We start from the raw sequence: 44,793 nt of genomic DNA, 5'->3' as shown, positions 1-44,793 counted from the left end.
TTCAGCACATCAGGCGGCGCGCTACTCTTCCACCTTCTCAGTAAACTTTATGAACGAACCAGCGTAATCATCACGACCAATCTTAGCTTTAGTGAATGGGCGACGGTCTTCGGTGACGCCAAGATGACCACTGCCTTGCTCGATCGGCTAACACACAGATGCCACATACTGGAGACTGGCAATGACAGTTACCGCTTCAAAGCCAGCTCTGAAATTGCAAAACAGAAACGAAAGGAAACAACACCATTGACCAAATCATGACGAAGAAAGCATAACGACTTAGCGGGTCAAATCTCGGTGACAATACCGGGTCAGTTCTAAGTGACATTCAACATTCTTTGGGCTAACAATGGTTAAATTATCACCTAGTAAAATGGCAAAAATCATCGTTCTTGTTGAGGGATAGTGACAAAGGTACAAGTAAATTGGCTTTCGGCAATCATTTCAGCGAGCAAGGCTTCGCGTTTGTAGCTTCATTCAATGGAAATGCGAATGTGATACGAAGAGTGTCACTGAGGATGGTGACCACCAAATCTTAAATGGAGACTAATATGAACTTGCCTTACGAATCTGCGCATGAGGAATTGCACTTCATCAATCGTGCCGGGTGGCTGCGTGCCTCTGTTTTGGGCGCCAATGACGGTATCGTGTCGGTTTCTTCCCTCATTGTCGGCGTGGCAGCGGCTGATCCAAACCCGACGGCCATCTTGGTAGCCGGTGCAGCCGGACTTGCAGCTGGCGCTATGTCAATGGCGGCTGGCGAATATGTGTCAGTGAGTTCGCAGTCCGATGTTGAACGCGCCGATATTGCGCGTGAGAAACAGGCGCTTATCGATACACCAAAAGCGGAAGAAGCGGAGTTGGCCTCCATTTATCAATCGCGCGGTCTATCGGTTGAAACCGCCGCTTTGGTTGCACGGGAACTCACCGAGAACGATGCGCTTGGTGCGCATGTGCGCGACGAACTTGGACTATCGGAAGTGCACGCGGCAAACCCGTTGCAGGCGGCTATTGCATCTGGCTTTACATTTACGGTCGCGGCTGCACTTCCACTTATCGCTGCCATTTTAGCACCAAGCGATAAAATAATTCCTGTTGTGGTCGTCTCAACATTAGTTTGCCTTGCGGGCCTTGGCGCTTTGGGTGCCCAAGTAGGCGGAGCGCCCAAGTTTCGCGCAACTGCCCGCGTATTGTTTTGGGGCGCAGCAGCAATGGCAATCACCGCAGGAGTGGGAAGCATATTTGGTGTGAGTGTTTAGATCAGCAGGATTTTTTGGCAGGTGCTATTTGATAGATCAATTGGTATGTCCGACTATTCATAGCAGCTGTCTTTAAATGCATAAATGGGTATCTACGACACCCATTTATGAAACTTGATATTAGTTTGATCAGTTTGGCGATACAATTGTGAGGGTTACCTGATTTTCCGTAACCGTCCGCGTCCTGCTAAATTATACCGCATGAACCTTTCAACAACTTTCGAATGGCCAGCGCATTGAATTTGCAAGTCTATGTTACCGAAAGGTCATAGACCTGCAGGATTACCTTTCAGCAATACGGAGCGATCTGTGATCTTGTTGCGTTGAACCCAATGAATTGAATTTCCGTTTTTATACAGAGTGACACACTTTTCTTTGCCCTTACCGATTTTTGTCCATCTGCGACAATACTGATCTCCAGCAACGCGCCATCGACCGACATCCTTGCGAACACCTCGTTTACCGCTATGAACAATTTTCATAGAATTTCCAGATGTGTAATAGATTGTATAACGGCCTGCACTGTCGGTCCCCCGCAGGGAATTACCTGGCAGTGTAGCTTGTATTTCCGAACCTTTGAGTTTGGAGAAATTGTTGTCTTCCAGCGACTTGGTTACCGTTGTGCAGGCGGTCAAGCTGAGTGCCGTAAAGCCGACGAGAATTATCTGTTTCATTGTAATACCCTTTGTATTGCTCTTTCTTCATATGCGGGAGGAACGTTCGCTTGCGAATGCTTTGAAAAGTCCATCTTTGTTAACAAAGGTTGTGACTAGCAAAGACGGTCCCGCAAACTTCCCAACTATTTAACAGTGATCGTAATCACTTCTGAAAATATCGGCGGGTTGTGCGGAATATGGTCTTTGTCACCCAATACCAATTGCAGTGAATGCTCGCCTGGCGCCAACTCAAGCATTACTTCAGTCTGACCTTTACCGAAGTGACGGAGATTTTCTTCGGCAGGCATGTTCATATCAAATTCCTCAGCACCATCCGCGCCAGTACCGATAGCGGGACGGTCAATCAGAACGTGATGGTGACCTGTGTTTTCAATGTCAGCACCGGCTGGAGCGACGCCCATACCCGAAAGACCGAATATTACTTTCACCGGGCCTTCAACCGTGTCGCCATCGGCTAAGTTGACAAAGTATTGCGTTGTACCTGGCGCTGAGGCCGTTTCACCCGCATACGCAGTAGCAGAAGTGGCAAGAATAATCATGGCAGCGTAAACAGTTTTCATAACAATTGTCTTTCACTTATTGAAGTAGAGTTAGTTGCAAATGCTCATTCGCATTTTAGTTCATTAATTATTATGCCGGGCGGTTTCAGAGGGGGAGCCGCCCGGCATCGCCGATATGCTGATATCAGTTTCGGCGTTTTAGCCCCGTGATCATGGACTTCACGAGGTTTTCCTTGTGTTCGATGCTAGCTAAGGCAACGCCCAGAATGTGACCGATGATTAGCACCAGCGTTCCGTTGACAGAGATTTCATGAGCTTCTTCAACCCATTCTTCGCCCCAGAAAGAATCCATAGTCATCATATATCCGGTTGCCGAAATGGCAGTGATAGCAATGATGAGACCTATTACCATTGCACCGCCGGCAGGGTTGTGACCGATATAGCGCTTTGCTCTCATGGCGACAGAGTCGCGAAGAAACGTTATTATAGTTGATGGGCTGTAGACAAAGTCCGAAAAGCGCGCATGACGAGGCCCTACAATTCCCCACAAAACCCTCACTGCAACTAGTGCTGCGATTGCATAACCGGCCCACTCATGGGCGTTGTCCCACTCATCACCGGTGAAATAGGCGAACACAAACAAACCTACAAGCGACCAGTGAAATAGTCGTACAAATGGATCCCACACCTTTACGGTGTCTAGGACTACTTCCGGCTGCGTTTCGCTGCCGGAAGTGCCTGCATTGTTTGCATTAGTCATCGGATTTAACTTTGACGACTTCAGCCGTAACCGGGTTCATGAAGACTTCGAACTTTTTGCCGTCTTTTCTCGCATAGACTTCGTAGCATCCGTCTTCTACCTTTAGCTTCGCCGGTTCATAGCCAAGTTCTTTGGCCTTTTCCATGATAGCCTCTTCACTCATCCACGTGGATTTGTCGGCACTTCCGCAATTCATGTCTTCACTTGCAAAAGATGCGCCGGAGGTCGCAAGCAAGCTGATCGCAGCGATAGGGAGAATGTATTTTTTCATGACTTTTGATTCCTTTGGGTGTGAATATTTTTAGGTTTGCAGGACAACGAGCTGTTTATCCTGAAACCAGACTAGCGCATGGGTGCTGACCGATACCTGACAGCAACTTTCAGCTAATTGTCAGCTTTGTCGGCCGCCACGGCGCGACCTCATATGAAGCAATTTGTGGCGTTGGATATCAAGCGGCAGAGCGCGGCGTGAAGAAAGCCGCTATCGGTCCCGATCCGGACAATACTTCGTCCGGAAGGCCTTGCTCAACTAATTGTCCGTTTTCGATGAACCATATTTCATCCATCGAACGGGCAATTGCCTTGTTGTGGGTGATTAACAACGTTGTGGCATCGGTCGAGTTTATCAATTTCAAAAGCAATTGAGGGCCTTCAGCGTCCAGCGCATCATCTGGTTCGTCCAATAGGAGTAGATGCGCCTCTGACAATGCCGCCCTCGTCAGCATGACCCGGCGAATTTCACCAGAGGAGAGGTTACCGCCCAATTCGGCGACCTTTCCATCGAGCCCACCCAATCTTTCAAGTACTTCACCTAAGCCGAAGGTTTCCGCCATAATTTTTATACGGGTATCACACGGCATTTCTGCAATTCCCATTGTAAGGGCGCGCCTCAGACTTCCCGCGAGGATGGGTGTGCGCATACTGACATAGCCGATCATTCTCTTGCGGACATTTGAGTTCAGACTGATAGGAGATCTATCGCCTAAGCGTACCTTACCTAGGTCAGGCGCATCCAAACCTGCAGCCAGTTTCAACAGCGTTGATTTACCGCCCCCATTTGGTCCCAATATCGCAATTTTCTTACCCTTTTTGGCTTCGGCATTTATGTTTTTCAAAATACCAAACGAAACATCTTTAAAACGAAGTGATCTTGGTTTGCACGTGAATTCGACATCAGGCGATCGGGGAATTCTGAGGGTTGATTTTTCCAGCAGGTTCAAACATTTATCCCGCGCTGCCAGCCAAGAACGATACCGATCCCATACGCCTGCCAAGTCGCGCATCGGTTGGACCATCAGGCCAACTGCAGCAAGTGATCCTGCGACTTCTGCCGGACGAATGTTAGATTGAAAGGCTACATAAAAAACTGATGCGGCAGCAATCGCAGATATCGCATCTGGAATTGCCCTCAAAAATGACTTGGCCTTCACTCGCTTAACGGATGCTGCAATCATATCCTGAGTTCGTCGAAGCAAAGATTTTTGTTCAATTTTCATGCGTCCCATCAGTCGCAATTCCGGGGCAAAAGGTGCTCGTTCACTCATATCAATTGCAAGATTTCCGCGTCTCGAACGAAGGTGGCTGTGGACCTTACCTAAGCGGGGTGCAACTATAATCATCAGAGCAATCCCGGCGAAAATTGGAATCGACGCCGCCGCGCCTAAAGCTGGATTGATAAGGAAAACAGCAAGCGTCGCCAATGGTAGAACAATGCTTGATGAAATGAGCCGCGCAATACCAGCGCTGATCCAATTGCGAATTGCACTTAGGTCACCGACAAATCTGAGTGTGACGGCGCCACGGCGGCGTTCTTCCATTACGTGGTTTGGAAGACGGGAGAGATGTTTGAACAAGCGCAAACGCAGCTCCGAAACATAGTCTTGGCCAATACGTTCACCGGTGACTCGTTCCATATAACGAAGCACCGCTATGCCAAGCCCAGCGAAGACTATAAGGATCAATGGTTGGGTTGGGATCAGGTTGTCATGAAGCCTAAGGTGAGCAAATATGTCTCTAGTTGCAAACGCCGCTACGCCTGCACACATCGCTTGTCCCAGAGCCATAAAAACAACCTGAAGGAGTTTCCAGCCTCGGCCATTTTCGTTTAGTTTGGGTAGCTTGCTCATGACAAATCCTTTAAGCGGCTATGCCCGCATAACCTTTGTCCAGTTTGAGCCGCGTATAGTTTCCAAGAGTGTCTCTGCTGATGTTGGCTCCAATAATTGGTTGCGTGTCACAACCGTCACCGCTGCCATCTTCTGCGCTTCTTCAATTGCAAGGGGCGAAGCACTGACTTTTCCAGTGACGATTGAAGGTTCAATTCCCATCGCTCTTAAAGCTTGACAACCCCCAACCACTGAGGCGGCGCAGGGCGCTGCAAAAATGTAACCATTGATAATCTCGCGCACCTCTTTTGACTTTAGCATTGCCGCAGTTTCTGCTTGGAATATACCATCCGCAAATTCGATCAATGCGACATCACATCCTGCAGCGGATGCGTGCCCCAACAAAGTGTTCATGCCTGCAGAAATATGGTCAATCGGCAGTTGATAGGTTGAAACCATGCCAGCGTCAACGAAATCAGCAACAAACAAAGCCCCTGTATCCTGATAGGTATTATAATCACCAAAGGAACCCGTCCCGGTAACTTTGATTGCCGCTACCTTATGCCCAGCCTTTGTCAAACCATGAGCAAAACTTGCCACAGCGGTTGTTTTACCGCCGTTCATCGATGAGCCGACAGCAGCGATAGTGGTAAGATTTAGGGGGCGTACAACGCTTGCCAATGCATAGTCTTCAATGTTTATCGGATGACCGTTTGCGTTACAAATAATTCCAAGCGGCTTCACATTGGTGGGGCCAGCCATCTTGGTATTTGATTTGCGCATCAATCCGATGACACCGCCTCCAGCTAACATGTCACTGCTTTCTTCATTAAGCTGAGCAATTCCCTCGTATTGATCGGGCGCATAGCGCGCGCCGCAGGCAAGAACCACCAAATCCCCCTCATAGAGGGTGGAATATCGGCCAATCGACAATTGGATACGCTTATGCGAGCGAATATTGATTACTTCGCCTAATATCAAGTCACCCGGTGTGGCGGATTCAATATCACTTGAAAGGCCAATACAATCAGAGCGTTCGACACGTCTTGTAGTAAATGCCCATTTGGCACGCTGAACAAAGTCTTGGTGCGGTGTATCATTCAACATTTCAATTCTCCAGTGTTTGTACGAATTTGCTTGACGCGGCTGTCGCGTTGGTTTTTGCAACCGAGACGGATTTGGAACCACTTGAAAAAACGAGGTCAGCCAACCCGCCGCGTTTCACGCACTCAACAAATCCATGTCCGCAATTAGGGAGCACATGGAGCGCCACATCCGGGGGCAGCAAATTTCTGGCTTCTGCTGCGCGGTGCAGGGCGTCAATCCATCTTCGGGCTCGCTCCAGCCGATGTGCGCCTTGCTGAGCATCAATAGCTTGGCCGGAACGGGTATTGGTGTCCTTCTTGCAGTCATGCTCGCCTACGGTGACCGTGATGGGTATCTTGAGGAATTGAGCTAACGTATTTTCCAGGAGTGGTCCCCAATTGTGGGGTCCGCTGCGCGCACCGAACCCATAGGGAAATGGTCGAGAGTCCGGAAATGTATACCATCCGGACGATGACACGATTAATCGGCCCACTGCTTCGGGATAGAGCATGGCAAAACGGTGTGCGAACTGAGCACCACCTGAAAATCCTGCCAAGTCAATTTTGTCGGTTTGCCAAATTCCTGCAGTTCGCAATTCGTTCAACAAGCCGAAAAAGGCCAGATCGGCACGACCCTTTCGAACAACCTGCTGGTAGCAAGGCCATGTCTCCTTTGAGAAAACCGGAGCAATCACCGGCCTTCCCAAGGTTTGGGCATATGACGCATACATTTCCACTTGAACCCGGGCTCTGCGTTTTATTCCGTGTAGGGCCACAACAGGTGTGTGATAGGAATCTACGGATTTCGGGAGAAACAACCAATAATCCAGCCCGTGTTTGCTGCCCGCCTTTCTATGGATAAGACTAACGGTGGGCTGATCTTCTTCATCCAGATGCATGATCGGTTCTGCTATATTGTTCATAAACATTTTGTTTCTCCCGGGACCCAATTAACTGGCGGCTGAAAAGACCTCATCGGCCAAGGCTTCAGGCAACATGTCGAAGATCATGTGGATACGATCTTCATCGCCTTCATTTTTGGCTTCATGCATGGTGTTATTGTCGAACCACCAAAGCTCGCCTTCTTTCATGCGAACTTCTTCGTCGCCGGTTTTCATCCATGACCCGGCTGTCGAGCGAAGGACGAAGTGGTACCGATTACGAACACGGTAGTATTCTCCCTGATCGATATGGGGATAAACCTGCTTGCCAGCAGGAAGACACACGATCTTCGCACGCCCTAAAATGGAGTTTTGTTTCTCCGCAAATGCTTCAAGAAAAGCCCTTGCTTTTGGATATTTCATGGAACCCGTCGTCCAGCGGCTTTCATGCACGTCGCGGCGCTTGCGGTCGCCGATTGCGGATTTACGAAGGCCGCGCAGCGGGATCGCCAATGCTTCACGCTGCACCTTGATTTTGTCCTGCCTGCCTGTGGCTTCTGCCCAGGCATTATCGATACTCGCAATCTCCTGCAAATATGGCGCTGGATCGATGTAAGGTTCCTTGAGTTCAAAAAATTTCATACCGCTTTTCCTCTCTGATTACCGTTGGTCACCCATCTCTTCCTGTGAGATCACCACGAAGCTTGATTAACAATCCGAACCTAACCGAGAGGAACTGACCGATAACTGACAAAGAATTTCAGCCAATTGTCAGGTTCAGTATGTTACTTAATCGCTATGGCTGTGCGCATTCGAAATCTAGCTGTCATCATAATGATCATGATGACTGCAAACTTATTGCTACCGGGTTCGATGAACCTGGGGGTCAGCACGGCCTTGGCTGATAGTGACGGTGATTCTGACAGCGATAGCGATTCTGACAGCGATAGCGATTCTGATAGCGACAGTGATTCAGACAGCGAATCCGATGGCGACAACGATTCTCATGATAGTGACGATAATGATGATGGACGTAACAGTTCATCTTCAAACTATAGTCGTGACAGCGATTCTATACAGTCTGCGGTGGGTAAAAAGGAGGCGCTGCCCTATTGGAAGATTAGATCCACAATTGAACGCCGGTACAAAGCGAAGATCGTAAAGGTAGGTATCTTTAAGGATAGGCGCAAATGGATTTATGAATTGAGACTTATCAATAATTCGGGGCGTTTATTTGAAGTCCATGTTGATGCAAAGACTGCGCGCGTCATAAAGGTCGAGGACTAGCGATGAAGATATTACTCGTAGAGGATGACCCTCTGATTGCTCGTGATGTAAAAACGGGCCTTGAAAACGCGGGCTATCTTGTCGTTGCTGAATCAAATGGCGAAGAGGCTTGGTTCCTGGGTGATACAGAAGAGTTCACCGCTGTGATACTCGATCTAGGCTTACCAGTAATGGACGGGCTTACTGTGCTTCGCAAATGGCGAGAAAATGGACGAACACATCCAGTTTTGGTGTTGACCGCGCGGGGCGATTGGACTGAAAAAGTCGAAGGGATTGACGCAGGTGCTGATGACTATCTTGCCAAACCATTTCAGATGGAAGAACTTCTGGCGCGGCTTCGTGCCATAATTCGTCGAACTTCGGGGCAAGCGTCTCCTATTATCACGGTTCACTCTTTGCGAATTGACACAAGGCACAAAACGGTGAGTTTGGATGGCAAAAATGTTGCGTTGACGCCAATGGAATATCGCTGCCTTCACTATCTTGCATTAAAAAATGGAGATGTAGTTTCGCAAATCGAACTGACCGAACAGCTTTACACGCAAGACTATGATCGTGAAAGTAACTCTGTTGAAGTATTGATCGGCAGACTGCGGAAGAAATTGGGCTCTAAAACAATCGCGACAAAACGCGGATTTGGATACTTCTTGCCAATTGGACAATCTGCATGACTTCTTTGCGTCAGAAATTCCTTCTTGTTTCGGCAATCTCCGTTTCAATAATTTTGGTCGCCGCAAGTGTTGTGTTCTTGTACCTCTTTCAACGCAGTATGGAAGATCGAGTGCATGATGAGTTGAAAAACTATGTTAATCAAGTCGCGGCAAGCGTTGAGTTTAATGAAGACGGCAGTTTGAAACAGCCAGAGGGCCTACTCGATCCCAGATTTGAAGCGCCTTATAGCGGGCTTTATTGGCAGATCGATGACCAAGAAGTGGGTATAAAGCTCCGATCTAGATCTCTGTGGGACACCTCGCTAGAGTTGCCCGATGATATCCATGATGTCGCGACAATTCACAAATACTTAGTGCCCGGCCCTGAAGGCTCATTTGTTATGGTGAACGAACGCACATTACTTGTCGCTCCACCAACTGGTTCAAGGTCTATTCGAGTTGCTGCCGCGATGGATCAATCCGTTGTCAGTGACGCTAGATCTACTTTTGTCACCGGGATGCTTCCCTATCTGATTTCGCTTGGCTTTCTTCTTGTCCTTTCCACCATTGTGCAACTCTATTTCGTTTTGCGGCCAATTGAGCGCGTTGTCAGCGATTTGAACGAAGTACAAGATAGAACAAAAAACAGATTGGATGGAAGCTATCCTAAGGAAATTCTTCCGCTCACAAGCGCGATCAACACGCTCCTTGCCTCGCAAGAAAAAGCGCTGTCCGGCGCACGCAAACGTGCCGGGGATTTAGCCCACGGTCTGAAAACACCCCTTACGGTTCTGAAGCACAATGCAGCGAAATTGAGCGGTTTAGAAACGGCGGAAATCGGGGATGAGATTGCCGACTTGGTAGAAACAATGCAAGATCACGTGCAGCATGAATTGGTGTTAAGCCGACTTGCGCCTAGCCCTGAACTCCGGCAATCCGATGCGGAGATTGGGAAGATAATTGCAGATGTCGTCCGAATACTGGAAAGGGCACCGAATTCAGAAGCGCTGACATGGATTCAGGCCGTCGATAGTCCGGTTGAAATTGCTGTCGACCCACATGATCTGCGCGAGCTTTTAGGCAATCTGCTAGAGAATGCTTTGAAATGGGCCAATTCCGAAGTGAGTATTTCGGGTGTAAAAAACGGCACGCATTATCGTTTAACGATCGAAGATGATGGCCCTGGAATTGATGCTTCAAAAATTGAGGAAATGCTTGACCGCGGAAAGCGGTTTGATGAATCGGTTGCAGGGACCGGTATTGGGTTATCGATCGTTCAAAGCATTTCAGAGCTCTACAATCTGCCACTCAAAATACATAACCGACAATCCAACGGGCTTTGTGTGATAGTCGACCTTCCGGTGGCGAAAAGTTGGAAAAGGGGAACCCTTGCCGATTAACACGGAGATATTCGCCCAAGGTTGATATAATCGAATTCCTCACAATTAACTATCAAATGTCCATTTTTGGGAATAATCCACCTTTCCGGTTTTTGTTCAGTGAACGGCAGTGATGCGGTGTTTGTGCATAATGTCTGCGGTGCAATCAATGCCTTAGTCGGGCTCGAAGCGGACTTTTCCCACAATGCAAACTGATCTTAACGTTGAAGCCGAACGTGTGCACCATGACCTGTTTCCTGTCGCGCCTCTAAATGGATTTGATAAATTTTGGGATTTATTCGGACGCGAAAATTTGCATTCTGGATATGAAACGTTCGCTTGTGTCAAAACTGACTTTGGTACTTTGAAACTTATGCACAAGGACAACATTGAGCCCTTCCTAGCCCAATGAATGGCTAAAATGTCGAGTTGTTTTTTACCACGGGTACTCTTCTTTTTATGGGAGATTGGTTTTTTTGAGGGAGCGGCTGAAAGATTAGCAGTCTGTTTTACCAACAAGGGAAGTTGTGAGTTTTGAAATCCCGATTTAGCAGTAGTGAAAATTCAATTCAAAATCGCTGGGCTCTTTTTGCTATCAATCCAGCGGCCTGAAATTCTTGAATAATTTCCTCTGACACTTTGAGATCATTGCCTGCCATATAGTCTTTCAGAACACGAAACGTAGCATCGCTGTCGCCAGCGAAGAGGCTCTTTGTCAGAGACACAATTAGCTCCCCTTCTTCGGTGAATTCAGCTTTTGGGCTATTGTCGTTTTTTTTCATAAGTCGCCACCCAGGTCATATTGGGGATATGAGGCTGCCAGCGCAAGCCGGGTGTTTGTAACACGAGCACAGCGGTCCGTGCGCAATGACCTTTGGGCTTGCGCCTTGGACATACGCCATCGCCACCCGGCAATTGCTGGGTAGCTGTGCTTGAGGTTACAAAGCCTCACGGCCGATGCTTCGGCCGCTTTCAAGTCATATAATAAATTTTTGAAGAGTTCTACTTTGTAATGGATGCTCGAGGTTCAATCCCGCCTCAGGTTCAAGATCTGAGTCGACAAAAAACATCTTGAGAAGATCGTTTTTTTATCACTGCAACCGAATTCATGGTGATCAGCTTCTGCACTATCCACTTGAAGGCGTTGAAAATTCTGGCATCTGCATTGCGCGGAATTAAGTTTCTCTAATGTCACTTAAGTTATTGTTTCCGTTGACATTAATTACTTTTTAACGCTTTTTCGAACCTCAATGATCTTGGTATTGATGCGACCGGTTACGAGCCAGATGAGGCCTCACTAACAAGCAGTCCAAACCGCTAAGTCCAAGATCTAAAAATGCACGTGTCTTGAGTTTTAACTCAATCCGCACGGTCTGGTAATTGGAAGGCTTGAAAGACGCCATGTCGAGTTTGTTGCGTCATACGATTGCAAAAATCATCCGCTTGAGCGCTACACCATCATTGTTGGTAGCGATGGCGATGATGCCTGCCAAGGCGACAGTTCTTGAATATGGCAAGACTGGCGACGTGACTGTCACCGAAACACAAGCAATTGAAAATCGAAAATCAGAAACGATCGACCGCGCCCCTTCCGCTTCCGGAAGTAAGGCATTGCGGGAACTCACACGGGATGTCGCTGTTCAATTTTCAGGGGCACCCGGGGTCCGTCAATCTGGTCTCGATGCGCTCACATTCATAGAAGTCTTCGAACTTCTGATCGAACGCGAAAGCGCGTTTAGGCCCAAAGCCATCTCCGAAAAGGGGGCAATCGGCCTCGGACAGCTAATGCCTGACACCGCTAAAGATATGGGGGTCAAAGATCCGCTAGATCCGCATCAAAACCTTATCGGATCAGCAAAATATTTCACGATGCAGCTTAAGCGTTTTGAAAAACTGGAACTTGCTCTTGCTGCCTATAACGCCGGTCCCGAACGGGTGAAGCAATATGGTGGCATACCGCCGTTCAAAGAAACGCAAACCTATGTCGAATGGATTTTAGCCAGAGCCGGCCTGGATAAAAACGAACAACCGGCGAGCAATTCTGCTGCAACCCTCATCCTAAAAAAATCAAAAGAAGCGCCCCTCAAAGGAGAAGTATCCGTATGGGAATTTTAAAGTCACTTTCAAAGCTGAGCTTGTTTTCAGCCATAGGTGTTTTCGTGTTTGTGGCTCCCGCTTATGCGCAAGACCTGTCACCCATCACAACTATGCTGACCGCCATCGGAACAGCGCTGACCGGACCCGTTGGCCGAGCCCTCGGTCTCGTCGCGCTCGCCGCCGTTGGAATTCTGTTCATGATGGGACGCATGAACTGGCTCTATGCCGGATCCGTCATTGTTGGATTGGTCATCCTTTTTGGTGCCGCGACAATTCTGGCTGGCTTCTAAACAAACTTTAAATAAGGACTTAGGAACAAAAGTGGCTACTCCTCTTTTCAAAGGACTGACGAGACCTGTCTCACTCATGGGACTACCCATGACCTATTTCATCATATTGATGTTCGTGGTCGTGGGTGGCTTCATAGCCACGCTATCCCTCATCTATTTTGGCGTAAGCGCCATCGTCGGTTATATAGCCCTACGCATTCTTGCTGCCTTTGATCCTCGCATTTTCGATGTCATTTTTACAGTGCTGCGCGTCACGCCGCTCACCGCATCATGGCTGAAAGGCAAAGGTGTCATCTATGGTGCTTGATAGTCGCCTTACCCTTTCAGAGAAGTTGGTCGAGGACACCACGCGTGAAGCAGAAGAACTTCTTGCGCGGGGCCTGCCCTACATAACTGCAATTGATGATCAGACACTTCTTTTGCGTGATGGTGATGTCATGGCGTCCTTTGCCGTTGATGGTATCAGCGCATCAACGAGCGATGAAACATCTGTCGATGAGATTTCACTCGCATTGTCAGCTTTAGTGTCTCAGCAGATGCCTGATGTCGGTTTTACCATTCATCGCATATCTACAAAAACGCAACCAAGGCTTGATGAGGTCTCACCGGCAAATCCATTTGCATGCGCTGTCGATGAACGCTGGCAGGATTTTATAGGCGCTTCGGGCCTTAGACATCGCACAACACTCGTCTCCATCACAATCAGACCATCTAAAGTCATTGGGCTATGGGCAAAACTGTCAGGCGGGAAACGGCAGAATGAAGAGAACCTTCAAAAGAGAGTTGTTCGACTAAACCAAATTATCTCCGGTTTTATCGAGACATTGGGCAATACGGCACCGCGGCGAATGACTGTATCAGGCGGGGAGTGGCTAGGACTTCTGCGAGCAACAATTTCAGGTGGATTTGTCCCGATTGCGCCCGGCCGCAACTTTATCCCGATCAATGATTTAATAGCCAATGCGCCAGTCTTTTTCTTTGGCGATACATTCACTGTCTTTGGTTCCCATTCCGGCAGCACAAAATATGGGGCGATCATCACCCTCAAAGATTATCCCTCTGCCACCTACGCTGGCATTCTCGACAATCTTGATTTGGCCGTCGATATGGTTGTCACAAACACATTCACGCCCAGTGACCGCATCGAAGCTCTTCAAAAAATCCAGCGCGTCTCAAGACAAATGGCGGCAGCAGAAGATGCTGCTCGTTCGCTTCAAATACAATTGGAAGAAGCCGCCGATGATCAGGCATCAGGTCGGGTGGCCTTTGGCAATCATCATTGCACCATCGCAGTCTTTGCCGACTCCGAAGATCAACTCGATGATACACTGGGTACGATCACACGGGCTATCACGAGCATCGGCGGCGCTATGATCCGTGAGAACTTCGCAGCACGAGCAGCCTTCTTTGCCCAACATCCCGGCAATTATTCTTTTCGCACGCGCGCCTCAATGATCTCTTCGCAAAATTTTGCAGAATTAGGCGCACTTCACGGCGCATCACGGGGGCGGCCAAAAGCTCTTTCACCATGGGGAGAAGCGATTTCTATTTTGCCAACCGGCAATGGTGAACCTTATCGTTTCAACTTTCACCTCGCCGGACGCAAAGACGAACGAACAGTCGGCCATTCTCTCGTTCTCGGACAAACCGGTTCAGGTAAAACTTTGGGAACTGCATTTCTGTTGTCTCAAGCTGTTCGGCTCAATCCGCGCATCATTGTCTTCGACAAAGATCAAGGTTTTGAGATGCCCATTCGGGCCCTTGGCGGTGAATATTCCGCCGTCAAAATGGGAGACAAAACCGGCTTCAATCCCTTTGAAGCAGAATCCGACGAACGCGGCGCTGCATGGCTGACGGACTGGCTTGAAGCCATGTTAAAGCCCAAAGATGGTGAGCTAACGCCCATACAAATAGAGGCACTGGCAAAAGCAACACGGGATAATATGAAGGCCGCCAAGAACCTTCAAACGATCACCCATTTTAGATCGCAACTGCGCGCTGTCGACGACAAAAAAGATCTCCACACACGCTTAGGGCGTTGGGACAAAGGCGGACAATTTGATTGGCTCTTCAACGGTGAAGGCAAAGACAATCTCAACTTTGACAATGACATCGTAGGTTTTGATCTAACCGAAATCTTTGACAATGATGACGTTCGTACCGCGTGGCTCTCATATGTCTTTCGGCGCATTGAGCGCACCGTCGAAGATGAGCGACCGACGCTTCTAGTGATGGATGAAGCGTGGAAGCTCCTTGATGACTCCTATTTCCAATCCCGTTTAAAAGACTGGATGCTCACAATGCGCAAAAAGAATGTGGCGGTGATTCTATTGACGCAAAGGGTCTCTCACATCTCCGAAAGTGCAGCAGGCGGCGCGATCATCGAAAGTGTCACAACCAAACTGATCTATCCATCCAATCGCAACACGCAAGAAGAACTCGCCCCACTTAACTTATCGGATCGCGAGCGCGATTTTCTCACCCAATCAAACATCGGTCACCGCCTGGCACTGATGCAATCCGGTGATGACAGCACAATCATAGACATGGATCTCCACGCCCTTGGATCGCTCTTGTCAGTCCTTGGCGGCGGTAAGGGCGAACACACAGCTGCCGGTTGGAGAGACAATCCTGAATTCTGGAAGGAATAACCACAATGTTGAGAGTATCACTTTTCCTAATCACAGCCCTGGCCCTGTCGAGCTGTGCCTCTATCCCAACTGAATACACATCGCCATGTGCGTGTCTCTATGAGCCGATCAATGAAGAAGAAAACGAAAAGGCAAAGGTATGAAAAAGTTTCTAGCAACAACAGGCTTGGTTTTATCCCTCACCTGTTTTCCGATGAGCAGCGTTTATTCGCAAGGCATCCCTGTGATCGACACCTCTCAGATCGCTCAAGTCATCGCCACGCTGCAGCAGCAAATCAAGGACTATGAGCAACAGCTCAAACAGCTGACGACCCTCAATGACCAGTTCACGAATATGCAACAGCGCCTTCAGGCGATGACAGGTGCAAAAGGTATTTCAAGCATCTTGAATGGTGCTGCCGATAAGACCGCACGCAAAGCAGCAACGGATCTGAAATCCATCATCGATGGAGCCATAAGCGGGAACGCAATTGCCGGCAATGTTGGCGATATGAACTCTATTATCTCCGACCTAAGATCACGATTTAAGCTCGACGATCTGGCCAACTTCAACACGTCAGATATCGCATCAAATAAAGCGATTGCGTCTTTGGCCGGGTCTGGACTTGCCGCTGTCGCAACGGCTGATGACAGCTACAAAAGAGCCGATGCTGCAGTGGGAAGGGTCACCGAGCTCGTCGATCAAATTGATAGCACAGTTGATCTAAAGGCGAGCGTCGACTTCAACACGCGCGTCAATGCCGAAGTCGCCTTTCTCCTTCTGGAACTCATTCGCGTCCAATCTGCACAAACCAATGCAGCAGGGATGCAAGCGTTGCATCGAGCGCGCGATGGGCAGGCATCTCGGAATTTTATGAAAACGGGGGACAGCAATTGATCAAGCAACTCTCCATTCCACTAATCGCCGCGATCGTTTTAAGCGCATCCCATCCAGCCTTGGCTGATCACGGTGATAACTTTCACTGTGAGCGCATGCCGTTTCTGAGCGATCGTGCACAGGAAGCGACGAACAAATTGGCTCACAACAATGGCATGCGCAAAATAGTTCAATTCTATGCGTGGGATTGGGAAAACGAAGAGATGCGCCGAATTTGTGATGCGGGAGCGGCGGGCAAACCTGTCCAAACTTCATGCCTGGAAGGCAAAAGAGATTGGGATGCCATTGCGGCAAAAATTCCAGACGGCCTTGCTGGGAAAAGCAACAAACAGCTTCGTCCCTTTATGCTGGAACTTGCCGAGCGCGGTTACCACACAACTGATCGTAAAAAAGTCATGAGCTATTGCGCCAATCTTGGTGTCGTCGATAGCGCGTTTAAGTAAGAAGGACAGGCGCGATGGCAAGCTATATAGCAGACACACTAAATGCCATAGACACGGCAATTGCTGGATATGCGCAATCTGTGTTCACCGGGTTTGCAGGCCCCGTCACCACAATGATCCAAGCTGGTGGACTGGTCGGTCTCGCACTTGTTGCCGCCAATGCTCTGTTCCAATTCGTTCCTATCCGTATGTCGAGCTATGTCACATGGGGAGTTCGATATGTTTTGGTGTTGTCGATCGCGACGACATGGTCTCAATTCCAACCGATATACGACATACTCACCAATGTTCCCGGCAATATCGGTGCCGAACTTATTACCGCAACAAGCGCTCCAAACCTCAATAGTGCGCTTGATCAGATGGTGACGGAGATTTTCAATTTCTCAGATCGCGCCAATGAACAAAGCGGTTGGCTCGGGATTAGTCTAACCGCCGTGGTCCTCATAGTGCTCGGCGCTCTTATGGCTTGTGTGGCCATATTGGTATCGGCTTTGGCCAAGGTCGGATTGGCCATGTCGATCTCATTTGCGCCGATTTTTATTGCCTGCCTGCTATTCTCAGCAACCAGAAGCCTATTTGAATCGTGGACCCGTTTCACCATTGGGTTTGCACTTATTCCGCTTGTTCTCGCGGGCGTTATGGGCGCTGTCATTGGTGTCGGACAGGGTTTGGTATCCGGCGTCCAAAATGCTTCGGAAATGTCTCAAGCAGCTGGCTTCATCATCGTCATCTTTGCCGCGATCTTCATGATGTTCAATATCCCATCTCTCGTCACTGGGCTTGCGGGAACGATCGTAACCACTGGCACAGGTGTTGCAGAAGCACGTGCTGCTGGCCGCATGGCCCGCGACACCGCGACCGCGCCTGTGCGAACCGCTTATAGCGGCGTTGCCCGTCACGATGCCGGCCGGCAAGCAGCAGATAATATCCGTGACAATGGCGGAGGACGTATCGCGCAAACAGCCGCCTATGTCACTCAAGCTGCGCGCATGAGTAGAGACCGTCAGCGCTTTAGCGACCCATCCTTTTTGCAACGAACAGGTAACTCGGGATCGGGCGACAGAAAAGCTGTTCAAATGGACGCTATGAAATCCGGCGCCGCAGACAGGCAATCTAAAGCAAATGACACGGCTACGACCCAAACGGGTCTCGATGGTGGGCGCAAAATATGAAAACTCAAAAACAAGAAACTTGGTATCACCAATGAGCACTAGATCCGCTGAACACACAGCACACAGCTTTGAAGACGAAGTGTTCTTTCAACTGCGCTCACAAAGAAACCGTTGGATGATTGTGGCTATCATCTCGTTAGCTATGGCCGTTGCTTCGATGGGTGTTGTGTTTGCACTTTTGCCTCTCAAAGAGATCAAGCCTTATGTCGTGATGGTTGATAAAACGACAGGCGCTGCGGAGAAGATCGTGCAGGTCAGACCGGTCAGCCTGTCTGAACAAGAGGCGGTCCGACAAGCCAATCTGGTCAGCTACGTTTCTGACCGTGAGACTTATGATGTCTCTGATAACGAAACTAGAATTCCTGATGTTCTTACGCGCTCAGAAGGACAAGCGAAATCGGCACTGATTTCACTGTGGACCCGCGGTGCAGAAAATTATCCGCCGGAAATATATTCAGATCGATCCCGTGTTCGGGTGACAATCATATCGATCACATTGCTTACAACAACGACCGCGCAAGTGCGGTTTCGCAAAACCCTCGAAACCGAAGGTGAAAATCCCATCGAACGCGACTTCGTCGCGACCGTGGGTTTTGTCTTCAAACCAAAAGTAGAACGAAATCTACAAAGCGTTTGGGCTAACCCTCTGGGCTTTTTGGTGACCAATTACCGGGTTGACGCGGAAACATTATCCAACAGGAAGGCAACACAATGAGATACAAACTATTGACCGCGATTTTATTGTCAGCACTTGCGCTGCCAATATCAGCCTTTGCCGAACAAAGGCCAACACCGCTGCCAGCGGACGGACGGATCAAACAATTCGTCTACAATGAGAACACCGTCTATCGCCTGGACATGCACACCAACTTCATTTCAACAGTCCAATTCGGCAAAAGTGAAGTCGTTGAGAGCATACAGGTTGGCGACAGCGCATCTTGGCAAATCATCCGTCTCAAACGAGGCGATGTGATTTCCATCAAACCGCTGAACAATGACGCCATCACCAACATGACCGTCTACACTGATCGCAGAGTTTATTCATTTGAACTACGCGCGCATCGCGGTGCTGCTGGGCACCACAAAAATCATAACTTTAGAACCACTTTTAAATACCCAACTGCAGTCGTGTCCGAATATTCCGGCTCTCAAAGCAAACGAGGCCGCAATTTTGATTATCGATTGGCTGGAAAATCTACTTTTGCACCCATTGAAGTGTTCGATAATGGAAAGCAAACATTCTTCACATTCCCTGATGCCGGACCTTTGCCTGCAATCTTTCGAGTCGGAAAAGGCGGCAAGGAATACATCGTCAATTCCAGAACATCCGGACGTCAGATCATCGTTGATGGCGTGAATGAATTATGGACTGTCCGCATTGGCAAAGAAGCAATCTGCGTTGCCAATGGACCTGTGCGCGTTCGAAATATTTTGGGGTAAAACATGGCCGATGATCCAATTGAAATCGATGGTTCAACCGACAATGAAAGCCTGAGAGCAAGACGTGAACGTATGTCCGGGCGATCTGGTCGTAGCTCCTCACCAGTCGCCATTGTCGTATTCCTTTTGGTCATTGCTCTCTTGGCCATGGTCTTGATTTTTCCTGAAGAGGCGAAACAGCTATTTGGTTTTGGAACTTCAACTTCGGAAGATATTCAACAAAGCTCGCAGATCGACAACAGTGGCATCTCAACTGAAATTGTCCGCGAGCCAAGCATCGAATTTGAAAGATCAACGCCGGAGCCCATCGTCATTCCAACAGCGCCGAAGACGGCTGCATTGGATCCAGAAGCTGCTGCACGTATTGCGGCGCTAGAGAAAGCACTTCAGGATTTTGCAAATCGGCCACCACCAGATGCAGGTCCAACGAGCCAAGACATCAAAAAACTACTTGATCAACAAGCCAAGGCTTTGCGCGATGAAGCCGATCGCCGAGAGCAAATGTTACAAGCGCAACTCGCATCATTGCGTGCGCAATCGCAGGTTCCAACTGGTCTTACAGCAGAACAATTAGCCGAACAGGAACGCTTGAGATTGGAAGCAGAAGAAAAAGCACGCCTAAAACAACTGTTGGCAGATCGGAAGGCCAAAAGGGATGCAGAACTCTTGGAACGCATGGTTTCAGATGGCAATGTGTTCGACGAAACAGAAGAAGGCAAAACGACCTCCGGCACTAAGGAAGATGAGACAGGCGTTCGTGAACTCAGTGAGAATGAGAGTTTCCTAAAAGCTGCCTCAAACTCAACCTTCAATACATCCAAGGCCACGGACCTCGGTGACATCTCCAAGAAGATTGTCCAAGGCACCATCATTTCAGCCGTTTTAGAAACCGCGATCAACACAGAACTCCCAGGTAACATTCGGGCTCAGGTCACAAACCCTGTCTACTCATTCGATGGTCAATCCATCCTCATGTCTGCCGGCACACGTCTAATCGGTACCTACAATTCCAAAGTCTCAATTGCTCAAAAGCGCGTTCTGATCGCTTGGAACAGAGCGATTACGCCAGAAGGTAAATCGGTCAAACTGGCAGCGACCGGAGTCGATCGCCTCGGACGCGGTGGCCAAGCTGGCAATGTCGATAGCAGATTTGGACAGCGGTTCGGAACGGCGCTTCTCATCACGAGCATCAGCGCCATCCCTTCTTTTTTGGCCAATGACGATGCGACAGGGAATAGCGCAACCCAAGCAGCAACAGGTGTTGCGCAGGATTCATCTGATGATCTGAAAGAGACAACAGAGGATGTGTTGGAAGACTATCTGAAACTGCCCCCAATCATCAGAATACCGCAAGGCACGCAAATGAATGTTCTGGTCAACCAAGATTTGGATTTCACTTGAACCGCGATGTAAATTCCTATGCCGAACAGGGATTAAAACCACTCGAAGACCTTCTGACATCAGATGATATCAACGAAGTCGTCATCAACCCAGATGGACGCATCTTTGTGGAGGATGCCGATGCAACCTTTATGCGTGAAATTGTTAATACCGATTTCTCTGAACATGAGATATTGTCATTGGGCAACAATCTTGCAGGTGAGACCGGTAACGCACTAGGTGAGGAACATCCCATCGTTTCTGGACGGGTCCATGTTTTTGGCAGCGATGTAAGGGTACAAGTTGTCGTACCGCCTGCGGTTGAGAAAGGCGTGTCCTTGTCGATACGGAAATACATCTCAAGAGTATTGGACGCCGAAGAGATCAACTTCGTCTTGGGCGAAGCTATCAACGTCGATGACAATAGAAGCGAACACCAAAAGAAAATTGCAGACCTGATTGTAAAGGGCCAATTGTCAGATCTTTTAAAAATGGCAATCAAAGATCGCCTCAACATTCTCATTTCAGGCGGAACATCATCAGGCAAGACAACAATTGCTCGAGCTCTTTTATCGATGTGCCATGAGCATGAACGATTGGTCACAATCGAGGATGCGGTTGAATTAAGACCCACTCACCGTAATTGCGTTGCACTCATTGCAAGCCGCCGTGATGGATCAGATCGTTCAACGGCCAAGCTTCTCGAAAGCAGCCTCAGAATGAGACCGGATAGATTGATCGTTGGCGAATTGCGTGGTGCTGAAGCTTATAATTTTTTAGAAGCAATCAACACAGGCCATCCCGGCTCCATATCAACAGTTCACGCAGACAGTCCAAAGCTTGCACTTGAACGACTAGCGCTGATGGTCATGCAGACAGGTGTCCGACTAACAAGACAAGATGTGGTCGACTACGCCTCTTCAACAATTGATATGATCATACAAGTTGGTCGCCGCGATGGTAAACGCGGCGTCCTGGAAATCTATCTGCCTGAGAACGCCCTATGATAAAATTGACCGGTCATGCGTGACTGGCATTTCAATCAGATGTTGGAAAACTTGATTGCGGTGTAAGGCACTGCGATAGGCGCCATCATGTTTCATCAAATAGCGATGTGCTGCCCCCTGCTTCCACCACGGGATGACGGGATAAAGATGATGCAAGGCATGCCATGCATCACCGGCTGGATGAAGCAACAAATGGTCCATGAGACCCAGATTGTTGAAGGTCGTATCCTTTACATTATTGGCGCGCTCATAATCATGTTCCGAAAACTCCGCTATGCTGCGCAAAAAAGGCAAAACAACAAACATACAAATCAGCCAGGATAGCAAAACGACTGCTGCGGTTTGCCAATCCCATGTGAGATAGATCGTGATTGAAACCAGCCCATGCCAAATTGTAAAGATCGCCAGTTGACGGTGACTGGTTTTGACCTCCCGATAGAACTCTCGCACGTAAAGCGGCATCCATCGAAAGATAGCAATAATTAGTTTGCGGCTATTGTTCAAATCTCCGCAGTTAACGCCCATCGCCTCAAACCGCGCTCTACACGGATCATCATGTGAGCCATAATCTCCATGATGCAACGAATGAAATTTGCGGTATTGAGCTACGTCTTGAAGCATAGGCCAAGCTGCCAGACAATTGGTCATCAAATCATTGAGGGGTCGATTTCGGCAGAAATTACTGTGGCTCCCAAAATGAACAATATTTTCCAATGCGCGCATTTGGCGAACGACAAAAACTAGCCCGATGAGCCAGAACGTCAGCACAAGAATACTGTTGGTATCTGTAACTGAGAGCTTGGCGAGATAGATCAACGTCAAATAGATTGAAGTGATGTAGACCGATGTCGCCGCCAATCCCTTCAAAAACGATTTTTCAAAAAACAGATTTCGAAACTCAGTCTTCTGCTGCTTTGATAACTCGGTGCTATAGCCGAGTTCATATTCCGGTGTGTGTTTTATCATGGTGGGTTTCCAAAGTAAGTAAGAAAACCTTCACGACAAAAACAACATGTTATGTTGCAAACAAGGTTTTTTTACTTATCAATTAACAATGCTAATGTCGCTTTAGAAGAATTAGTGAATACAAATTCTGGCTGAAACGACATAATGCTAAAGGCACTTAAGGAGATAAGCTTATGCAGGATTACGCCCAGTTGGAGGCGCTTCTGGCTGTCGAAAGAGAAGGCAGCATAGACGCAGCAGCGCGCGCCATGGGCATGACATCTTCTGCGGTTTCTCAGCGCATAAAATCACTTGAAGAACGTATCGGTGCAGTCGTGTTAAAACGCATAAGTCCCGTTGAACCCAATGAATTCGGTGCTGCACTTTGCAGGCACACAGAGGCTGTTGGGATGATGGAAGAAAACCTCATCAAAAGCTTTGCTTTCCAGTTTTCGAAAATGAAGAAGACCAATCAGATCATAAAAATCTTGGTCAATGATGATAGCTTATCAAGCTGGTTCATGGACGTCTTGCACGCACAAGCCAAAGGCAATGATCAGTTCCTCTTTGAAATCTCAATCCAAGATCAAGATCATTCCTTTGAACAAATGAGACAGGGTCTGGCAAATGTTGCCATTTCAAATACGAAACTAGCGGTCCAAGGCTTCAAAAGCAGATATTTGGGAAGCCATGTCTATCGGGCAACCGCAAGTCCGGCTTTTGTGAAGCGACATTTCCCTGATGGAATTACCGAAGAGTGCCTAAAAACTGCACCATCTTTGCGCTACAGTCCTATGGATGACCTGCAGCATCAATGGATTGCAAAACACATCAAAGCAGAAGTGCCGCTGATCTGTCATACCATACCGTCGTCCCATGGATTTGTGTCAGCCTGTTTACGCGACATTGGATGGGGCATGAACCCGGCAAATATGGTCGACGCATATATCAAATCTGGTGAACTCGTCGAATTGATCCCTGATGCTCCGCTCCTCAAGCCCCTTTATTGGCATTGCTCGCGCCATGTATCGGAAGCCATTAAGGACATTACTGACAATGTGTTGACGGCCGCCAATGATCACCTTTGCCAGAATGATCCACCAGCTCACGTTATGTGTAATCGCACGTAATTAATATGATTATTGCTGCACTCTCGCCTTTGCTCGCCGGATTTGGTCTGGGGGCAAGCCTTATCATTGCAATCGGTGCCCAAAACGCTTTCATTCTCAGGCAAGGCTTACTGCGAACGAACGTATTCATACTGTGCCTAATCTGCGCCGTCTCTGATGCCGCCCTGATTGCCTTGGGTGTTGGTGGATTTGCCACACTCATTCAATCCATGCCGCGTTTGATCGCAATCGTGACAATTGGTGGAGCACTGTTTTTATTTATCTATGGCGCTCTAGCGTTCAAACGCGCGCTTGAGCCACAAACGATGACCGCAGCCAGTGGCCAATCAGGCACTTTAAAGTCTGCGATTGCAACTTGTCTTGCTCTGACTTTTCTCAATCCGCACGTTTATCTCGATACAGTTATTTTGCTTGGCGGTATTTCCTCACAATATGTAGGCAATGACCGAATTTTCTTTGCCTTTGGTGCGATGCTGGCGTCCTTTGTTTGGTTTTTCAGTCTTGGCTATGGTGCAAGGGCTCTGACCAAAGTGTTTGAACAATCACTTGCCTGGCGCATCCTCGATATTCTTATCGGGATCGTCATGTGGATGATTGCTGCAACTTTCGCATCTGCTCTCTTCTAAAAGGCTCAATTCTACTTAATCGGGTTTAGCATTAAGCGGTCGTCATTGACCGAATTGGTCTTACGGGTCTCCTCGTGGTGAGCTAGAATTTTTCACGAATAAGATGGAATTGAACGGATCATTCGGGAGAACAGACTTGGCAATCCGGTTTGAAAAACTGTTCAAATTGACCGGTTGGGCCACGCTAACAATAATCATATCGGTCGTCACAACGCTTACGACACTCGCAGTCAACGATGCCTTTTATGCCGGTGGCAAAGCAGTCGCAATTTCGACGGATATTGGGACGACGAGCAGTCCAACAGCGTCGCTCAATTGCGGTGATCTCGTTTATTCGCCAGTGCAAAACTCTTGCGTGGAAAAGGCCGTTTTCAACGATGAAATGCAACGGCTCTTTGTAGCACTCGGGATCGATCCATCGATCTATCAAGACCAATAAATAGCCAGTTTTATAAGAGGTAATCCCGCATGACGAAATTAAAGACCGTTCTTCGCTCATCGTTATTTACATTGGCAGCAGCCGGTGTCGGTTTATCAGCACAAACCGATAAAGCCCATGCCTATGACATGGATTGCAAAGTCATCTTGTGTATTGCAGGCGGTTTTCCTGCAAGCTGTAGTGATGCTTACGCGTATATGATCAAACGTATAACGCGTTTTCCAAGCCCCCTTCCGCCATTTGGATTTTGCGCCATGTCAGATGGTTCAGAATATAAAGCCCATGATGTGAACTATTCATTTGTCCATCAAGGACCAGAGAGTTTTGAATGCCCGGAGGGTAAAAAATTGAATTATCGCCGCGAAGAAAGCGATAGCGGAAATGTCTCCGAATATGGTTTCTGCTACTCCCATTCGACTTGGGAGCGCGATGGCTGGGGAAGTGATTCAAACTACCGTCTGGTATTCCACAATCGTTCGGCAGCCAAGCGGATCAATTTCAAACTCAATATCGTGATCGAACCTGGCACAAATTATGAATATCGATCACCTCTTTTTCACATCAATTATCACACTGGATATGTCTCTCAACGACCACTTTGATGTCACGCATTTTGATCATCTTATTGCTGGTAGCAATCCTCCCCGCCCACACTGCCGCTCAAATGACTTTTGATGGCGGTGTGGGCAATTGCTTTCCGCCAGATGATCCCTATCCATACAAATTGGCCAAAGCCGATCCGCTCTATGAAACCTCTCGCGACGAGCACCAGCGACACCTTGAGGACATGGAAAAATATGTAAATTGTTTGGATCGCGAGCGCAGTGTAGCCCTCAGTCAATTCAGAGCATCCTATAATCTGTTTAAGAAAAATTTTGGCAAAGACGCAGTTTTTAAATATGGTCCAGATCGTACTGAATGAGAATCTGACGCGCCCTGAAGCGCCCAAATAAGAGCAGGCAAAAAGCTTCTATAGAGCGGCTATATACCGATGAAGACTAATTTTGGTCTGGCGTTTGAAACGGCGCGTCAGATGGGCGCGATCAGCTCAGCCCCCTTGGCTTTGCTGCTGTTGACCTCGCGGCCGACCCGGTAGCTTACAAGCTCTGATCCACGATCGTTTGTCAGCAATGAATGTGCACTTTCAACATCCTTACTCTTATCAAGCCATTCACTCCATGCTGTCTCTTTCAAGATGATTGGCATTCTATCATGCAAATGAGAAATTGCTGCGTCAGCCTCGCTGGTCAAAATAGTGCAGGAAGTGATGTCCAAATTGCTGTTGGTTGCCCAAAGGCCAGCAAAGAAAAATGGCTCCCGATCCGGCAAAGAAATGTAGTGCGGATCCTTCTTGCCATCCTCGCTAACGGTCCATTCATAGTAGGCGGTCGCCGGTATCAAACAGCGCTTTGATTTGAAGGCTTCTCTGAACGAAGATTTTTCGTGCGCGGTTTCTGACCGCGCATTGAACATCGGGTATTTCGGGATCTCTTTCGCCCAAAACGGAACAAGCCACCATCGACCATCTTTTACAACGATGTCATTTTCGTCCTGGCAGACAAATCCAACATGCTGGGTTGGCGCTACATTGTAACGTGGTGGATCATTGCGGCCTCGAGCGTCCGAAGGGATTATACCAAGGGCGGCATGATAGTCAGCCCAAGAATATTCAATCGTAAAACGTCCGCACATGGATGGCCCTCACTCTGGTTGATTGTCTGCGCCAACAAAGACAAGCATCGCATTAAACTCACCAGCATCTGCATGCCGCAAGGCAGCAATGTAAGCATTGCGACGCTCATTGTTCACCTGCAGATCAACACCACCTTCCCAATCGATACGAGGGTGATCGAAATAGTCCTTCAAATAAAGATCAGCAGCGATGCGGGCATGGCGACCATTGCCGTTTGGAAATGGATGGATTTCAACCATGCGATGATGAAACCTTGCCGCAGCTTCAAGCGGTGGGAATACTTTTTCCTCTGCCCAGAATTTTGCATTCCCAAGCAGAGCACGCAGCTGTACAGATATTGCCGGCGGTTCAATGCCAATATTCATCTCACGTTGTCTAAACGTCCCAGCCCAGTCCCAGACATCGCCAAACAATCGCCGATGCAAATTGCGGATGAACTGATCGTCGCAAATATCGCCCCGTCTGCGTCCGGACAACCACAACAAACCTTGTTGGATATTGGCCTGCTCTAACTCGTCCAATTCTCCGCGCGTGGTGATGTGCTTGAACTTAAGGCCGTGAATTTCGTCAGGACCAAGCGGTGTTGCTCCATCTGGTTCTTCAAACATCAGCGCTCATCCCAAAAATGAGAAGGAGGGTTGCGTTCTAACTCATCGGCAAGACGCATAATCTCGGCCTCATTGGCTTCATCGCTCAAAGCTTGGCTCTCTAAAGCCATATGTGTGTGCGCAGTGCCAATAAGCGCCGTGGCCTTCTTTATGGCTTGTTGACGTACGAGCTGCGCAACAGTGCCACTCTTCGATGGTCCGCTGTTTTGTTCATCCCGCTCAGGGTTCGGCACGATCGCATAGACAAGCTTGCCGCCCATAGAAGCTGCATATTTCTCCAGCTGTTTGATTGTGATCTCACCTGCCTGTTCCTTGCGCTCCGCCTGATAGACAGCAGCCTTTGTCACCCCTGCCCGTTTTGCCATTTGAGGACCGGACATACCAAGCGCTTTGCGCATAGTGGCCAGCCAGCCTTCTTTCGGCTGACGGTGGTCCTGATAACGAACGCTAACGCCGTCGATGATCCGGCTATAAATGCGTTTTGCTGTTTGTTTTACACTCATGGGTATATCAATCGATATTCAATTAGGCTTGTTCAGAGTATTTATAGATATACGAATAATAGTAAAAAGTCAACATATAGATATTCTGATATGAAAAGAAAGAGATGGACGCATCGGCATTCTGCCGACCAGGCTCTTCTCGTCGGTGACAGCACCCCTCCTCACAAAGCCAGTAAGCTGTGCCAGCTCCCAGTCTTTGCCCATGAAGGGAAACAATCCTTTGCGCAGGAGCAAAATTGGAAACAACATACAATACGCAGACAATTCGAAGCCACAGAACAGGTCATCAGCCGATGAGGTTCAAATGGCAGCTGGCGGTGAAAAAATAGAGGAAGAGAAAAGGGAGCCCGGGTGCCGGGCTTTGAAGGATTAGAGAGAGTCTGATCCGGGTCCGGTCCAACCGAAAGGGCCAAAACCATGGCTAACCCAAAATCCAAACCTTCAACTCCTGCCAGAAACAAGAAGCAACAACTTGCGGAGCAAACTGCAAGCAAGGCCACAAATGATCTGAAATCAGTCTCATCGCAGGTCATCCAAATCCCGCTCAACAAATTGGCGCTCAGCCCGAAAAACGTGCGCAAAGTCAAACCAAGCGAAACCGATGATGCAGAGCTCAAAGCATCCATCTTTGAGAACGGCGTCAAACAAAACCTTGCCGGATATGAAGATGGCGAGGGTGGTTTTCTGATCGATGCTGGCGGCCGTCGTCTCAAAGCCCTGCAGGAACTGGCTGCTGAAGGCAAAATCGCAAAAGATCAGATGATCAATTGTCTGATCGAAGATGAGCAAGAGGCCACCCTCACCTCAACGATCGAAAACATCCAACGCGCTGCCATGCATCCTGCAGATCAATTTGAAGCGTTCAATCAAATGATCATCGAAGGGCGCAGCGAAGATGAAATCGCAATTAAGTTTGGTGTCTCAGTCGATCTCGTGCGCCGGCGCTTAAAGCTTGCGCGCGTTGCACCGGAAATTTTGGATCAATTTCGCGAGGACGAACTCACACTCGAATCTGTCATGGCGTTCACTCTCTCCGATAATCACGATCGTCAAATAACCGTCTGGAATGCTGTCAAAGAAGGCTATTCCATACATCCGCATTCTATCAAACGCCTTCTCACTGAAACAGGCTATTCGGCCGCCTCCAAACTAGGGCGCTTCGTCGGCGTTGAAGCCTATGAAAAAGCAGGTGGCTCAGTCATAACCGATCTTTTCAGCGAGAGCGACAACACCCATCTGGAAAACCCCGAGCTGCTGGAACGATTGGCAATCGAGAAACTCCAAGAAGCTTCAACGGCCTATGTCGGAGATTGGAAATGGGTCGATGTTCATCTGGAGCTTGAGCACGGTTCCTTTCGTTCCTTTGGTCGCATTGAACCAGAAGAATGCGAGCCGGATCCAAAATTGGCAAAGGAGATCGAAACCCTCAATGCCCGCCAAGACGAACTCTATGAAATCAGCGAGGACGGAGATTGGACACAAGAACAACGCAAAGAATATTATGCGATCGATCCGCGGATCACGCAGATTGAGACTGAGATCGAAAACGCCCGCCCTTACCGGCCAGAAGACCGCGCCATAGCCGGCGTTGTCATTTCGCTTGATCATCGCGGCGAACTCAATGTTGAGAAGGGCCTCGTGCGTCCCGAAGACATTCCAGCACCTGCTCCAGAAGCAGACCATCATGGGGAAGGTGAAGGATCTCCACAAGCTGCGCCGCAGGTGACGGCGCCGACATCGTCCACACCCGTGCCAGTTTCAGACCCTGCTGCGGCCTTGCGCAAAGCAGAAGGAATATCTGCCAGCCTGGCCGATGATCTGCGCACCACGCGTCATCACATTCTTCAGGCTCATCTGGCCGCTGACCATGATGTTGCCTATGACGCGATGCTCTACACTTTATGCCAGCGAGCGCTGCACGGGCCTCATGGTCGGGATATCCTCGATATTTCTATCCGTCCCTATTATGCCAGCAACCGCGATGAATTGGTCGCCGACAGTGTTGCAGAAAAAATGCTGGAGGCATTGAAAAATGATCTGGTCACCGATTGGATGAAGCTACACGCACCAGATGACTTCCAAGTGATGTCAGCCTTACCCATGGATGACAAACAAGCGCTCTTTGCATGGGCAACAGCGCATGCGCTCAAAGCCCAGATGGCATCAGACAATCATCCGTCAAAGGCCATTGAGGAAATCGGAACACGCCTCGATGTGGATGTCGCCGCCTGTTGGAGACCGACAGCATCCAAATATTGGAGCCGGGTCAACAAAGCGCATGCTGTCAAAGTCTCCAAAGAACTTATCGGGGATGAGTTCGCTGAAGATCGCAACCGGGAACGCAAAGGCGATCTTGCAACAGCGATGGAGCGCGCTTTTGCAGAAAACGCAGGCGAAGCCGAGGGTTTTGATGCTGCCACAGCCGGCAAAACGACGCGTTGGCTGCCAGACGGAATGGCGTTCGAACAAGCCTATTACGGTGAAGCTGTCAGCGATGATGATACGGGCAAGACTGCTACAAATCAGTCTGCAGACAGCAACGAAGACCTGCCAGCCTTTCTGGCAACGGAAGACGCTGCATAGCATCCCAATTAGATGACACATCGGATCGCTCTCTTCTGAGGGCGGTCCTTTCCCTCTGACGAGTTCCTACAGCCGAACATCTTCAGCTGGCTCGTTACGGAGAACTAAAATGGCAAAACCAGTTGATTATAAAGTCACCCTACATCCCGCACACCGCGAAGGTGGATTTGTGACGACTACCGTCGATATTTTCGGCGGCACTTATCCTGAGAAAACCATCACAGCGGCCGGTATGGAAGATCTAATTTGTCAGGTCGCGCAATTTGCCAATGACCATGGTGAGGGATGCAGCGCATTCGTTAAATGCTTGGCACCGCGCAAGCCTCCCGGCTTCAAGCGCGCAACCTCCGCACTCTATTTCAACTTGCAAGAAAAGCCACTCGGCACAGCGTCCGCAATATAATCTCAATAACCATTTGCAAAGAAATCCGTTGGAGAAATCCAGCGGGTTTTTTGCGTATCAGCAAAGGACAAAATTTTATGTACGATCCAGTTTACGAAGAAATACACAAAGGCCATCTGATTAAAATCCATCATGACCCGGATCCAGAAAGTCCCCGTTCATGGGATAATCTTGGCACAATGGTTTGCGGACATTCGCGCTACAATCTGGGTGATGATCATTCTTTCCAAGGTGGGCGCGCATTTCTTCTGGACCTCTTAGACCTCGATGACGAGGTGCCCCACAATGTCGACGCGCTTCTGGTCAAAGCCGAGAAAATGGCAGTTATTTTGCCGCTCTATCTCTATGACCATTCAGGTCTCGCCATGAACACGACAGGCTTTCATTGTCCGTGGGACAGTGGTCAGGTTGGGTTCATTTACGCAACTTTGGCGAAAATTCGTGAAGAGCACAATGTCGCCCGCGTCTCATCTTCCTTGCGCGAGAAAATTGCAGATCAATTTCGATCTGAAGTCTCCACATATCACGATTATCTTTGCGGCAATGTGTATGGCTACACCATCGAAAAAGATGGAGAGCCTATCGATAGTTGCTGGGGGTTCCTTGGCGACTATCAAACCTACTGTTTGGAAGAAGCGCGAAATGTTGTGGCAGCCTAGGCAAAATATCAACCGAACAGATCTGATGTGATCACCAATCCAAGAAGAAAGAGCAAGAGGAAGAATGGGAGGGGTGAACCCTCCTGAAGTGAGAGCAGAGTGCTCTGCGGGCGGGTTGAAACCTGAACCTAAGGAGAAACGCCATGAACGCTCGTCCCCTACCAACAATGCTGCCGGTCGGTGCCCAAATCGACAAGGACGCAAATTCAAATGAAAGCCCTTTGAGGTTTGAAAGACCATCAGACGCAGACTGTCTGATATCAGCGGCAGAACTGCTGCTGCCGATCCTTGAGACCGGCAAGCCATTTGATGCCAAGCTCTTGCGAGCCTCCATGGAAGATGCCTTTGGCGCATCCGATACCGAAGGGGCTTGGGTTTGGAAAGATGCCTATGAGGCCGTTGAAATAGCGAAAGTCATGATGTTGGCTCGATACGGACCGGCCATGAAGCGCCAAGCAGGAACAGCTTCGGCATTTCTGACTATGATCCAGAAACTCGCAGCGCTCGCGCCCACGCACACAAAGCGCTCAGAAGACAGCCAGAAACTTCAACAATTCTCGACGCCCCTTCCCCTGTCAGCCATCGCTGCTGAAGCTGCCGACATTCAATCATCAGATCTGATTTTAGAGCCATCGGCCGGTACGGGCATGTTGGCCATTTTCGGCCAAATCGCAGGCGCTAAACTTGCCCTCAATGAGTTTGCCGAAACCCGAAGTGACATTCTGGCGAATCTATTTCCAAACGCATCTAGCAGCAGCCATGACGCTGCCAATATTGATGACCGACTGGATCGCTCCATTCGGCCCTCCATCATCTTGATGAACCCTCCCTTCTCAGCAGCACCAAATGTGGATGGACGTTTCAAGCAAGCAACCAGCCAGCATGTTCTATCTGCATTGTCGCGTTTGGCCGAAGGCGGACGCATGGTCTTGATAAGCGGCGCCGGGTTCAATCCATCAACCAAGTCATTCATGCAGACATTCGAGCGCATCGCGGAGACTTCGAACATTGTCTTCTCAGCTCCGATTGCAGGCAAAGTCTTTGCCAAACATGGGACTACAATCGATACGCGTCTTACTGTAATCGATAAGCGCAAACAGGGGGATCCTGGTTCATCGATCAATCCAGAAGCTTTCCTGCCGATCTGTGATACGGCGGAAGACTTGCTCGAGGCTGTCTGCGCTCATTGCCCCAAACGAATTGTTTCGAACGGTGTCAAATCTGCCTCATCCCATCAGGTCGCAAAACCATCTGTTCTTTCTATTCGTGATGCTGCTCGTAAAGAAACCCAAGCGCTGGCAGCCGAAAGGGCAAAACATCCATTCGACAGCGCTGAAACAATTACCCTGGATTATTTACCAAAGGTCTGGACCGGTCCGGCAGGTTCCATGACCGATGCCGTCTATGAAGACTATCAACTACAAGCCTTCTCAATCGAGGGCGCATCACAACATCCAACGGCCCTCGTCCAATCCGCTGCCATGGCGTCCGTTGCGCCGCCTCTTCCAAAGCACCGACCGGTTCTACCGCAATCCATCATCGATGATGGCGTACTTTCCGGTCCCCAATTGGAAAGCGTCATCTATGCCGGCGATGCCCATGCCACCCATCTCAAAGGTCGTTTCAAACATGGGGAGATTGAGGGTCAGCTGATTGCGGCGCGTGAAGATGATGAAGCCACGTTTCAACTCCGAAAGGGGTGGTTTTTGGGTGATGGTACAGGCTGCGGCAAAGGCAGACAGGTCGCCGGTATCATTCTTGATAATTGGATGAACGGTCGCAAACGCGCCGTTTGGATATCCAAATCAGACAAGCTTCTTGAAGATGCAGTGCGCGATTGGATGGCTTTGGGTGGCCGTGAAAGTGACATCGTTCCACTCGCCAAGTTCAGGCAAGGCTCGGACATCAAACTCAAAGAAGGCATTCTTTTTGTGACTTATGCCACACTACGCTCGGCGGAACGTCAGCACGACGGTGTGGTCAAAGCGTCGCGCCTGTCTCAAGTCGTTGATTGGCTGGGTGAAGATTTCGATGGCGTGATCGCCTTCGATGAAGGCCATGCAATGGCCAATGCTGCTGGTGAAAAGTCAGATCGGGGCGATAAGAAAGCATCACAACAAGGCATCGCAGGTTTAGCGCTTCAAAACAAAGTACCAGACGCGCGTGTTGTCTATGTTTCTGCAACAGGCGCTACAGTGGTCGGCAATCTTGCCTATGCATCCCGTCTCGGCCTGTGGTCGACCGGGGACTTCCCATTTGCGACACGGGCCGAATTCGTCTCGTCCATGGAGGCTGGCGGAATTGCGGCCATGGAAATGATCTCCCGCGATCTAAAAGCTCTGGGCCTCTACCTTGCCCGCTCGCTCTCCTATGCTGGCGTTGAATATGAAATGCTCGTCCATGAGCTAAATCCTGCGCAGGTTGAAATCTATGACAGCTACGCCGAGGCGTTTCAGGTCATTCACAACAATCTGGAAGCAGCGCTGAAAGCATCCGGCATTTCGTCTGAAACCGGTACGCTGAACCCACAAGCCAAATCAGCAGCAAGGTCAGCTTTTGAAAGTAACAAACAGCGGTTCTTTAATCACCTCATCACGGCCATGAAATGTCCGACGATTATCAAGGCAATCGAAGATGATCTGGCAGCTGGGCATTCTGCAGTCGTTCAAGTCGTCTCGACCAGTGAGGCTTTGATGGAGCGCCGCCTTGCTGAAATCCCAGCATCAGAATGGCACGACCTTCATGTCGATATCACGCCGCGCGAATATGTCATGGATTACCTCACCCACTCATTTCCAACTCAGCTGTTTGAGCCGTTTACAGATGAAAATGGCGATCTGCGGTCACGACCTGCATGCGATGAGATGGGCAATCTTATCATCTGCCGCGAAGCTGAACGCCGACGTGATGAACTCTTGGAGAAACTGGGTTCCCTTGCCCCAGTGCAGGGCGCTCTCGATCAAATCCTTTGGCATTTCTCAACAGATACCGTCGCAGAAGTAACAGGTCGCAAGCGCCGCATCATCAAGACACAAGACAACCGATTGAAAGTCGAGAACAGACCAGCTTCCTCCAATCTTGGAGAAACCCAAAGCTTCATGGCTGACAACAAACGCATTCTGATCTTCTCTGATGCAGGTGGAACGGGGCGATCATACCACGCTGATTTAGGCGCAAAGAACCAAAGGCTCCGCGTTCATTATTTGCTGGAACCAGGCTGGAAGGCTGACAATGCCATCCAAGGTCTTGGACGCACCAACAGAACCAACCAAGCGCAACCGCCACTCTTTCGCCCCTGCGCCACCAACGTCAAAGGCGAGAAGCGCTTTCTTTCAACGATTGCGCGCCGTCTCGATACGCTGGGCGCAATAACCAAAGGCCAGCGTGAGACGGGCGGACAGAACATGTTTCGCGCAGAAGACAATCTTGAAAGTGCTTATGCGCGCAAAGCCCTTAGACAGTTCTTCTATCAATTGAGAGCTGGTAAAGTTGGTGCCTGTTCCTATAACAAATTCCAAGACATGACCGGTCTTACGCTGGATGATGCTGATGGGTGCATGAAAGAAAACCTGCCGCCCATTCAGCAGTTCCTCAATCGGTGTCTGGCTCTGACAATTTCAATGCAAGACGCCATCTTTGAAGCCTTTGGAATGTTCCTCGAAGCCATCATCGACGACGCGCGCAAAGCCGGAACGCTCGATATTGGCTTGGAGACTTTGCGGGCAGAAAAATTCGAAATCATCGAACGCAAGGTGATCTTTGAGCATCCAAGCACCGGTGCAAGCGCCACAGCGCTGACTGTCGAGCGCACTGATCGCAATCATCCTTTGAGTTTGGAGAAGGTCAAAAACTACTGTGGGGGCGGGAAGGATGTGGCCCTTTATTGGAACAAGACGTCTAAACGGGCAGCGCTGATGACCAAGGCGCCAGCCTTCATGGATGAAGACGGTCAACCAATTTTGCGTGTTGAACTGTTGCGACCCATGGCAAACGAATTGTTCGAACTGACCGAGTTTCTCAAATCCAATTGGGAAGAAGTCGATGACAAGTTGTTTGAGGCGCTCTGGCAACAAGAAGTTGATGATGTTCCTGAATTTACAACATCTCAGATCACGCTCATTTGTGGATTGCTTCTGCCGATTTGGGACAAACTCCCCGCGGATAATATGCGCATCTATCGGTTGGAAGCGGAAGTTGGCGCTGGAACCAAAGCTCGTACTAAAGAACGCGCCATCGGCCGCCTCGTCACGCAAGATCAGCTGATCAATGTCTATACGCGGCTTGGCCTCGATTGCGAATTCAAGATGGAACCATCCGATGTCGTCAAAGCCGTCATGGACCAACGAAACAGCTTAACCCTCATAAGTGGAAGTTCGTTGCGTAGATCTTTGGTTATGGGGCAACCTCGATTGGAATTGGTGTATGCAAACTCATCAGTTCTTGCGGAGTTCAAAACCATGGGCTGCTTTACAGAAATGATCCAATGGAAAACGCGCTTGTTTGTTCCTTTGAATGATCACGAACCGCTCGCCCGTATTCTCGAAAAACATCCTGTTGGAAATCAGACAACGGGTGCAGCCGCATGAATGAGCAAACAACATTCCAAAAAACCGATCTTGGTGATCTATCGCGCGATCTGGCAAATCGCGCGGAAGCCTTTTGCCAGCACTATTTCCCAGATGGACGTAAACAAGGAAACTATTGGCAGATCGGTGATACCAGTGGTGCTTCCGGCCAAAGTCTAGCGGTTCGCTTGCAGGACAATGCGGGGCGCAAAGCCGGCAACTGGACGGATTATGCAAGCGGTGAATTCGGCGATCTACTAGACCTCTTACACGAAAATCTTGGATCATCACGCTTTGCTGATACTATTCAAGAAGCCCGTTCATTTTTGGGCGAAACACCATCGGAACCAAATCGGGCCACAACACAAAGTCCAGCTGAAGCATCAAACAAACGCATCGCCCAGGCGCGTAAATTGTTTGAATATGGCAAGCCTACTTTTAGAACATTGGCGTCCGCATATCTGCTCAATAGGGGCATCAATCGGTTTGGTCCAGCATTGCGATATCATCCTTCCGTTTTTGTTCGTGTTGGAAATGACGAGGATGCTGAGCTTGAAAAACGCCCGGCCCTGCTCGGAAAAATCACGGACAATAATGGCATCATCACAGGTGTTGCCCGCACATTCCTAAATCCGCAAACCAAGCGTGTTGCAGATATGGAAAGCCCCAAACGCATTCTTGGCCAGCTCCATGGCAATGCCATTCGCTTCGGTAAAGGGGCCTATCGGCAAGATTTGATCGCAGGAGAAGGATTAGAAAATATCCTCTCTGTTGGAACCGCCTTGCCAGACTCAGATGTCGTCTCTTGCCTAACGGCCAATCATCTGGGGATGTTCATTCCGCCAAAATCGATCAAGCGCCTTTGGATCGCCCGCGATAACGATAAGGCAGGCGAAGAAGCATCCGCCAGATTACGAAAACGAGCTGAACACTTGGGCATTTGGTGTGGTGATCTTGTGCCAAAGCTAGATGATTTCAACAAAGATCTGGTGGACTATGGTGTCGAACGTCTACGCCTGTATTTGCAAAATTCCATGAAGGAACAAGCAGAAGCCTGAACGAGTTAGCTGTCGTATGAATGTTTGTGACAGCATCGGCAGTTCCAAAGCCCCTGACCCATTCCGTTTGGATTTCACAAGGCGATGAACCCATGGGTCGGTGGCAGGGGCCGCCTCACCCGGTTTGCAATGGCAGCACTTCACAAAATTCCCCTAGCCGAATGCGGCTATTCCTCGCGCAGCAATTTTCTGCATTCCTACCATTCTTCGCTTCGCTACGATCCTTCAGATGCAGACCGTTCGCCACAGGTTCTTTATCGCCTCATCCAAATCGGAATAGGTCAGAGACAGGAACTTCAGATCATGCAGTCACAAACGCATAACTCACAAATAAGCCAAACCGCTCAGATCCTAGATCATTTAGCGCTTCATGGAGCCAAACCAGAAGAAGGCGAAACCGATCACCGCCCGCTTCCGCAATTTGATCAAAGCGAACTCGCGATTAGTACCCTCTTCGACACAATTCTAAGCCTGTTGTCTGAAAGCCAGCTTGAAGATGATCTGGAAGAAATGCTCTGGTCACTCACCAACATATTCCATCGCAGACAAACCCATCTGAAAAAACGGTTCGATGACAATGAGTTGGAATTACGCGACATGATTGATGCGCAAGATGGTTCCGAAGTGAAATCAGGTGAGCTTGAGCGACTGCAATCCATCGCAACCAAACTGTGGGAACACTCTTGTGCCTACGAAGAAATGCGGGATCTGGCAGCCCAGCAATTCAGCGCACAGACTGGTTCAGTCTGGTTGCCAAGAACAGGTTCGAAGGTTTCACACCGTGGTCTCACAGCATCTGTCGTGGATAGCAAATCATATCTGAAGGCAAAACGCCGCAAAGAAACTGAAACGCTATGTCCGGAGGGAACGCGGATCGCATTCTCCGGCGGAGATTTCCAAGATCATGAAGCAATTTGGTCGGTACTTGATGCAACCAAAGAGAAGTATTCAGACATGATCCTACTGCATGGTGGAACGCCAAAAGGAGCAGAACTCATTGCAGCTAAATGGGCCGTCACACGAAACGTTACGCAAGTTGTCTTCAAGCCAGACTGGAAAATTAATGGAAAATCGGCACCGTTCAAACGCAATGACAAATTGCTGGAAACAATACCTCAAGGTCTTATCGCAACCCCTGGCACTGGTATCACAGAGAACTTGGTCGATAAGGCGCGAAAACTTGGAATTCGAATAAAGAGGATTGGGCTATAAAGTTCGTCTTAAAACATGACAGCAAGTGGAAGACAGACAAGCCTCGAAGGAGAAAGCAGTCGCCGCATGGTTTATTTTCTTAAATGATTGGAACTTGAACCTCTCAATAAAAACGCAGTCACAATCGGCGGTCAGGAATATCACCGTATTCTGTGGCGGCAAGGGAAAAGAAGGCTTTTGCAGCGATCACCCGTGAGTAGGCCATGCGCGATGTTCGTCGTCAATTACGAATAGATGGCGATGAGGTTTTCCATCGGTTCGAAATTCGCGCAAATGTGGATGATCAGGCGGAAGATCGCTATGGTCATGAACGAGCTCTTTGGTGTCCGTGGATGGCCAGATGAAAAACGCGGTAATTGACCCCACCAAAGCAATAAGTCCTAAAATCATCATTGCCACGGGTAGGCCAAATGCCTGACCTGCCCATCCTGCGATTGGATAGGTCAGAAGCCAGCAAGCATGGGACAACGCAAATTGTGCCGAGAAGATTGACGGTCTATCTTCAGCGTGTGCAGAGTTTCTAAGCAATCGGCCTGAAGGTGTCAGGATTGCTGCATACAGCATTCCGCTCAGTGCCCATGTCGTCAATAATAATCCCCATGGTAGGAATCCACTTATCGAAGTGTATAGCGCATGGCCAATGGTGAGAACGGTCAGAGCAAGCCCAGCAGTTAGCATTACCGTTCGGTCTGAGATAAACTCCAATAGTTGGGGGAGCAAAAGCGCGGTGAACATTGAGCCACCTCCAAACGCCATGAGTGCGTAGGCGACATCGGTTTGCGTTTTACCATAGGTAGACATTACGATCACAACGGTGTTCACGATTATAAAGGCACCCGCTGCGGCCGCCGCCAAATTTAGACAAAGCAGTCCTCTTAGACGTGGGGTTGCTAAATAGATACGCGTCCCTCTGGTAAGGCGCTCAAAAAACGGTCTGGCTTTTTTGTTCTCTGAGAGAGATGGAATGCTCACGGCAGAAACAAGCGCTGCAGAAGCAATAAAGCCGATTATAGTACCGCCAAAGAGCCAATGATAACTCACAAAAGTAAGCAAGAGGCCAGCCAGCGCAGGGCTAATCAAGTTTTCAAGATCATAGGCTAACCGCGATAGGGACAGGGCTTTTGTATAATCTTTCTCGTCCTTCAAAATATCAGGAATGATCGCCTGAAATGCGGGAGTGAACGTGGCCGATGCAGCCTGAAGAATAAAAATCAGCACATAGATTTGCCAAACGGCATCGATGAACGGCAAGAATAACGCAACCGATGCTCGAACTAAATCAGCGCCAATCAATACTGCTTTACGCGGGAGCTTTTCAGAAACGGCGTTGGCTAGTGGTGCAAGACAGACATAGGCAATCATTTTGATGGCGAATGCTGTTCCCAGTACCGCTCCTGCTTTGTCGCCTGCCAGATCGAATGCAAGCAGGCCGAGCGCTACGGTCAAAAGGCCAGTCCCCAATAGGGCAATGATCTGCGCCGAAAACAGGCGTGCATATGTTGGATGTTTAAGAACGTCGATCATGATATCTCGCTAGCTTGAGCGCCCATGAAAACCAATCAAAGGCGCTCGTAGAGGGTTGTTCTGGCATTCTCATAAGACCATATCCCGATGTGCTAGGGACAAAAAGCTAAGCTGTTCGCTTGAGCTCCACATAGTTGCCCTTAGTGCGCAATGTGAGTGTTACAGGTTCTTCGCTTCGGTTGCGCCAAAACCAGCCATGGTTACCGCTGAAAGCAGCCTCAAGAGTACCTGACTGTTCCGGAACTGCACGGCCCCGCTCATAGGATATAGAGTTGCCATCACCATCTCCATGCGTGTCGAAGTTAAGAACACCACCATTTGCGGTCCACTCAAATTCAGCTGTTTTGCCTTGCTCCATAACGAGTTTGTATTCTACACCCTCGCCAGGCTGAAGCGTGATAGATATATCGTCTTGCCAGCCCGATGGAGCTACTGGCTCAGGCGCGATCACCTGTGGCAACACGGCGATTTGTTCCTCTATCGCAGCCTGTGTCGCTGTATCTTGGCGCGTAGCCAAGAGTTGGCGGATTTCCGTCAATTGGCGTTCGATAGAGACCATTCGCTGTTCACCGATAGCAAGATTAGTGACCGGTGTGTTTGCGTTGGCCTGACGGTCTGCCTCGGCTTCATCCGCAAGCTGCTGTCTTATTTCTCCCATTTCTCTGAGGTTAAGCATCTTGCCAACGCCTGTTGGATCGACTGCATACTCGGACGGGAGTACGATAGTGACAAGAATTGCCAATGCCGCGGCAAATGCGATGACTGTTGATCTGAAAAGCTGGCGCGATGATGGCAGCTCGGCGCGGGTTGGTATATCTGAATTGTACATCGTTATTCCTTTTAAGAATTAGTAGCTGCAAAAAAGCCTGTCAGGTGCATGCCGACGAGGATAAATCCCGCGGTCATCATCACGACATTGGCTGTGTAAGCGTGTTTCCAAAAGCTGCCCGACCGACGCCAATAGGTTATCGAAATCAGGATTGCTGCAAGAGCTAGAAGCTGCCCGACCTCGACACCGATGTTGAAGGCGATCAGGTTTGTGAGCAGGCCATCTTGTGCGATTTCATAGTCCTGCACTTTGGTCGCCAGGCCAAAGCCATGAAACAGGCCAAAGATTAGTGTCGCAGCCTTGGTATTGGGCTGGAAACCAAACCAACGCTGATATGCGCCCATGTTATCGAGGGCTTTATAGACGACCGAAAGGCCGATGATTGCATCAATAATATATGAGCTCATGGTGATGTTGTAATAAACACCAAGGATCATCGTCGTTGAGTGCCCGATAGCAAACAAAGTCACGTATATGCCGATATGCTTCATCCTATAGAGGAAGAAGATAACCCCTGCCAAAAACAGCAGGTGGTCATATCCCGTAATCATGTGCTTGGCTCCCAAATACATGAACGGAATGAATTTCACACCCGAGATTTCTTGAATGTAGCCCTTGTCACCTTCTGTGACAGCGTGGGCCCAAGCGACTTGTTCCATGAGCGGAAGAATGGCCAGAACGAGCAATATAACTAGAGGAAGCCGCCACAAAGCGAACTGCTTAAATGGCAACCCCTCACGAAGTAAGTTGTGCATGTTATTTCCTATTTCTCTGTTAGATATTTTGACTGCAATGGCAACCGAGATCAGATTAAAGAAATAGATTTCGGAGGGCGATCTAGTCTAGCCAAAGCACCAAGTTCATTTGATTGTGGAATCTCGATGAAGTGGATACGAGCCGTTTCTGGCCCAGTTGAATAGAAATCTGCTAAAAGATGGGGCGTTTCATGAGAATGATCCGCAGGGTTGTGGCCATGGTCATGGCTAGCGCGCTGCTCTTCAATCTCACCGTCATCATGACTATGGCCATGATCACCGACTTCAACCGACAACTCAGCATGTCTAGTTTGTTCGGCCAGTTCTGCGTTTACGGGCAAATGTGAGACCGAAACGCTTACAGCAGAAATCAGCATTCCAAGCGTCAATGCGAGCGCAAGGAACAATCTAGATAATTTGCTGAGAGCGAAATTTTTCATCATTAACAAATAATATACAATAGCTTAACGAACCATTGAAGTCTTTTTCTCGATTTGTCGCATAAGATAAATGTTTAGAACTTTGCGCAGATCCACTTTTTAAAATGGCTTTCAAGTTCAATAAAATGAGCAGTTTAGATGATGCAAATAGTTGTTGGAAAATACAAGCTAATGACCAAATTTGATTTTCACCGGAAGTCGGCATCACGACACTGTAAATTGACCCATCATACCTCGATCCTCGTGTTCAAGAATATGGCAATGATAGATGAATGGGTTTTCCTGACTTGTCGGCATATCAAACTTAACTAGCAATTCGGTGACTCCGTCCACAATGACGGTATCTTTCCAACCGAGGCTTTCTGGTTTCGGCTTGCCACTATTTTCGCTCAGCACTTGAAAAGCGACACCATGAATATGAAACGGATGAGCAAGCATTGAAGTTGAAACAATCCATTTTTCGACTGTGCCGAGTTTGATGCTCAAATCCATACGAGACATATCAAAGCTCTGACCGTTGATGCCCATGTTTGACATCATACCGTCGCCCATCATGCCATCACCCATCATGCCCCCTGGCCCGGTGTTTGTTTCACCTGCTGAGATCATTGTCATGGAGTTCCCGTTGCCAAAATCAACAAGTAGCTCTGCGCGCTCGCCAGGAGAAAGCCGAAGCGTATCAATGGCTCTTGTGCCGTTGCGCAGCGAGCCGGGGTATCTGTCAGATCGCTATATCAATTTTTTCCTGGAAAAGAGGCCATCTTGGCAGCATTGGTTCGTGATATGCGCAGATATATGCTTTCGGATTTGATTTCAGCTCAACGATCTGCCGACATAAATAATTTGTCTGAAGTGATTAGCGCATTGGTGAATGCAAGCATTAAACATCATCTGCGCACACCAGAACTGACGGAAATATTAGAGCAAGCAGAAGCACAACTTCCAATGGATGCGGAAACGCAGGCTTTGAAATCAAATATGTTTCAACTTGTCTTAGGCGTGTTGAAACGCCACAAAATTGTTCAGGCAGAAACCGTTGCTCAGGATGTCATTGCAATGTGCCATGGTATGGTTGACGCTGCTATTGCAGCAGGTGAACGAGACTTCGATATTATTTCACACCGATTGAGATGCGCTGCCGTCAGTTATGTGAATTCTGACTAACAATACAAACAAACATTGCCATATCGAAACCATTTTAGAGGTCTGCGAGGCAACCTGAGCCTACTCGCCGTGTCATCAATGCTCAGTCTCACAAAGACCATGATCAGCAAGCGTTTCAATTACAGCGCAATCGGCGATATTGCCCGCACCGCATTTCGACAGCCGCTTTAGCTCTCGTTCCAGCCGTTTTAGTTTGGAAATCCTTTTCTGCACATCCGCAAGATGTTGTACGGCGATATTGTGCGCATCATGGCAAGGCTTTTCAGGATGTTGGCTCAAATTGAGTAAGTCTTTGATATCTTCAATGGAAAAGCCAAGATCACGGGAGTGCTGGATGAATGACAGACGGCTTAACCCGTCTTTCGTATATCGGCGTTGATTACCCTCAGAACGCTCTGGCGCGTCAATCAAACCCATTTCTTCATAATATCGGATAGTTGGAATTTTTACACCTGTCCGTTTGGAGAGTTCGCCAATTGAATACATTTAAAAAACCTCTTGAACCTATAGCTACTAGAGGGTTTATAAAGCGTGGGAATGAAATATGAAAGACTTTAAATGAGAATCCCTCCCGTTGCCCAACTGGCGTTCTGCTTCGCATTAGCGGGCAGTCTTAGTGCGTATATACCAATTTTGAATTTCTACTCACCAAACTGGCTAGTCGCTCTTGAAGTCCTTGCGGGAGTGGCATTCCTGCTGCCAGCCGTCTTTAGCTTCATACGGCATAAAACCACTGTAAACCCGCAATCACCCAATGATGCATCTACACTCGTGATCGATGGCATCTTCGGCATAAGCCGAAACCCAATGTATGTTGGCATGCTGCTTTTAGTGTTAGCCTTTGTACTTTGGCTGGGCGCACTGAGCTCATTCATCGCTGTTGCAATTTTTTACACCTCCATAGACCGATTTCAGATCCGCGATGAAGAGCGAAGTCTTCGCGAGAAGTTTGGCGAAGCATTTGACGAATATGCAGCACGCGTTCCGCGCTGGCTATTTTTTAAGAAAGGGGTTTGATGATGACCATTGAAATTTATATCGCTACTCTGGCCGCAGGATTGATAGCGGGCGCTTATATGCTTGGTATGCTGGTATTGTCCGCCATATACCCTGAAAAGCGAACTTGGCCACCTGAACATGCAACCAAAGCCATCAAATTTCGCGTCTGGTTGATGACTATTCTGATATTTGCCGCGGCCTTCGTGCTTGGTGCTTTAGATTGGAACCGCTTCGAGTGGCCTGCAGCAATTAGATGGGGCATCGGCGTGCCACTTATCGTATTAGGTAATATCGCTGTTTGGAATGGCGTATTTAAAATTGGTATGGATGCTACAAGTGGCGAAGCCACGGGACTTAAAACGGATGGCCTCTATCGCTGGTCTCGTAATCCACAATATGTTGCCGACATCACAATCTTGTTGGGTTGGGGAGTTTTGACAGCTTCGCTGTGGGCTTTACCTGTTCTAGCGATCGGCTTCGCGGTCTTGGCAGTTGCACCTTTTGCCGAAGAGCCATGGTTGGAAAAGGTCTATGGCGAAGATTATCGGTCATATCGATTGCGAGTACCGCGTTACATTTAGTCCAAAGAGATTGCTAAACTGGAATAGCCGCGCTCCGAAACTCTTGGGCGAAGCTAGTTTGAGCGGAACGACCGCCGGGACCCTGGTTCATAAGCGATCATTAAGTTCAGTCATTTTCGATTTTTTGCTTGAACCTC

The 44,793-nt window shown here is 48.8% G+C and carries 49 protein-coding genes and 1 pseudogene; 31 read left to right on the top strand and 19 right to left on the bottom strand.

Features of this window, described 5'->3' with window-relative positions:
- Both N530_RS18930 and N530_RS0113790 read left to right on the top strand, forming a co-directional pair.
- Positions 1–261 (top strand): ATP-binding protein (locus tag N530_RS18930; protein WP_026481168.1); only part of this gene is annotated, 261 nt, incomplete at its 5' end.
- A 290-nt stretch (positions 262–551) separates the two neighbouring features.
- Entirely contained in the window at positions 552–1,259 is a 708-nt protein-coding gene (locus N530_RS0113790) for a VIT family protein (RefSeq protein WP_026481167.1), read from the top strand.
- A gap of 266 nt (positions 1,260–1,525) precedes the next feature.
- On the opposite strand, the gene N530_RS0113785 is transcribed toward N530_RS0113790, so the two are convergent.
- From N530_RS0113785 to N530_RS18735, 8 genes are all read right to left on the bottom strand, one after another.
- On the bottom strand, positions 1,526–1,933 hold the full coding sequence (locus tag N530_RS0113785) for a hypothetical protein (RefSeq protein WP_026481166.1): 408 nt from the start codon (positions 1,931–1,933) through the stop codon (positions 1,526–1,528).
- Positions 1,934–2,058: 125 nt separating this feature from the next.
- Positions 2,059–2,496 carry a DUF4399 domain-containing protein gene (locus N530_RS0113780; RefSeq protein WP_026481165.1) on the bottom strand — a complete coding sequence of 146 codons (438 nt, stop codon included), beginning with the start codon at positions 2,494–2,496 and terminating at the stop codon, positions 2,059–2,061.
- A 124-nt stretch (positions 2,497–2,620) separates the two neighbouring features.
- Positions 2,621–3,196, bottom strand: coding sequence for a cytochrome b/b6 domain-containing protein (locus tag N530_RS0113775; protein WP_026481164.1), 576 nt, complete (start codon positions 3,194–3,196; stop codon positions 2,621–2,623).
- A complete protein-coding gene (locus N530_RS0113770; protein ID WP_026481163.1) occupies positions 3,189–3,467 on the bottom strand; it encodes a PepSY domain-containing protein in 279 nt (92 codons plus the stop codon). The genes N530_RS0113775 and N530_RS0113770 overlap by 8 nt, the downstream gene beginning before the upstream one ends.
- A 178-nt stretch (positions 3,468–3,645) precedes the next feature.
- On the bottom strand, positions 3,646–5,322 hold the full coding sequence (locus N530_RS0113765; protein ID WP_026481162.1) for an ABC transporter ATP-binding protein: 1,677 nt from the start codon (positions 5,320–5,322) through the stop codon (positions 3,646–3,648).
- A gap of 18 nt (positions 5,323–5,340) precedes the next feature.
- On the bottom strand, positions 5,341–6,408 hold the full coding sequence (locus N530_RS18245; protein ID WP_051540973.1) for a hypothetical protein: 1,068 nt from the start codon (positions 6,406–6,408) through the stop codon (positions 5,341–5,343).
- 1 nt (position 6,409) lies between these two features.
- On the bottom strand, positions 6,410–7,315 hold the full coding sequence (locus N530_RS0113755; protein WP_026481161.1) for an alpha/beta fold hydrolase: 906 nt from the start codon (positions 7,313–7,315) through the stop codon (positions 6,410–6,412).
- A gap of 21 nt (positions 7,316–7,336) precedes the next feature.
- Complete coding sequence (locus tag N530_RS18735) at positions 7,337–7,909, bottom strand: aspartyl/asparaginyl beta-hydroxylase domain-containing protein (protein ID WP_051540972.1); 573 nt, start codon at positions 7,907–7,909, stop codon at positions 7,337–7,339.
- 198 nt (positions 7,910–8,107) lie between these two features.
- On the opposite strand from N530_RS18735, the gene N530_RS18925 reads away from it, so the two are divergent.
- Genes N530_RS18925 through N530_RS0113735 form a run of 3 tightly spaced genes read left to right on the top strand, consistent with a single transcriptional unit; the run spans position 8,108 to position 10,604 of the window.
- Positions 8,108–8,554: a PepSY domain-containing protein gene (locus N530_RS18925; RefSeq protein WP_155852009.1), complete on the top strand. Its 447-nt coding sequence runs from the start codon at positions 8,108–8,110 to the stop codon at positions 8,552–8,554.
- Positions 8,555–8,556: 2 nt separating this feature from the next.
- Complete coding sequence (locus N530_RS0113740; RefSeq protein WP_026481160.1) at positions 8,557–9,225, top strand: response regulator transcription factor; 669 nt, start codon at positions 8,557–8,559, stop codon at positions 9,223–9,225.
- Positions 9,222–10,604 carry a HAMP domain-containing sensor histidine kinase gene (locus N530_RS0113735; protein WP_026481159.1) on the top strand — a complete coding sequence of 461 codons (1,383 nt, stop codon included), beginning with the start codon at positions 9,222–9,224 and terminating at the stop codon, positions 10,602–10,604. The genes N530_RS0113740 and N530_RS0113735 overlap by 4 nt, the downstream gene beginning before the upstream one ends.
- Positions 10,605–11,152: 548 nt before the next feature.
- On the opposite strand, the gene N530_RS0113725 is transcribed toward N530_RS0113735, so the two are convergent.
- The gene (locus N530_RS0113725; RefSeq protein ID WP_026481157.1) at positions 11,153–11,365 is read right to left on the bottom strand and encodes a hypothetical protein; all 213 of its coding nucleotides are present in this window, start codon (positions 11,363–11,365) and stop codon (positions 11,153–11,155) included.
- A 607-nt stretch (positions 11,366–11,972) separates the two neighbouring features.
- Here N530_RS0113725 and N530_RS19280 point away from each other — a divergent pair.
- The 11 genes from N530_RS19280 to virB11 all read left to right on the top strand — a co-directional run bounded on the left by N530_RS19280 (position 11,973) and on the right by virB11 (position 21,940).
- Entirely contained in the window at positions 11,973–12,698 is a 726-nt protein-coding gene (locus N530_RS19280; protein ID WP_247869206.1) for a lytic transglycosylase domain-containing protein, read from the top strand.
- Complete coding sequence (locus N530_RS0113715; RefSeq protein ID WP_081773980.1) at positions 12,686–12,970, top strand: TrbC/VirB2 family protein; 285 nt, start codon at positions 12,686–12,688, stop codon at positions 12,968–12,970. Before N530_RS19280 ends, N530_RS0113715 begins: the two co-directional genes overlap by 13 nt.
- 31 nt (positions 12,971–13,001) lie before the next feature.
- Positions 13,002–13,277 (top strand): VirB3 family type IV secretion system protein, encoded by a 276-nt coding sequence (locus N530_RS18915; RefSeq protein WP_026481155.1) that lies wholly within the window; start codon positions 13,002–13,004, stop codon positions 13,275–13,277.
- On the top strand, positions 13,267–15,621 hold the full coding sequence (locus tag N530_RS0113705; RefSeq protein WP_026481154.1) for a helicase HerA domain-containing protein: 2,355 nt from the start codon (positions 13,267–13,269) through the stop codon (positions 15,619–15,621). The genes N530_RS18915 and N530_RS0113705 overlap by 11 nt, the downstream gene beginning before the upstream one ends.
- A gap of 139 nt (positions 15,622–15,760) precedes the next feature.
- Entirely contained in the window at positions 15,761–16,498 is a 738-nt protein-coding gene (locus tag N530_RS0113700) for a type IV secretion system protein (RefSeq protein WP_026481153.1), read from the top strand.
- Positions 16,495–16,941, top strand: coding sequence for a hypothetical protein (locus N530_RS0113695; RefSeq protein ID WP_026481152.1), 447 nt, complete (start codon positions 16,495–16,497; stop codon positions 16,939–16,941). The genes N530_RS0113700 and N530_RS0113695 overlap by 4 nt, the downstream gene beginning before the upstream one ends.
- Before the next feature lie 14 nt (positions 16,942–16,955).
- Entirely contained in the window at positions 16,956–18,113 is a 1,158-nt protein-coding gene (locus tag N530_RS0113690; RefSeq protein ID WP_026481151.1) for a type IV secretion system protein, read from the top strand.
- A 31-nt stretch (positions 18,114–18,144) separates the two neighbouring features.
- Positions 18,145–18,828 (top strand): virB8 family protein, encoded by a 684-nt coding sequence (locus N530_RS0113685; protein ID WP_026481150.1) that lies wholly within the window; start codon positions 18,145–18,147, stop codon positions 18,826–18,828.
- Entirely contained in the window at positions 18,825–19,553 is a 729-nt protein-coding gene (locus N530_RS18225; protein WP_051540969.1) for a TrbG/VirB9 family P-type conjugative transfer protein, read from the top strand. The genes N530_RS0113685 and N530_RS18225 overlap by 4 nt, the downstream gene beginning before the upstream one ends.
- 3 nt (positions 19,554–19,556) lie before the next feature.
- Positions 19,557–20,954 carry a TrbI/VirB10 family protein gene (locus N530_RS18725; protein WP_051540968.1) on the top strand — a complete coding sequence of 466 codons (1,398 nt, stop codon included), beginning with the start codon at positions 19,557–19,559 and terminating at the stop codon, positions 20,952–20,954.
- Positions 20,951–21,940, top strand: a complete 990-nt coding sequence (gene virB11 / locus N530_RS0113670; protein ID WP_026481149.1) for a P-type DNA transfer ATPase VirB11 — start codon at positions 20,951–20,953, stop codon at positions 21,938–21,940. Before N530_RS18725 ends, virB11 begins: the two co-directional genes overlap by 4 nt.
- Here the strand turns inward: virB11 and N530_RS18215 are convergent.
- A complete protein-coding gene (locus N530_RS18215) occupies positions 21,935–22,906 on the bottom strand; it encodes a fatty acid desaturase (RefSeq protein WP_051540967.1) in 972 nt (323 codons plus the stop codon). The two genes, virB11 and N530_RS18215, sit on opposite strands and share 6 nt — an antisense overlap.
- Before the next feature lie 173 nt (positions 22,907–23,079).
- Here N530_RS18215 and N530_RS18210 point away from each other — a divergent pair, with 173 nt between their 5' ends.
- From N530_RS18210 to N530_RS0113640, 5 genes are all read left to right on the top strand, one after another.
- Positions 23,080–24,015, top strand: coding sequence for a LysR family transcriptional regulator ArgP (locus tag N530_RS18210; RefSeq protein WP_051540966.1), 936 nt, complete (start codon positions 23,080–23,082; stop codon positions 24,013–24,015).
- A 5-nt stretch (positions 24,016–24,020) separates the two neighbouring features.
- Positions 24,021–24,641 carry a LysE/ArgO family amino acid transporter gene (locus tag N530_RS0113655; RefSeq protein ID WP_026481148.1) on the top strand — a complete coding sequence of 207 codons (621 nt, stop codon included), beginning with the start codon at positions 24,021–24,023 and terminating at the stop codon, positions 24,639–24,641.
- A gap of 136 nt (positions 24,642–24,777) precedes the next feature.
- The gene (locus N530_RS0113650; protein WP_026481147.1) at positions 24,778–25,080 is read left to right on the top strand and encodes a hypothetical protein; all 303 of its coding nucleotides are present in this window, start codon (positions 24,778–24,780) and stop codon (positions 25,078–25,080) included.
- A 29-nt stretch (positions 25,081–25,109) separates the two neighbouring features.
- Positions 25,110–25,682, top strand: a complete 573-nt coding sequence (locus tag N530_RS19205) for a hypothetical protein (protein ID WP_026481146.1) — start codon at positions 25,110–25,112, stop codon at positions 25,680–25,682.
- A complete protein-coding gene (locus N530_RS0113640) occupies positions 25,682–26,002 on the top strand; it encodes a hypothetical protein (RefSeq protein ID WP_026481145.1) in 321 nt (106 codons plus the stop codon). The genes N530_RS19205 and N530_RS0113640 overlap by 1 nt, the downstream gene beginning before the upstream one ends.
- A gap of 107 nt (positions 26,003–26,109) precedes the next feature.
- On the opposite strand, the gene N530_RS0113635 is transcribed toward N530_RS0113640, so the two are convergent.
- Genes N530_RS0113635 through N530_RS0113625 form a run of 3 tightly spaced genes read right to left on the bottom strand, consistent with a single transcriptional unit; the run spans position 26,110 to position 27,884 of the window.
- Positions 26,110–26,772, bottom strand: a complete 663-nt coding sequence (locus N530_RS0113635; RefSeq protein ID WP_026481144.1) for an SOS response-associated peptidase — start codon at positions 26,770–26,772, stop codon at positions 26,110–26,112.
- A gap of 9 nt (positions 26,773–26,781) precedes the next feature.
- Positions 26,782–27,381: a mobile mystery protein B gene (locus tag N530_RS0113630; RefSeq protein WP_035267197.1), complete on the bottom strand. Its 600-nt coding sequence runs from the start codon at positions 27,379–27,381 to the stop codon at positions 26,782–26,784.
- Positions 27,381–27,884, bottom strand: coding sequence for a transcriptional regulator (locus N530_RS0113625; RefSeq protein WP_035267195.1), 504 nt, complete (start codon positions 27,882–27,884; stop codon positions 27,381–27,383). Before N530_RS0113625 ends, N530_RS0113630 begins: the two co-directional genes overlap by 1 nt.
- A gap of 417 nt (positions 27,885–28,301) precedes the next feature.
- Here N530_RS0113625 and N530_RS0113615 point away from each other — a divergent pair, with 417 nt between their 5' ends.
- The 6 genes from N530_RS0113615 to N530_RS0113590 all read left to right on the top strand — a co-directional run bounded on the left by N530_RS0113615 (position 28,302) and on the right by N530_RS0113590 (position 38,364).
- Positions 28,302–30,467 (top strand): ParB/RepB/Spo0J family partition protein, encoded by a 2,166-nt coding sequence (locus tag N530_RS0113615; protein ID WP_026481141.1) that lies wholly within the window; start codon positions 28,302–28,304, stop codon positions 30,465–30,467.
- Positions 30,468–30,576: 109 nt separating this feature from the next.
- A complete protein-coding gene (locus N530_RS0113610) occupies positions 30,577–30,870 on the top strand; it encodes a hypothetical protein (RefSeq protein WP_026481140.1) in 294 nt (97 codons plus the stop codon).
- 77 nt (positions 30,871–30,947) lie between these two features.
- Positions 30,948–31,529 carry a hypothetical protein gene (locus N530_RS18205; RefSeq protein ID WP_051540965.1) on the top strand — a complete coding sequence of 194 codons (582 nt, stop codon included), beginning with the start codon at positions 30,948–30,950 and terminating at the stop codon, positions 31,527–31,529.
- Between the two features lie 143 nt (positions 31,530–31,672).
- On the top strand, positions 31,673–36,115 hold the full coding sequence (locus tag N530_RS0113600; RefSeq protein WP_081773978.1) for a strawberry notch-like NTP hydrolase domain-containing protein: 4,443 nt from the start codon (positions 31,673–31,675) through the stop codon (positions 36,113–36,115).
- Entirely contained in the window at positions 36,112–37,152 is a 1,041-nt protein-coding gene (locus tag N530_RS0113595) for a toprim domain-containing protein (RefSeq protein ID WP_026481138.1), read from the top strand. Before N530_RS0113600 ends, N530_RS0113595 begins: the two co-directional genes overlap by 4 nt.
- 303 nt (positions 37,153–37,455) lie before the next feature.
- A complete protein-coding gene (locus N530_RS0113590; protein ID WP_051540980.1) occupies positions 37,456–38,364 on the top strand; it encodes a DUF2493 domain-containing protein in 909 nt (302 codons plus the stop codon).
- Positions 38,365–38,550: 186 nt separating this feature from the next.
- Here N530_RS0113590 and N530_RS0113585 read toward each other — a convergent pair whose 3' ends face one another.
- From N530_RS0113585 to N530_RS0113560, 5 genes are all read right to left on the bottom strand, one after another.
- Positions 38,551–39,888: an MFS transporter gene (locus N530_RS0113585; protein ID WP_026481136.1), complete on the bottom strand. Its 1,338-nt coding sequence runs from the start codon at positions 39,886–39,888 to the stop codon at positions 38,551–38,553.
- 106 nt (positions 39,889–39,994) lie between these two features.
- Positions 39,995–40,717, bottom strand: coding sequence for a hypothetical protein (locus N530_RS0113580; RefSeq protein WP_026481135.1), 723 nt, complete (start codon positions 40,715–40,717; stop codon positions 39,995–39,997).
- Positions 40,718–40,728: 11 nt separating this feature from the next.
- Positions 40,729–41,472, bottom strand: coding sequence for a HupE/UreJ family protein (locus tag N530_RS0113575; RefSeq protein ID WP_035267191.1), 744 nt, complete (start codon positions 41,470–41,472; stop codon positions 40,729–40,731).
- Between the two features lie 50 nt (positions 41,473–41,522).
- Positions 41,523–41,915 carry a hypothetical protein gene (locus N530_RS18200; protein ID WP_155852008.1) on the bottom strand — a complete coding sequence of 131 codons (393 nt, stop codon included), beginning with the start codon at positions 41,913–41,915 and terminating at the stop codon, positions 41,523–41,525.
- 201 nt (positions 41,916–42,116) lie between these two features.
- Positions 42,117–42,521, bottom strand: a complete 405-nt coding sequence (locus tag N530_RS0113560) for a multicopper oxidase domain-containing protein (RefSeq protein WP_247869205.1) — start codon at positions 42,519–42,521, stop codon at positions 42,117–42,119.
- A gap of 69 nt (positions 42,522–42,590) precedes the next feature.
- Between N530_RS0113560 and N530_RS19545 the strand changes: the two are divergent.
- Positions 42,591–42,674 (top strand): annotated as a pseudogene (locus N530_RS19545) (TetR family transcriptional regulator); the annotation flags it as partial.
- A complete protein-coding gene (locus N530_RS0113555; protein WP_026481131.1) occupies positions 42,675–43,076 on the top strand; it encodes a hypothetical protein in 402 nt (133 codons plus the stop codon).
- A gap of 75 nt (positions 43,077–43,151) precedes the next feature.
- Here the strand turns inward: N530_RS0113555 and N530_RS0113550 are convergent, their stop codons facing one another.
- Complete coding sequence (locus N530_RS0113550) at positions 43,152–43,562, bottom strand: helix-turn-helix domain-containing protein (RefSeq protein WP_026481130.1); 411 nt, start codon at positions 43,560–43,562, stop codon at positions 43,152–43,154.
- A 72-nt stretch (positions 43,563–43,634) separates the two neighbouring features.
- Here N530_RS0113550 and N530_RS0113545 point away from each other — a divergent pair, with 72 nt between their 5' ends.
- Together N530_RS0113545 and N530_RS0113540 are read left to right on the top strand one after the other, a co-directional pair.
- Positions 43,635–44,093, top strand: coding sequence for an isoprenylcysteine carboxylmethyltransferase family protein (locus N530_RS0113545; protein ID WP_026481129.1), 459 nt, complete (start codon positions 43,635–43,637; stop codon positions 44,091–44,093).
- A complete protein-coding gene (locus N530_RS0113540) occupies positions 44,093–44,656 on the top strand; it encodes an isoprenylcysteine carboxylmethyltransferase family protein (RefSeq protein ID WP_051540963.1) in 564 nt (187 codons plus the stop codon). Before N530_RS0113545 ends, N530_RS0113540 begins: the two co-directional genes overlap by 1 nt.
- Positions 44,657–44,793: the final 137 nt, after the last annotated feature.

It is taken from the genome of Ahrensia sp. 13_GOM-1096m, assembly GCF_000620605.1.
Classification (GTDB): domain Bacteria; phylum Pseudomonadota; class Alphaproteobacteria; order Rhizobiales; family Rhizobiaceae; genus Ahrensia; species Ahrensia kielensis.
This window is presented reverse-complemented; position numbering and strand designations above follow the sequence as displayed.

Coding starts and splice junctions, on each gene's coding strand:
- N530_RS0113545 (WP_026481129.1), top strand. CDS start 43,635: ATGAGAATCCCTCCCGTTGCCCAACTGGCGTTCTGCTTCGCATTAGCG.
- N530_RS0113540 (WP_051540963.1), top strand. CDS start 44,093: ATGATGACCATTGAAATTTATATCGCTACTCTGGCCGCAGGATTGATA.
- N530_RS0113790 (WP_026481167.1), top strand. CDS start 552: ATGAACTTGCCTTACGAATCTGCGCATGAGGAATTGCACTTCATCAAT.
- N530_RS19205 (WP_026481146.1), top strand. CDS start 25,110: ATGACGAAATTAAAGACCGTTCTTCGCTCATCGTTATTTACATTGGCA.
- N530_RS0113685 (WP_026481150.1), top strand. CDS start 18,145: ATGAGCACTAGATCCGCTGAACACACAGCACACAGCTTTGAAGACGAA.
- N530_RS18245 (WP_051540973.1), bottom strand. CDS start 6,408: ATGTTGAATGATACACCGCACCAAGACTTTGTTCAGCGTGCCAAATGG.
- N530_RS0113635 (WP_026481144.1), bottom strand. CDS start 26,772: ATGTGCGGACGTTTTACGATTGAATATTCTTGGGCTGACTATCATGCC.
- N530_RS0113640 (WP_026481145.1), top strand. CDS start 25,682: ATGTCACGCATTTTGATCATCTTATTGCTGGTAGCAATCCTCCCCGCC.
- N530_RS0113655 (WP_026481148.1), top strand. CDS start 24,021: ATGATTATTGCTGCACTCTCGCCTTTGCTCGCCGGATTTGGTCTGGGG.
- N530_RS0113735 (WP_026481159.1), top strand. CDS start 9,222: ATGACTTCTTTGCGTCAGAAATTCCTTCTTGTTTCGGCAATCTCCGTT.
- N530_RS0113630 (WP_035267197.1), bottom strand. CDS start 27,381: ATGTTTGAAGAACCAGATGGAGCAACACCGCTTGGTCCTGACGAAATT.
- N530_RS0113775 (WP_026481164.1), bottom strand. CDS start 3,196: ATGACTAATGCAAACAATGCAGGCACTTCCGGCAGCGAAACGCAGCCG.
- N530_RS0113755 (WP_026481161.1), bottom strand. CDS start 7,315: ATGTTTATGAACAATATAGCAGAACCGATCATGCATCTGGATGAAGAA.
- N530_RS0113585 (WP_026481136.1), bottom strand. CDS start 39,888: ATGATCGACGTTCTTAAACATCCAACATATGCACGCCTGTTTTCGGCG.
- N530_RS0113740 (WP_026481160.1), top strand. CDS start 8,557: ATGAAGATATTACTCGTAGAGGATGACCCTCTGATTGCTCGTGATGTA.
- N530_RS18925 (WP_155852009.1), top strand. CDS start 8,108: ATGATGACTGCAAACTTATTGCTACCGGGTTCGATGAACCTGGGGGTC.
- N530_RS18735 (WP_051540972.1), bottom strand. CDS start 7,909: ATGAAATTTTTTGAACTCAAGGAACCTTACATCGATCCAGCGCCATAT.
- N530_RS0113705 (WP_026481154.1), top strand. CDS start 13,267: ATGGTGCTTGATAGTCGCCTTACCCTTTCAGAGAAGTTGGTCGAGGAC.
- N530_RS0113590 (WP_051540980.1), top strand. CDS start 37,456: ATGCAGTCACAAACGCATAACTCACAAATAAGCCAAACCGCTCAGATC.
- N530_RS0113575 (WP_035267191.1), bottom strand. CDS start 41,472: ATGCACAACTTACTTCGTGAGGGGTTGCCATTTAAGCAGTTCGCTTTG.
- N530_RS0113765 (WP_026481162.1), bottom strand. CDS start 5,322: ATGAGCAAGCTACCCAAACTAAACGAAAATGGCCGAGGCTGGAAACTC.
- N530_RS0113550 (WP_026481130.1), bottom strand. CDS start 43,562: ATGTATTCAATTGGCGAACTCTCCAAACGGACAGGTGTAAAAATTCCA.
- N530_RS0113600 (WP_081773978.1), top strand. CDS start 31,673: ATGAACGCTCGTCCCCTACCAACAATGCTGCCGGTCGGTGCCCAAATC.
- N530_RS0113560 (WP_247869205.1), bottom strand. CDS start 42,521: ATGATCTCAGCAGGTGAAACAAACACCGGGCCAGGGGGCATGATGGGT.
- N530_RS18225 (WP_051540969.1), top strand. CDS start 18,825: ATGAGATACAAACTATTGACCGCGATTTTATTGTCAGCACTTGCGCTG.
- N530_RS0113770 (WP_026481163.1), bottom strand. CDS start 3,467: ATGAAAAAATACATTCTCCCTATCGCTGCGATCAGCTTGCTTGCGACC.
- N530_RS0113700 (WP_026481153.1), top strand. CDS start 15,761: ATGAAAAAGTTTCTAGCAACAACAGGCTTGGTTTTATCCCTCACCTGT.
- N530_RS0113595 (WP_026481138.1), top strand. CDS start 36,112: ATGAATGAGCAAACAACATTCCAAAAAACCGATCTTGGTGATCTATCG.
- N530_RS18210 (WP_051540966.1), top strand. CDS start 23,080: ATGCAGGATTACGCCCAGTTGGAGGCGCTTCTGGCTGTCGAAAGAGAA.
- N530_RS0113780 (WP_026481165.1), bottom strand. CDS start 2,496: ATGAAAACTGTTTACGCTGCCATGATTATTCTTGCCACTTCTGCTACT.
- N530_RS0113725 (WP_026481157.1), bottom strand. CDS start 11,365: ATGAAAAAAAACGACAATAGCCCAAAAGCTGAATTCACCGAAGAAGGG.
- N530_RS0113690 (WP_026481151.1), top strand. CDS start 16,956: ATGGCAAGCTATATAGCAGACACACTAAATGCCATAGACACGGCAATT.
- N530_RS0113610 (WP_026481140.1), top strand. CDS start 30,577: ATGGCAAAACCAGTTGATTATAAAGTCACCCTACATCCCGCACACCGC.
- N530_RS0113715 (WP_081773980.1), top strand. CDS start 12,686: ATGGGAATTTTAAAGTCACTTTCAAAGCTGAGCTTGTTTTCAGCCATA.
- N530_RS0113785 (WP_026481166.1), bottom strand. CDS start 1,933: ATGAAACAGATAATTCTCGTCGGCTTTACGGCACTCAGCTTGACCGCC.
- N530_RS0113615 (WP_026481141.1), top strand. CDS start 28,302: ATGGCTAACCCAAAATCCAAACCTTCAACTCCTGCCAGAAACAAGAAG.
- N530_RS18205 (WP_051540965.1), top strand. CDS start 30,948: ATGTACGATCCAGTTTACGAAGAAATACACAAAGGCCATCTGATTAAA.
- N530_RS18200 (WP_155852008.1), bottom strand. CDS start 41,915: ATGATGAAAAATTTCGCTCTCAGCAAATTATCTAGATTGTTCCTTGCG.
- N530_RS18725 (WP_051540968.1), top strand. CDS start 19,557: ATGGCCGATGATCCAATTGAAATCGATGGTTCAACCGACAATGAAAGC.
- N530_RS0113580 (WP_026481135.1), bottom strand. CDS start 40,717: ATGTACAATTCAGATATACCAACCCGCGCCGAGCTGCCATCATCGCGC.
- N530_RS18215 (WP_051540967.1), bottom strand. CDS start 22,906: ATGATAAAACACACACCGGAATATGAACTCGGCTATAGCACCGAGTTA.
- N530_RS0113625 (WP_035267195.1), bottom strand. CDS start 27,884: ATGAGTGTAAAACAAACAGCAAAACGCATTTATAGCCGGATCATCGAC.